This is a genomic window from Streptomyces sp. NPDC058470 (genome assembly GCF_042721055.1).
Taxonomy (GTDB): domain Bacteria; phylum Actinomycetota; class Actinomycetes; order Streptomycetales; family Streptomycetaceae; genus Streptomyces.
On record NZ_JBHXMF010000001.1, the window covers coordinates 234,108 to 291,778 of the forward strand.

The window sequence follows — 57,671 nt, forward strand, 5'->3', positions numbered from 1 at the left end:
TGTGCGGCCGTGGTCCGTTGTGCGGGATCGGGCGGATCAGGCCGCCGTCGCGCCGCCGTCCACCGGCATCGCCGCGCCGGTCACGAAGGACGAGCGGTCGCTGCACAGCCAGACCGCCGCCTGTGCCACCTCGGTCGGCGCGGCCATGCGCTTCTGGATGGCTTCCGCCGCGAAGCGCTCCTCGAGTTCCGGCGACTCATCGAGCACCTGCTCCATCATCTCCGTGCGCGTGCTGCCCACGACAAGGGCGTTGACGCGGATGCCCTGCTCCCCGTACTCGGCGGCGGTGGCCCGCGTCAGGCCGATGACGGCGTGCTTGGCGGCCACGTACGCGGCCGAGGCACCGGTGGCTCTGAGCCCCGCGACGCTGGAGGTGTTCACGATCGCCCCGCCGCCCTGCTTCAGCATCGCGGGTATCTGGTGGTGCAGGCAGTTCCACACTCCGCGCACGTTGACGTCCATGGTGCGCTCGTAGACGTCGCCGCCCGTCTCGTGCAGCGGGGTCCCCGCAGTGGCGAACCCGGCGTTGTTGAAGGCACAGTCGAGCCGTCCGAACTCCGTGAGCGCCGCCTGTACGGCACGTTCGGCGTCCTCGTCCGACGCCACGTCGCCGGACACCGCGAGGGCCCGCCCGCCGGCCGCGGCGATATCCGCGGCCAGGGCGTTCAGCCGCTCCCCGCGCCGGGCCATCAGCACGACCGCCGCGCCCTCCTCGGCGAACAGCCGTGCGGCCGCCGCCCCTATACCGCTGGAGGCACCGGTGATCATCGCCACTCGGTCTCTCAACATCTGCTGTCCATCGCTCATCGCGCTGTGTTCTCCCCCGTGACAGAACCACTCGACCGGACCAAACCATTTGACCGGGCCGAACTCTTTGACTGGACCGAAGTACTCGACCGGACCGAAGTACCTGGCTGGGCTGGACTACGTGACAGGACCGGCTACTTGACCGGACCGGTCGTCAGGACCCGCGAGCCCACGCGCGCGTCGTTCTCCGACGCCCAGAACGTACCGCGGGCGACCTCCGCGTCGACGGCCCGCAGCAACGGCTCGTCGATCGCGTCCAGGGAGTCCACCAGGTACCGCGCACCCGCCTCCCGCATGAGCCGGGGCTGGTGGCTGTGGACGAAGTCGGTCGGGTGGCCGATGAACGCCGCCCCGAGCCCCCTGGCGGCCTCGGCGACCCGGGCGACGTCGTCGACGAAGAGAGCCTCGTCGTGGCGCACGCCGAAGACCTCGGTGGTGATCTCGTGGATGCCGGGCCTGAAGTCGTTGGTGCAGACGTAGCCGGGGCCGTCGAACAGGCCCGCGTGGTCGCCGAGGAACCGCTCGAAGTGCGCGGCGGACAGTCCGCCGTAGCAGACCGTGCGCAGCCCCAGCGACCGCAACCGCTCCACCAGCGCGATCGCGCCGTCCGTCATGGCGACGGGGTGGCGGGCGACATAGGCGTCGCGTTCCTCGAAGTACGCCGCCAGCGCCTCGGGGCCGGTCAGCTCGCCGGGCACCGCCCGGGCCATGTTCTGCCCCGCGATGTGCTGCGGCTGCGAGAAGACCGAGCGCTCCAGCTCAGCGGTGTACCGGCCGCCCCGGCTCACGATGAAGTGGTGGATCACCGGGCTGAACGTGTCGTTCAGCAGCACTCCGTCGATGTTGAGCGCGGCCAGCCGCAGATGTTCGAGAGCGTGGGACATGGAACCTCCGTGAACGGCCGGAGCGACCGCGGGCACTGGACGGGCGCCTCCGGCGGGATGAGTGAGCCGAAAGGGGGCGGCGCCATTGCCGCGGTGCGCGAAACACAGGTCGTACCACACGTGGCACGACCCGCGCCCGGTCGTACGTCATGGCCGGCACCGCCCGCTTCGGCGGTGCCGGCAGGCGTCGGCCTCAGCCCACCGGCGTCCGTACGCGCTCCGGGCTCACTTCCGTGCGGGCGACGATCGACGGGACCGCGATGCCGGGCAGGAGCAGCCGCCACATCCTCGTGGTGCGCTCCGGCAGGTCGGCGCGGCCACTGGCCACGGCCGAGTACATCTGCATGCCCGTACACGCCTCGACGACGAACTCGCCGACCTCGCTGGGCTGCACCCCGGCCTGGAGTTCCCCACGCTCGTGGGCGTCGCGCAGGCAGGCGGACATGATTTCCGCCCACTCCTGGTACGGGGTGGCGTCCTGCAGTCCGAAGGAGGCCTGCTCGTTGGTCAGCCGGACGCCCGCCCGCAGCATCGGATCCACCTGGAGTTGATGGGCCCACGTGAGCGTGATGTCCACGAGCCGTTGCAGGCCCCTCGACTCCAGCCGCGGGACGATGGTGTCGGGCTGACTGTTCATCACGGCCCGCGCCAGGTCCTCCTTGGAGTCGAAGTGGAAGTAGAGGGCTCCGGCGGTGAGCCTGGCGCGCTTGAGGATGCGGTTGATGCTCGCTCCCGCGTAGCCGAACTCGTCGAAGACCTCCGCGGCCGCCAGCAGGAGCGACTCCCGGGTCTGTACTGCACGCTCCTGCTTCGCACCGGCCATCGGCTGTACCTCCAGAAAGTAGAACGCTCCTTATGTTATCGATGGCCGAGCCCGGGCTGGCAACCCTCCGGACAGGAGGAACGTGGGAAACCTTCACGATCATTTACCGCACACACAAGAATTCTTTACTGTCCCTTGGTCTTGAAAAACAGAACGCTCTTTATGTTGTTGTGGGTCAACAGCTCTTCGGCCTCTGTACTGGGGGATTCAGTATGTCCGGAGTACTTCAGCGAGAACATGTCAGAACAGCCGCGTCTGCCGGGCCCGGTGCGCCCGTCATGGTTGTACTGCAAAGCCATGTGCACAAGGCGAACGGAGCAGAGGTACTGCTCTCTTCCTGGCGCGCCCGTGGCGCCGACTCCTTCGTCCTCGGCGCGCGATGGCCGAGCGAACACCCCTTCTACCGCCCGCTCCACGGGCTCCACGACCCGCTCCTGGTGGCCGAGTCCGTGCGCCAGGCGGTGCCGCTGCTGTCACACGTCGCCTACGGCGTACCGTTCGGCCACCGGCAGGCATGGGAGCGGCTGCGCTTCGAACTGAACTCGGTCGCCCTGGTGGCCACCAGGGCGACCGCCGAGCTCGAACTGCGCATAGCCTGCACGGACATCGTCCGCCGGGGCACACGGCTGGCCGCGCTCACCATGGCGGTGGACATCGCGCTGGGCGGCCAGCGGCTGGGCACCGCGCACACCCGCTTCAACAACCAGCTGCCCGCCGTGTACCAGCGTCTGCGCGGCCCGTACGCCGACGTCGCCCACGCCCAGGAGCGGGCGCTGCCGCCCGGCCCCGCCGTCGACCCGAAACTGGTGGGCAGGGACCGGTCCGAGGACGTGGTGCTCTCCGCCACCGACACGTCCCTCCGATGGTGGCTGCGGGTGGACCCGACGCACCCGGTGCTCTTCGACCACCCGGTCGACCACGCCCCGGGCATGCTCCTGCTGGAAGCCGCCCGCCAGGCGGCCCACGCCACGAGCGCCCGCCCGACGACCGTCGCCGCGATGGACACCGAGTTCATCCGCTACGCCGAGTTCGACACGCCCTGCCTGGTCCGGACGGACCCGCTGCCCTCCGACGGGCAGGGCCGCCGACGGGTCCTGGTGACCCTGGAGCAGAACGGTCTGCGCCTCTTCTCCGCGGACGTCACCCTGGAGTCGGCGCTCGACCTGTAAGCCGCCTGCGCGCCGCACGGGACGCATGAGAGGGGGCGGCCACCGCAAAACGGGGGCCGCCCCTTCGACGGAGGAGTCAGCCCCGCAGCTCCGCCGCCACCAGCTCCGCGATCTGCACCGCGTTCAGGGCCGCGCCCTTGCGGAGGTTGTCGTTGGAGAGGAAGAGGGCGATGCCGTGGTCGACGGTCTCGTCGGCGCGGATACGGCCGACGTACGAGGCGTCCTTGCCGGCAGCCTGGAGGGGGGTGGGGATGTCGGACAGGGCGACGCCGGGGGCGCCGGCCAGCAGTTCCGTGGCGCGCTCCGGGCTCAGCGGACGCGCGAAGCGGGCGTTCACCTGGAGGGAGTGCCCGGAGAAGACCGGGACGCGGACACAGGTGCCGGAGACCTTGAGGGCGGGGATCTCCAGGATCTTGCGGGATTCGTTGCGGAGCTTCTGCTCCTCGTCGGTCTCGTTCAGACCGTCGTCGACGAGCGAACCGGCGAAGGGGAGCACGTTGAAGGCGATGGGCCGCTTGTAGACCTGCGGCTCGGGGAAGTCGACCGCATCACCGTCATGGGCCAGCTTGTCGGCCTCCGCGACGACCTTGAGGGCCTGGCCGTGCAGTTCGGCCACGCCCGCGACGCCGGAACCGGAGACCGCCTGGTAGGTGGCGACGACGAGCGCTTCGAGGCCCGCCTCCGCGTGCAGCGGCTTCAGGACCGGCATCGCGGCCATCGTCGTGCAGTTCGGGTTCGCGATGATGCCCTTGGGGCGGTCGGCGATCGCGTGCGGGTTCACCTCGGAGACCACGAGGGGTACGTCCGGGTCCCTGCGCCAGGCCGAGGAGTTGTCGATCACGACGGCGCCCTGCGAGGCGACCTTCTCGGCCAGCGCCTTCGAGGTCGCGCCGCCCGCCGAGAACAGCACGATGTCCAGGCCCGAGTAGTCCGCCGTGGCGGCGTCCTCGACCGTCACACCGTCGAGGACCGACCCGGCCGAGCGGGCCGAGGCGAACAGGCGCAGCTCGTCGACCGGAAAGTCCCGCTCGACCAGGATCCTGCGCATGACTGTGCCGACCTGACCGGTGGCTCCGACGATTCCGACCCTCACGGCGACTCCCTTTGCTTGCGTATGACGTGGTCCGGCGCTTCCATGATGCGTCCGACCGGTGCCCGCGTGTCCAATTCTTTCGCCCGGTCGCCCGAGGAGTGGGACGCCGGGTCCGGACCGGTGTGACGTACCTCTCCAAGGAGGGCGCCGGAAGGAAACCCGGAAAAAAGAACGCCGGATCCGGCGAACGTTTCCGCCCGCCCCGGCGTCGTAGGGGAAACGCGGGAGGGGAGGGGTGGCTGTGCTGCGCAGAAAGACCCGTCGCGGCCAGGGGGGCGGCCACGAGGTGGACGATCCCCTGGACGCGGCGCAGGAACGGCGGGTGCGTGCGGTGCTCGCACTCGGCGGAGTACCGCAGGCGGACCTGCCGGACGGGGTACAGCAGGTCCGCCTACGGTTGCTGGAGCGCGCGGCGAAGGGGGACGAGGCGCCGCGTGACGTGTCCGCGTGGGCGGCGGTCGTCGCCTCCAACCTGGCGATGGACTGGCACCGGGCCAAGCGCCGCCAGGAGCGGATAGGCGAACGCCTGGCCTCGCTGCGGCAGCCGGAGCACTCCTCCGACGAGGACTCCAACGTGCTCTCGCTCGCCGTCGCCCGGGGCCTGGACGAACTGCCCGACTCCCAGCGGCAGGTCCTCGTCCTGCGTTTCTACGCCGACCTGCCCGTCCGAGGCATAGCCGAGGAACTCGGCATCCCGGAGGGCACGGTCAAGAGCAGGCTGCACACGGCGGTACGGGCCCTGCGCGCCCGCCTGCACGAGGACGAGGTGGTGTGACGTGGCCGAGTACGAAGGTGTCGACGCGCTCCTGGCCGCGATCACGGACGAACCGCTGCCCGAAGGAGCCCAGGACGACGCCGAGTTCATGGCGGAGCACGGGTCGGCGCTCGCCGATGTGGCGCTGTTGCGCGAGCAGTTGACGCTCATCGGCGACGCACTGGCGGACGGCGCGAAGACGGCCACGGTGGTCAAGCCGGTGCACGTACGCTCTCCCAGGAGACGACGCCCCCTGAGGATCGCCTTCGGCGCCCTCGCCGTCACGTGCGCCGCCGGCCTGATGGCGGGCATGGGCTGGCTCGTGGTGCAGGCCGGGCAGGGCGTGGGCGACGCAGGGTCGTCGAGCGCGGACAAGGCCGCCGGTGCTCAGGACGACACCAGTGGGGGATCCAAGCTGAGCGCCCCGGGCTACATCGCCTGCTCCCGCCTCATCGTCGAGGGTACGGTCGCGCAGGTCGAGCCGCTCCCCGGCACCGCCCAGGACCGCATCACGCTCGACGTGAGCCGCTACTACAAGCCGGACAAGGGGAAGGACCAGATCACCTTCCTGATGGACGAGGACATCGAGCCCGGGCTCCACAAGGGCGACCACGTCCTGGTGGGCATCGCGCGGGGCGAGGCCTCGCCCGACACCTGGTCGACGAGTGAGCAGGAGATCGCCCAGGAACGGACCTGGATCCTCGACGCGCTGCCCGACTCCCGCGAACTCGGCGACCTCGCCTGCGAATGACCGGGCGCAGGAGACTCGACTGCGCCTGCGGGCGCATGAGAAAGGGCGGGCGCCCGAAACCGGACGCCCGCCCCAGAACCGTAGAAGCTACGGAGTGACCTTCTCGATCTTCACGCTGCCGAGGCCCGCGACCGTGCCGCGGGCGTTCACCAGCTGCACCTGGCCGAAGAACTCGCGTCCCTCGGGCGCCGCGGCCGCGGCGGTGACCGATGCGGACACCTCGGCCGAGGCGCCGGTGGCGAGCTTCACCGGAGTGGACTCGTCGACGTTGACCGTGCCGAGCGCGGACGAGAAGAACACGTCCTGGTAGTCGTACGCGGTCGAGCCGGACGGGATCGCGTAGCCCACGACCTCGACGGTGTACGTACCGGCGGCGGGCGAGGCGACCGAGACGGCCTCCTCGGAGTCGCCGTCGGCGGACTGACCGACGACGTTCCCGGCGGCGTCGTACACCGTCAGGTCGAGGTCGGCCGCCTGGTCCGAGACATTGCCGATGGCGACGTCGAGGGACGCGGCGCCCGCGGGCACCTCGACCGTCGTCGTCTGCGTCTCGGCATCCGCGATGGTCGGCCGCGTGGTCAGCGAGGAGCCGAGCGGGCCGCCCTTCAGGGTGCCGTCGAGCGCGGCGTAGTTGTTCTGCACCGTCCAGGAGGCGGGGGCCGGGGTGCCGACCTTGGCCTCGGGGACGGTGACGACGGCCGGGTCGAAGGCCACGCCGAGCACGGAGACGTCGAGCTTGTACGGGTTGTCGAGCAGCGGCGACGTACGGCGCGACTCGACCTCGATCTCCCAGACGCCGGCCTGCGGGTCCGCGTACGAACGCACGTCGGGCTTGCAGCCGTTGCCGTCGAGGTAGTTGTTGTAGCAGTACGGGGTGCTGGTGTTGTCGACCGGAACGCCGTACGGGTGGATCGCGATGAAGCGCGTCTGGCTCGTCGCCTTCAGCCCGCTGATCGCGACCTCGAGGGACTTGGCGCCCTCGGGGACGGTGACGAAGTACGACGTGCTGCTGTTGCGCTGCACCGAACCCGACGCCGCGTAGGTGTAGTCGACCGGCGCGGAGACGACGACCGTCGACAGGATCTGCTTGTCGACGCCCTCGGTCTTCGGGTCGTCGACCTCAAGGATCGCGCTCTTGAGACCGGCCGACTTCGGCGCGGCCTGGACCTTGACGGTCACCGGCTGGTTCAGCGGCAGCTTCACCACGTCGGAACCGACGATCTTGAAGGTGCCGGCGGTGTTGTTCTCGAAGTACAGCTCGTGGGTGAGCGCCTTGTCGGCGCCGGACGTACGCGTGATGGTGACGTCGTACGTCTTCTTCTGGCCCGCCTTGAGGCCGCCCTCACGGTCGTACAGACCCGTACCGAAGCCCGGGGTCGCCAGCGCGTAGTCGATCGCGGTGTCGACCGGCGCCTTCACCGTGTAGTCGTGGGCGGTCGCGCCGTCCTTGATGGAGCTCCACGCGTCCACGATGTTGATGAGGCCCGCACCCTCCTCGTACGCCTGAACACCCTTGATGTGATCGGCGGTTGAGGTCAGCGCCGTGCGCAGGGTCGCCGGGGTGAGGGCGATGCCCTTCTGCTTGGCGGCGCTCAGCAGCAGCGCCGAGGCGCCCGCGGCCTGCGGGGACGCCATCGACGTACCCTGCAGCATCGAGTAACCGGCCGGCAGCGTATAGCCCGCCTCGGCGACCGGGCTGCCGGGCAGCCAGGTCTGCGTGGTGTTGATCGCGGCGCCGGGCGCGGTGAGCGTCGGCGTGAAGCCGCCGTCCTCACGCGGTCCGCGCGAGGAGAAGGGCAGCAGCGCGTAGTCCTTCGCCACCTGTGAGCCGTAGTTGGCGGCCCAGGTCTCCTTGGAGATGGACGCGGCGACCGAGATGACCTTGTCGGCCAGGCCGGGGTCGCCGATGGTGTTGGCACCGGGGCCGGAGTTGCCCGCGGAGATCACCAGCTGGACGCCGTAGGTGTCGATGAGGCGCGTGTAGAGCTCGGCGCGCGCGTTGTTGCCGTCGTTCAGCGCGGGCAGACCGCCGATCGACATGTTGACGATGTCGACGCCACGGTTGGCGACGAGGTCGATCATGCCCTCGGTGAGCGCGATGTTGGTGCAGCCACCGGTCCAGGTGCAGGCGCGCGAGGAGACGATCTTCGCTCCGGGGGCCTCGCCGTTCATCTTGCCGCCGAACAGGCCGTTCGCGGCGGTGATGCCCGCCACGTGCGTGCCGTGCTCGGACTCGATGACGCCGATGTTGACGAAGTCGGCCTTCTTGCCGACCCAGGACCCGCCGTACGGGTCCATCGGGACATCCTTGCGGATCTCCACGACGAAGGGCTGGCGCTCGACGACGTCGGTGGACGGGTTGTCCGTACCGAAGTAGCCGATCTGGTAGCCGTCCTTGTACGGCTTCAGCGGCGTGTCGTCGCTGAAGTCGCCGTTGTTGTTCAGGTCGACGCGGACCGTGCCGGCCGCCGCGTCGTACAGGAGGCCCCACGTGTCGGTGGTGTCGCCGTCCCGGTTCGCGTCGCCCGCGGCGTCGCCGCCCGCGGTCGAGGACTCCCGGAAGAGGCTGACCTGGTACGAGCCCGCGGGCGCCGTCCAGGTCTTGCCGCTGTAGGTGAAGGTGGGCCCGGAGACCGGGGTGATCTGCGGGCGCCAGGTCGCGTCGCTGTCCAGGATCGGGTCGGTCGCGGTGACCCAGTCGACGATCTTGCGCTCGCCGGTGGTGGTCTTCTGCAGCGCCGGGTGCCCGAGGTCGACACCGGAGTCGAGGATGCCGATGGTGATGCCCCGGCCGTCCGCCTTCGGGTTCGTCTTCACGAAGTCGACGGCGCCCGTCTCGAAGGACGGGTTGTACGGGTTCTCGGCGGGCGTGGTCTTGGAGGGGGCCGGGTAGGTGGCCGCCGTCGAGACGTTGCCCGAGGTCTTGGCGGTGTCGGCGCTCGGCGTCGGATCGTCGAGCGCGATCTCCTGGCGCAGGTCGATCCCGTGCACGGAGCTCAGCTTCGTCGCGGCCTCGATGGCGGAGTCGGCCTTGGCCGTCGGGACGGTGGCGCGGACATAGCCGAGCTCGTCGTAGGTCTCGCCTACCGAGCCGCCCTTCACCGCGTCCAGCTGGCCGGCGACCTGCTCGGTCTGGCCGGGAGCAGTGGCGATCATCATCGTGACGTTCTTGTCGCCGGCCGCCTTGGCGTCGGCGAGGAGGTCCGCGTCGTCCGAACCGAGCTTCTCGCTCGCGGACTTGACGACGGGGTCCGCGACCGGAGTGTCGGTTCCAGCGGAGAAGGCCATGGGTATCGGCCCGGCCGCGGAAAGCGCGGCCACCAGTCCCGCGGCCACGGCTATCCGGGCCACGCGTCTCGCGCCCGATATCGGAGCGCGCTGAGAGTCGGGGGTCATCAGCATCCCTGTAGGTAAAGGAGCGAGCGTGGAGCGACCGGGGCCGATCTGTTTCGGCCGCGGACGTCCGGGAGGTGATCCCGGATGATCGCTCAGCTTTACTCATGGGAAGGATGTTTAGGGAGAGTTGACCGAATCGATATGGGGGTGTGGGGAAAACCCCCTGTGTACCGAGGGGGATGAATCCCGAAAGGCGGCGACTTGCCCCTTTTCAGTCGCCCTTCGTGTGACGCGCGTAATGGCGTGAAGCCTTCGCGCGGTTTCCGCACCCCGCCATCGAGCACCAGCGCCGGGTGCCGTTCCGTGAGGTGTCGAAGAAGTGCAGGATGCACGACTCGTGCGCGCATCCGCGGATCCGGTCGGGGGCGCTGCGCAGCAGCTCCAGGTAGTCGCGCGCGGCGAGCCAGGCCGGCCCCCAGGACGGGTCGCTGAACTCGGGGCTCTCGCCCTGCCCCTGAGCGGTCAGCGTGAGCCGCACCCGCCCGTGCGCGAGGACGGCGTCGAGGCCGGCGGCACCCTCGGCGAGGGATCCGTCGACGACGGCTGTCAGGGCGTCCCGCGCCTGGAGTGTGTGCCGCAGGACGGCCCCGCTCGCCGGGAAGTCGAGCCGGTTGGCCGCCAGCCACACCGCCAGCCCGTCGGTGTCCGTCAGCAGATCCCGCATGGTCCCTTCATGCATCCAACGGGTGTTGAGCAGGTCGAGTGAGACCGGCTCCCCGGCGAGCGGGCGCGGGTCACGGGCGGCGGACATGGCGGAAGCTCCCTTCACTGCTAACCGCTCAAGGGTAGGTGACCGGTTGCGTTCTGTGAGTCTAACCTCTAATCTCCATTATAGGGGTTAGGTTCTTTGGGGGGCCTGCCCAACGACAGAGGGGACTGTCATGACTCCGCGCACCGGCCACATCGGTCTGAACGTCACGGATCTCGATCGCTCACTCGGCTTCTACCGCGACGTGCTGGGCTTCGGAGTGATGGGCGAGGGCAAGGAGGAGGACCGGCGGTACGCGTTCCTGGGAGGCGACAGCGGCCTTGTCCTCACGCTGTGGCAGCAGGCGCAGGGCTCGCACGACACCGGCCGCGCCGGCCTGCACCACCTCGCGCTGGAAGTGGACTCGATCGATCAGGTGAGGACGTACGAGACGGCTCTGCGCGAGTACGGCGTGGAGTTCGCGTACGAGGGTGTGGTCGCCCACCACGAGGGCGGGACCTCCGGCGGCATCTTCTTCCACGACCCCGACGGCATCCGCCTGGAGATCTACGCGGAGAGTGGCGCCGAGGGGGCGTCGGCACCGTCCGAGGCCGCTCCGACCTGCGGTTTCTTCTAGAGGTTACTTCCACGAGAGGGATGTGCCGTGACGTATCACCCCGGATCACGCGCCATGCAGGACCGGGTCGGCGTCCGCGAGGCCGCCGACCACATGGACCGGGCCGTCGGGCAGGGCATCCGGCCGGTGGCCGCGGCTTTCCTGGAGCAGCAGCCGATGCTGGTTCTCGGCGCCGCGGACCCGGGGAGCGGCGCCGTATGGGCCTCGCTGCTCACCGGCGAGCCCGGATTCGTCCGGACCACGGCTCCTCACCAGATCTCGGTGGTGGGTGGAGTCCGTGCGGGCGACCCGCTCACGACCGCGCTCGCCGCACCGAACACCCCGGTCGGCACCATCGCGCTCGACCCGCGCGCCCGCCGCCGTATGCGCCTCAACGGCAGGGCGCGCCCCACACCCCGCGGCCTCGCGATCGTGGCCGACCAGGTCTTCTCCAACTGCCCGAAGTACCTCCAGCGCAGGGAGTCGTACGAGACGGTCGACCGTGCTTCCGCGACGGCTCTGCGCGGCCCCGAACTCACCCCGGGGCAGCGGGAGTTCGTCGAGTCCTCCGACACCTTCTTCCTCGCCACCGTCCATGAGCACGGCGCCGACGCCAGCCATCGGGGCGGCAACCCCGGCTTCGTGCGCGCCACCTCACCCCGCGAGTTGAGCTGGCCCGACTATCCCGGCAACGCCATGTTCCTGAGCCTCGGCAACCTGACGGTCGACCCGCGGGCCGGGCTGCTCTTCCTGGACTGGGTGTCGGGGTCGGTACTCCAGCTCACCGGCACGGCGCGCACCGAGTTCGGCCGCGACGGTGAGCGTACGGTCCGCTTCCTCGTCGACGAGGTCGTCGAGACGCCCGCCGCCAGCCCGCTGACCTGGTCCGCGCCTGAGTATTCGCCTGCCAATCCAGACCTGGCGCGTTAACGTCACGGAGTGCGCGAGGAGTTGAGGGTGGCGGCCTACGCCATATGTGTCAGGGACGGGGAGCTGCTGCTCGCCCGCGGCCGGGACGACGACGGCACGCCCGAGTGGATGCTGCCCGGCGGCGGCATGGACCACGGGGAGGACCCGTACGACACGGTCGTCCGCGAGGTCGAAGAGGAGACGGGGTACGTCTTCGAGGCCACCGGGCTGCTCGGCGTGGACTCGTTCCGGCGACAGATTCCGCGCCGCCTCGGGGTCATCGCCGACCATCACGCCCTGCGGCTCGTCTACGAGGGGCGGATCACCGGCGGCGAACTGCGCCCCGAGGCGAACGGCTCGACCGATCTCGCGGCCTGGCACCCACTGGACGCCGTATCCGGGCTGAACCGGATCGGACTGGTCGATATCGGGCTCACGTTGTGGCGGGAGCGTCCGGCGGTGGGGCGCGTGGCGAAGTAGCTCATCCGCGACCGCTCGTCCATGACCGCTCATCCGCGCCAGCTTGCTCGCGACCGCTCGTCCATGACCGCTCGCCCACATCCGTGTTACCCCGCAAGATGAACACGGAGTGACCACCTCCAGGCCGTTCGAGGTGGGCTCCATGGACGCCCATGGGTGCACGGGGTGGTCCAAGATCCACGTATGATGATCGGCGTTGCCCGTTGTGGCACAGTTAACGCGCAGGTCATCCCCGGTGCCAACGATCCAGTATGAGCGGGGAGTTCGCGAGGCGAGCCTCCCGCGACCACTGTCGACGCGTTCGCAAACGGGGAGACCGCGCCATGCCGCGCATACGCTCTGTCGCCGCTGCATCCGACCTCAACCGCCGCACCCTGCTGGCAGCCACCGGCGCGGTGACCCTCTCCGCGGGGATCGGTATCGCCCTGCGGCCCGGCCCCGACGCGCACGCCGCGACGGCGGCCTCCACCGGTGTGGCCGCCGCCGACGCGACCGAGGCGCCGGTCGCGGTGTCCCGCCGAGCTCCCATCGACCGGCTGGACCCCTACGAGCGCGGCACCACCCTGAGCAGCGTCGCCACCCCGCGCAACAGCTCCACCGGATACCGGCGGCTCGGCGACGGCCCCGGCTGGAAGCGGGTCGTGCGCAGCGAGCTCGCCTCGGCCAAGTCGGGCCGGGCGGAACGGCGTACCGCGCTCGCCGCGTTCGTGCAGCTCACCGACCTGCACCTGATGGACACCCAGCACCCGCTGCGCCTGGAGTTCGTGCGCTCGGCCGACGTCCACGCCTGGCGACCGCACGAGATCCTCTCCGTGCAGGGCGCGGTCTCGCTCGTCGAGCGGGTCAACTCACTGCCGGGAGCCCCCGTCACCGGCTCCCCGCTGCACTTCGCGATGACCACCGGCGACAACACGGACAACAACGCCAAGTCCGAGCTGGAATGGTTCATGAAGGTGATGAGCGGTGGCCGGATCACCCCCAACAGCGGTGATCCGCGTGCCTACGAGGGCGTCCAGAACAGCGGCCTGACGCAGTACTGGCAGCCCGACTCCAGCATCCGCGACGCCGACAAGCAGCGCGGCTTCCCGCACCTCGACGGCTTCCTGAAGGCCGCGACCGCCGAACTGCAGAGCCCCGGCCTCAACCTCCCCTGGTACTCCACGGTCGGCAACCACGACTCCCTGCCGCTCGGCTGCTACGCCTCCCACAGCGACCCCTTCCTCGCCGACTTCGCCGTCGGCGGCAAGAAGCTGATGAACGCGTCGGCGGCGCAGTGCAGGTCCCTCCAGGACGCCATCAGGAACGCCACGGACCCCAAGGGTGTGCGGTACCGGGAGTTCCTCCAGGCGCACGCGCGTGACCTGCGCTCGGTCACCCCGGACGAGAAGCGTGCCCCCTTCACCCCGGCCGACTATCTGAAGACGCACCTCGATCCGGCGTACGCGGGCGTCGGTCCGGTCGGACACGGCTACTCGTCGGCGAACCTCGCCGCGGGCACCCAGTACTACTCCTTCCGCATCTCCGACGACGTCATCGGCATCAGCCTCGACACCACCGACCCGGGCGGCCACTACCTGGGTTCCCTCGGGTCGGCCCAGTTGAAGTGGCTCGACAGGACGCTCGGCGACAACAAGGACTCGTACGCGGTCGTCTTCAGCCACCACACCAGCGGGTCGATGAGCAACACCCTCCGCGACCCGGCCCGCCCGGACGAGAAGCGTCACGGCGGCGACGACGTCCTCGCCACGCTCGCCGGTCACGCCAACGTCCTGGCCTGGGTGAACGGCCACATCCACCGCAACGCCATCACCCCGCACTCCGCGCCCGGCGGCCGCTCCTTCTGGGAGATCTCCACCGCCTCGCACGTCGACTTCCCCCAACTCGCCAGGATCATCGAACTGGTGGACAACAAGGACGGCACGATCTCCCTCTTCACCACCCTCATCGAGGCCGCCGCCCCGCAGGCCACGGACTTCACCGACCTCACCCAGACGGGCCTTGCCGCCCTCTACCGCGAGATCTCCTTCAACGCGCCCGGCGCCGGCACCAACCTGGCGGGCACCTCGCGCGACCGCAACACGGAGCTGGTCCTCAAGAAGGGCTGAATCCCGCTCAACCCGCCTGCCCCGGGCAACCTCCGCGCTCACCCACTGGGTCCCCCTTCCCGACCGAGTTCGTCGATGAACGGGGACCCCATGAACGACATGCATCACACGCCACTGCGTACGGGACTGGTGGCGGCGACCGCGCTGGCGCTGGCGGCGGCCCTGGCCGGACCCGCGGTGGCGGCCGCTCCCGCCAGGGGCGACCACAGAGCCACCCGTGCGGCCATGGACGCCGTCGTGAAGGACGGCGTACCGGGCGTCACAGCTGCGGTGAAGGACAAGAACGGCACCTGGTCCGCCACGTCAGGTGTGGGCAACCTGAAGACGAAGGAGCCCCGCAGCACGGCCGACCGATACCGCGTGGGCAGCATCACCAAGACCTTCGTCTCCACCGTCCTGCTCCAACTGGAGGCGGAGGGGCAGCTGTCGCTGGACGACAAGGTGGAGGAGTGGCTTCCGGGCGTGGTGCGCGGCAACGGCCACGACGGACGCCTGATCACGATCCGCCAACTCCTCAACCACACCAGCGGTATCAGCAACTACACGGACGACGAGGACTTCGCCCGTATGTACTTCCTGAAGGACGGCTTCTTCGAGCACCGCTACGACACCTTGACCCCGGCCCAGCTGGTCGCGATCGCCATGACCCACAAGCCGGACTTCGCCCCGGGCACATCGTGGAACTACTCCAACACGAACTACGTCCTGGCCGGCATGGTGATCAAGCAGGTCACCGGCAACTCCTACGGCTCGGAGATCACCGACCGCATCATCAAGCCCCTGGGCCTGCACGCCACGCTCCTCCCGGGCACGAACCCCAAGATGCCCCAGCCGAGCAGCCGCGCCTACGGAAAGCTGGCCGAGACGACGACAGGACCCACGTACGACGTCACGGAGCTCAACCCCTCCCTGGCCTCCGCCGCGGGCGAGTTGATCTCCAACTCCTCCGACCTGAACCGCTTCTACACGGCCCTCCTCCGCGGCAAGCTCCTCCCGCCGCAGCAGCTCAAGGAGATGAAGACCACCATTCTGATCGACGAGAGCACGAACACCGGCTACGGCCTCGGCATCGTCGGCCTGGAACTCAGCTGCGGAGTCGAACTCTGGGGCCACGACGGAGGTATCCACGGCTCGTCCTCCGTCGCCCTGACAACCCCCGACGGCAGCCACGCCCTCTCCTTCAACTTCAACGGCGACTGGTCGGGAGACGTCGTGCCGCTGATCGAGGGAGAGTACTGCGACAAGTAGCCCTGAACGAACTCAAGCTGCCACCTTGCTGCACTGCATGTGAGGAGGGACCCCCGGCACCCCGGCGGTCCCTCCTCTCCCCTCCTGATGCGGCCGCGGTCCGTCACTACCGTGGCAGCACCACGACATAGGCCGCCGGATCGCGGTCGTTCGACGCCATCAGCGCCGTGCGGACGACCGTCGCCTGTTGCTCCATCGTGTCGCGCAGCTTCTTGGGGGTGATGTGGACGACGGTGATGCCGAGGCGCTCCAGGTGCTCGCGTTTGCGGGCGTACTCCGACCAGAGGGCGTCCTCGTCCTGGCGGGGGGCGCGGGTGTCGAGCTCGACGGCCACCGCCTGCTCCGGCCAGTAGGCGTCGAGACCGCCGAGGTGGGGGCCGCCGGGGAGACGGAGGTCCACGTTCCAGACCGGGTCGGGCAGGCCGAACTCCTCGACCATCCGGTACAGCCGGTCCTCCGCGATCGAGCGGCCCTCCGCGAGGAGCGAGTCCACCGCGTCCACCACATGGGGGCGCGAGAGCAGCTTGGCCTGGGTCAACTCCCGTACGACCGCGGCCGGTTCGCAGTGTCCGCCGCGTACCGCCTCCGTCAGCAGACGGCGTACGGCGTTCGCGTCCGACAGCTCCGCGACGGCGTCGGCGAGGGCGCGGGGGACGGGGGCGACCGGGACGCCGGTGACGTACGACGGGGCCGGCAGGGACGGCGTACGGACGATGCGGGCGCAGCCCGTGGAGCGGAGGCGGCGCAGGCGGGGCACCAGGACGTCGATCTTGTCGAGGGAGGGCAGCGGGGGAGCCGACGTGAAGCCGTGCAGGGTGAGCGCCGCCAGGCCGGTGACGAGGGCGTCCGTGTAGGGCTGGGAGGCGTGCGGCGCCTCGGCTCCCGGCTGGACGGGGATCGCGGGCGCCGGCTGGACGGGGGAGCGGGCGGCGAACATCAGGACCGCGTGCAGCCGCTCCTCGGAGGTGGGCGGTCCGGCGTGGAGAAGGAAGACGCCCGGGAGGAACTGCTGCCAGGGGCCGCCGGGCCGGCACTGCTCGTTCGTCTCGGCGGCGCTCACACCGTGCGCCCGCAGCTGCGCGGTGGTCAGCACGCGCCGCTGTACGTGGGACAGGTGACGGAGGGGGCGGGGGGAGTGGGGGGTGCGGGAGAGCGGGGTGTTGTGGTTCATGAACCGGGGTTTCCCGCGCCGGGGCCGCCCTCTAACCGCTGTTACACGCTCGTCGACAAATCCGGACAAGCTCGCCCTAAAGTACGGGCGTTCGACTGCCGAAAGGCGCTGCTCCGGATGGGGGGCACGGGAGGTTACGGGTCTGTATATCTGTACTTCGTAACCACTGAGTGCGCCGGTAATTCACCACCCTGAGGGCATCGGCCACAACCGGTGCCCTCAGGGTGGTCTCCTACGTCAGCCCGCGGCCGCCGCATCAACCGCCTGCGCCCGCAACGCGCGGGCCAGATCGTCGCGCGCCTCCAGCACCAGCCGGCGCAGCGCCGGTGCCGCGCTCTCGTGGGCCGCGAGCCACGCGTCCGTCGCGTCCAGGGTCTCCTGGGAGTCCTGGAAGGAGGGGAAGAGTCCCTTCACGACGTCCATGGCGATCTGGATCGAGCGGTCCGCCCAGACCCGCTCGATCGCGGCGAAGTACTTCGTGGCGTACGGAGCGAGCAACTCCCGCTGAGAGGGCTGGTCGAAGCCCGCGATGGTCGCCTCGATCAGGGCGTTCGAGAGGGCGTCGGACTCGACCACGGAGGCCCAGGCCTGGGCCTTGACCGCCGCCGAGGGGCGGGCGGCGAGGCAGCGGACCTGGTGGCGCTTGCCGGACGCCGTGTCGTCGCGGGCGAGTTCGGCGGCCAGTACGGCCTCGTCGGCGCCCCCGTGCGCGGCCAGCGGTTCCAGGAACGCCCAGCGCAGTTCCTGGTCGACATCGAGCCCGTCGATCTTCGCCGTGCCCTCCAACAGGCCCCGAAGGAGCTGGAGATCGGCCGCGCCGGACGCGACCCGCGCGAAGAAACGGGCCCAGGTCAGCTGGTGCTGACTGCCCGGCTCCGCGAACCGCAGCTCCTTCAACGCACCCTCGGAGAGCAGGCGTTCGCCCTCCGCACGCCAGTCGGGCGCCGCGTAGAAGGTGAGCGCCGAGTCGGCCCAGGCGTGCAGCATCTGCAGGACACCGATGTCGGACTCGCGTCCCGCGAAGCGCAGCACCAGGTCGAGGAAGTCGCGGGCCGGCACGAGGGCGTCACGCGTGAGATTCCACAGTGCCGACCAGCACAGGGCGCGCGCCAGCGGATCCGTGATCTCGCCGAGCCGCTCCCGCAGCGTCGCCAACGAGCCCTCGTCGAAACGGATCTTGCAGTACGTCAGGTCGTCGTCGTTGACCAGGACGAGGTCCGGGGCTTCGGCGCCCACCAGCTCGGCGACGACCGTACGGGGTCCCTCGACGTCCAGCTCGGCCCGCGCGTACCGCTCCACCGCGCCATCCGGCGTCCGGCGGTACAGGCCCACCGCCACCCGGTGCGGGCGCAGTTCGGGATGGGATTCCGCGGCCTCCTGGAGGATGGCCAGCTCGGTGATCCGGCCCTCCGCGCTCAGGATCACCTGCGGGGTGAGGGAGTTGACCCCGGCCGTCTGGAGCCACGACCGCGCCCAGGACGCCAGGTCGCGTCCGCTGGTCTCCTCAAGGACCGACAGCAGATCGCCGAGGCGCGTGTTGCCGTACGCGTTCCGCTTGAAGTAGCGGCGCGCGCCCTCCAGGAACGCGTCCTGGCCGACGTAGGCGACGAGCTGCTTCAGTACGGAGGCGCCCTTGGCGTACGTGATGCCGTCGAAGTTGAGCTTGGCGTCCTGGAGGTCGCGGATGTCCGCCGTGATCGGATGCGTGGAGGGGAGCTGGTCCGCGCGGTAGGCCCATGCCTTGCGGCGGTTGGCGAAGGTGATCCAGCCGTCCTTGAAGCGGGTCGCCCCGACCAGCGAGAACGCGCCCATGAAGTCGGCGAAGGACTCCTTGAGCCACAGGTCGTCCCACCACTCCATGGTGACCAGGTCGCCGAACCACATGTGCGCCATCTCGTGCAGGATGACGTTCGCCCGGCCCTCGTACGACGCCTGGGTCACCTTGCCGCGGAAGATGAACTCCTCGCGGAACGTGACCAGTCCGGGGTTCTCCATCGCGCCGAGGTTGTACTCCGGCACGAAGGCCTGGTCGTACTTTCCGAAGGGGTACGGGTAGTCGAAGTGCTCGTGGAAGAAGTCCAGGCCCTGCTTGGTGACGAGGAAGACGTCCTCGGAGTCGAAGTAGGGCGCCAGACCCTTGCGGCACATTGCGCCGAGCGGGATCTCCAGCGTCGTACCGTCGTCGAAGGTGCGGGTGTAGGTGTCGGTCACGTAGTGGTACGGGCCGGCCGCGAAGGCGGTGATGTATGTCGAGATCGGCTTCGTCTCGGCGAACTTCCAGACGCCGTCGGTGAGTTCACCGGCGCCGTTGCTCCACACGGTCCAGCCCTCGGGGGCCCGTACCTCGAAGCGGAACGGGGCCTTGAGGTCGGGCTGTTCGAAGTTGGCGAAGACGCGGCGGGAGTCGGCGGGTTCGTACTGCGTGTACAGGTACACCTCGCCGTCCTCGGGGTCGACGAAGCGGTGCATGCCCTCGCCGGTGCGGGAGTAGGCGCACTGGGCGTCGACGACGAGTTCGTTGTCCGCCTGGAGGTCTTCGAGGGCGATCCGGTTCCCGTCGAAGACCTCGCCGGGATCGAGATCCTTGCCGTTCAGCGAGAGGGCCGTCACGCTCGGCGCGATCAGGTCGGCGAAGCTGGTGGCGCCCGGCTCGGCGGAGCGGAAGCGGATGGTGGTCACCGAGCGGAAGGTGCGCGGCGCCCCATCGGTGGCCGGGCCGGTGGCATGGTCCCCGACGGCGGAGCGCAGGTCGAGGGACACCTCGTACCCGTCGACGGACAGCAGCGCCGCCCGTTCCCGGGCCTCGTCGCGGGACAGATTCTCACCGGGCACGGGGGCACTCCCTCAGGGCTGGCCGGACAGGTCGGTACAGTGCCGATCCTGCCATGTGCCCCTGACACCGGGCACCCGGGAATGGGTCGGGTGACCGACGGTGTTGGCTCCGGTAACACCACTTTCCGAGGAGAACCATGCCCGAGCAGACCGCCCAGACGAGTTCCGGTTCCGGCAAGACCCCCGTCGACTTCTGGTTCGACCCGCTGTGCCCCTGGGCCTGGATGACCTCGCGCTGGGTCCTGGAAGTGGAGAAGGTCCGGGACATCGAGGTGCACTGGCACATCATGAGCCTCGCCGTGCTGAACGAGCCGAGGCTGGACGAGCTGCCCGAGGAGTACCGCGAGCTGCTCGCCACCAAGGCCTGGAAGCCGATCCGGGTGGTGACCGCCGCCTGGCAGAAGCACGGCGACGACATCCTGGGCCCCCTTTACACCGCGCTCGGCACCCGCATCCACAATGAGGGCCAGGGTCCGACCCTCGAGGCGGTCGCCGCCGCGCTCGACGAGGTCGGTCTTCCGGCGTCCCTGCTCGACTACGCCGACCAGGAGGACTTCGAGTTCGACGCCGAGCTGCGGGCCTCCCACAAGGAGGGCATCGACAAGGTCGGCCAGGACGTCGGCACACCCGTCATCGCCGTCCCCGGCGCCGACGGCGAGCAGATCGCCTTCTTCGGTCCGGTCGTCACCCCGGCGCCCAAGGGCGAGGCCGCCGCCAGGCTCTGGGACGGCACGCTGCTCGTGGCGTCCACGCCCGGTTTCTACGAGATCAAGCGCTCGCGGACGGCGGGGCCGGACTTCAGCAACCTTTAGGTCCTGCTCGGCCAGGTCCTACTCGGCGGCGGGGATCCGGAACCCGTCGGGGAGGTCTCCGCCCTCGCTGCTCCTGCCGCGTCGCTGGACTCGTACGCAGCCTTCGTGGGCGCAGCGGATGTAGGCGTCCACGGTGGTCTGCTTGACCGCCTCCCTGGTCGCCGCGCGTTCCGCGTCGCTCTCCAGACGGCGGAAGTCCCGCATCCTGCGGCAGTTCTTGCACCATTTGTACGGCATGTACGCCTCCTTGAAAGACGCCCGGCCCCGCGAGCGTAAGCGCCCGCGGGGCCGGTGGAGGTTTTTTCGACCCCTCCGCCCTTGCCCGTCCCGTTTCTGGTGGCTACCGCCCCCAGATCCCCGCTGTCGGCCTGCACGGCCTCGTTCTCAAGCGCCGTACGGGCGGAAACGGGGCGTGGCCTCGGAGCCGTGTGCTTCAGGGCCGGTATCCAGGCTGGAGCCTCAACGGCCGGCCAGGGTGCGGTCGAGGAGGGGGAGCAGGCGGTCCCAGTGTCGTTGGAGTGCGGCGGGGTTGAAGGCATCGGTGTCGGACATGGTGAAGCCGTGGATGGTGTCGGGGTAGATCTCGGAGGTGTAGCCGACCCCCGCGGCGTCCAGGGCCCGGTTGAGCTCGCCGAGGGCCTCGGGCGTCATGTCGCCCTCGGCGTGACCGAGGTGGACCTGGGCGGTGAGCTTGGAGAAGAGCTCGGGCCCGTCGACGCCCACGGGGCCGTGGAATGCGGCGACGGCGGCCACCTGGTTGGGGTGGGCCGCGGCGGTGCGCATCGCCGGGAGGCCGCCTATGCAGTAGCCGGTCACCGCGACCGGACCGGCGCCGACCTCGGGCTGGGTGGTGAGGAACCTGAGGTAGGCGTCGGCGTCGCTCAGAATACGGTCGGTGGTGTGCGCCTCGATCAAGGGCATCAGCTGGGCGAAGATCGCGGGCCTGACCTCGTCTCCGATGTGCTCGGGAAGCGCGATCACCGGTGCCGGGCCGTGCCGGTAGAAGGGATTGGGGACGAGCACGTAGTACCCGTGCCCAGCCAGTTCGTGGGCCAACTCCCGTAGCACGGGCCGGATGCCGAAGCCGTCCGCGTACATCAGCACCCCAGGGTGCCGCTCACCACCGTCGGGGAAGGCGGCGAAAGCGTCGGCCTGGCCGTCCGCGGTGGGAATGTGCAGCGTCTTGATGGGCATGAGTTCTCCTGTCGTGGTTGACGTGTCGAGCGGTGATCAACACGACAGGAGGCGGATCCCGCGCAGCAGCGCCGGATCCTCGATCCAACAGTGGGCCGACACCGGCCCGTACGGCGCTCAGCGGAGCGCCGGGTCACCAATCCGTGTGTGGCGCAATGAGGTCCCGGTAGTCATCGCTGCACAACGTAGCCCATCGGACTGAAGAGATGCCAGCTCTCCCCGGGCCACCGTGCCATTGGCGAGAACGATCTCCGCCAACACCTCGGTCTCTGTGCCCGGTCGACACACTGCCCGTGACGGGAATACCGATCTTGCGACTGCAAGGTCCGCACCACACGTCGAGACACTTGACGCTCCGCTCCCCCCATACCGACCCGGGAATCTCATCACCGCGTCACAAGTGCTGTTCAGCGGTCGTTGCTTGCGAGATCAGGACGCGGATTCTGAGTACCTGAAGTGCGCGTGGGAGCAGCTACGCGCGCCGCAGCAACCCCTTCTCCATCGCCACCACCACCGCCCGCGTCCGGTCGTTCACGTCGAGCTTGGCGAACAGGCGCAGCAGGTGCGTCTTGACGGTGGCCTCGGCGATGACCAGCCGGCGCCCGATCTCGGCGTTGGTGAGGCCGTCCGCCACGGCGTTCAGGACGTCCGTCTCGCGGGCCGTGAGCGGGACCGGGGCGGGCTGGCGCATACGGGCGACCAGTTTCTCGGCCACTCGGGGTGCGAGCACGGTCTCGCCGCGCGCCGCCGCGTGGATCGCGTCGACCAGCTGCTCGCGGGTGGTGTCCTTCAGGAGATAGCCGATGGCCCCGGCTTCGACCCCGCGTTCGATCTCGGCGTCGGTGTCGTACGTCGTCAGGATCAGCACCCGCGTACGTGAGAAGCGGCTGACGATCTCCGCGGTGGTCGCCACCCCGTCGAGCACCGGCATCCGCAGGTCGACCAGCGCGACATCGGGGTCGTACCGCTCCACCAGTTCGAGCGCCGCCCGCCCGTCGCCCGCCTCACCGACGATCTCGATGCTGTCCTCGGCGGCGAGCAGGGCGACGACTCCCGCCCGCATCACGGCGTGGTCGTCCACCACGACGATGCGCAGTCCTGCTCCGCCGCCACTCGTGCCGCTCACACCGCCACCTTGCTCTCCACTGCCGTCGCCTCCATGGGAATCACCGCCAGGACCCGCGTCCCGTCCCCCACCGAACTCGTCACGGTGAGCCTCCCGCCCAGTTCCGCCAGCCGCTTGCGCATTCCGTCGAGCCCGAAGCCCGTCGACTCCTCCACCATGAACCCGGTCCCGTCGTCGGTGATCTCCAGTTCCACGCCGTACGGCTGCCGGGCCAGCACCGCACCGACGGTGGACGCGCGTGCGTGCTTGCGTACGTTGGCCAGGGACTCCTGGGTGCAGCGCAGCAGCGCGATCCGGGTCTGCTGGTCGCAGTCGAGGTCCGCCAGCTCGGCGTCCACGACGAGCCCGGTGTCCTCCGCGAAGCGGTCCAGTGTGCGGCGCAGGGTCTGTGCCACCGAACCGGCCGCGAAGTGGCCCGGTTGAGCACCGGAGCTGACCAACTCCCTTGCCTCCGCCAGGTTTTCCCGTGCCGTGGATTCGATCGAGCGCAACTGCTGGGCACTTCGCTGCGGATCGTCGGCGACCCCCGCCCGGGCCGCCTCGGCGAGCACGATGATCGAGGCGAAGCCCTGCGCGAGCGTGTCGTGGATGTCCCGGGCCATCCGCTCCCGTTCGTCCGCCGCGCCCTGCCGCTGGTGCGCCTCGGACAGTTGGGTCTGTGCCAGCTCCAACTCCTCGATCAGTTGCGCCCGTTCGGCGCTCTGTGCGACCACCGCGTGGGCCCACAGCCCGAGCAGCACTCCCACGGCGACCACGATCAGCGTGGACACGAGGGTCTCGCCGAAGAACTCCGCCGTCCAGCCCTGCTGGATCCAACTCCCGGTCACCGTGGTGGCGGTGGCAAGCCCGAGGAACCCCATCGAGGCCTTTGGGGAGCGCCCGAACATCCAGTAGTGCGGCAGCGTCACGATGAACAGCGCCGCGTAACTGCTGCGCAGATAGGCGAGTCCGCCGAGCGCGAGCGCCAGCACCGAGAGGTAGACGTGTGGACGTACGACGGGATTGTCCGGGAAGCGGTCGAGGACCGTGTAACTCAGCACCACGCAGCCGAGCAGCGCGAGCGCCCCGTACTTGCTCCCACCGGGCGGGTCCATCGTCACGAGCCCCACGGCCATCGCGGCGAACAGCGCCCAGCACACCGTGTTCCAGCGGCGCAGCGAGGTGGCCCAGAACGTGTCGGCGAGGGGCCCGGTGAGAGGGGTCATGACGATCAACGTACGTCGGCCAAGGGCATCTCGGGGGCCGTCCGCTCAGGAATTCTCGCCTGCCCCATTCCCCGCGAGGGCCACCAGCTCGCCTCCCCGAGCAGCAGCATCGCCGACGGCAGAATCATGATCCGGACGATGAAGGCGTCGAGCAGCACGGCCGCCGCGAGCACGAAACCGATCTGCTTCATCTCGATGATGTGGAGGAAGGCGAAGCTCACGAAGACGGTCATCATCACGACGGCGGCGCTGGTCACCACGCTCGCCGAGCTGCGGATCCCGTCGAGCACCGCCTGCCGCGTCGCCGCGCCCGCGAGCACGGCCTCCCTGATCCGGCTCACCACGAACACCTGGTAGTCCATGGAGAGTCCGAAGAGGATCACGAAGAGGAAGAGTGGCACGCGCGAGCCGATCGAGCCGGTGGAGTGGAAGTCCAGCAGTCCCTCGGCCCAACTCCCCTGGAACACCAGGACGAGCAGTCCGAGCGCCGCGGCGGCGGACAGCAGATTCAGTACGACACCGATCAGTCCGAGCACCACCGACCGGAACGCGTACACGGTCATCGCGAAGGTCACGAGCAGCAACGCCCCGAGAACCAGCGGGAGTTTGCTGTTCTGGTGGGCGGGATAGTCGGCGTAGCGTGCGACGTCACCGCTCACGCCGAACTCGGCGCCGTCGACGCGGCCGACGGTGGCGGGCAGATAGTCGTCGCGGAGGTGGTCGAGGGAGTCGTACGCCTCATCGGAGTTGCCGAGATACGGCACCTTCAGCTCAAGCACGCTGGTGCGCCGGTCGGTGGAGGTGCGTATCCGCTCCGAGCCGGTGAACAGGGGGTCGGCGTGGGCGAGTTGGGCAAGTTCCTGCAGTGACGCGGTGACCTCCTGGACGCGGTCGGCGTCGGAGCGTACGACGATCTGGTGCGTCACGCGCTGCTCGGGGAACGCTTCGTTGAGCCGGTCGTACACCAGCATCGCGGGGATCTCGCGCGAGTGCGTGTCCCGGCTCATCTCCGTGATCTTCAGCCCGGCCAGCGGGGTGACGAGCGCGAGCAGCGCGAGGACCGACACACAGAGGGTGGCCAGGGGGTGCCTGCTCGCGGGCCGCAGCAGTGCGGTCCAGACCCGGCCGCCGCCCTCGCCGCCCTCGCCGCCCCGCGCCCGTCGCCGTACCGGCTTCCCGCGCTCGGCACGGCGGCGCTCCTTGCGCTCGGCCCGCCTGCCGAGCTTGACCAGCAGCGCGGGAAGCGCCGTCAGGGAGCTGGCCACCGCGACCAGGACGACCACGATGGTGCCGGTGGCGAGCGAGGAGAAGATCACGTCCGAGGCCAGATACAGCGTCGCCGTGGAGGCCACGACTGCCAGCCCGGAGACCACCACCGCCCGGCCCGAGGTTGCCGCGGCCAGCTCGACCAGCGCCTCGGAGCTCAGCCGGCCACCGGCGCGGGCACGCTCCTCGCGCTCCCGCTTGAGGTAGAAGAGCGTGTAGTCGACGCCGACCGCGAGGCCGATCATCAGGATGACGTTCATGCCGACCCCGGTGTCGGGGGAGAGGTGCGAGGCCACCATCGAGAGCCCGACGGCCGCCGCGATCGACGACAGGGCCAGCAGCAGCGGCACACCGGCCATGGTCACGGACCCGAACACGATCAGCAGCGTGATCAGCGTGACGGGGAGGGTGATCGCCTCCGAGAGCGCGAGGTCCTCGCCACGTTGCTGGTCGACTCCCTTGCTGATGGAGGGACTTCCGGTCTCCTGGAGCAGCAGATCGGGATGCGCCTGCTGCACGGCCCCGGTCTGCGCGACCAGCGCGTCGACCTTGTCCTTGGCGTCCCGCTCCTCGCCCTGCACGGCCACCTCGACCATGAGGATCCGGCCGTCCCGGGACAGCAGCGGGTCGGCCACGCTCGCGACCTCGGGCAGCCGCTCCATCCGGGCGGTGAGGTCCTCCGCGGCGGCTTCGGCAGCGCCTCTGTCGAGGGCACCGGACCGAGCGGAGATCAGCACCTGCTCCGTGGACCGGCGTTCGAGCTGCCCCTCGGCCGCCATGGCCTCCGCGCGGCCCGCCTCGCCGACCCGATAGTCCGCCGTCTTCGCGCTGTTGATGCCGACGGCACTGCCGGCCGCCAGGCACAGCGCCACGAACAGCAGCCACCCGATGATGGCCCGCCAGGGGTGATGAGCGCTCCAGCGCGCCACCCGCACAGTGAATGAGTTCATGCCCAAGAGCCTCGCTGGCATGGGCAGTTGACGGACAGAGGTAGTCGGTTGAACTTGCCGTCCACCAGTCGGTGGACCCCGGGGACGGGGAAAGCCCCCGCGAGTCATGTCCTCGCGGGGGCTTTCCTTCCATCCGCCTGCCACGTGAAGGGTGAGAAGACGATCACGAGCAGGACGCTTATGCGTGCCCCGAAGGGCGTTGCCCCGAAGGGCTGGCCTCAGGGGGCGAGCAGCAGCACATCGGCGCGGGACTTCGCGGCGGCGTAACGCCGCGCCACGTCCTGCCAGTTGACAACGGCCCACATGGCGTCGATGAAGTCGACCTTCTGGTTCTTGTACTGCAGGTAGAAGGCGTGCTCCCAGGCGTCGAAGACGAGGACCGGGACCGAGCCCTGGCCGACGTTGCCCTGGTGGTCGTAGACCTGCTCGACGACGAGACGCCCGCTCAGCGGCTCGTACGCGAGGACGCCCCACCCGGACCCCTGCGTGGTCGCGGCGGCCTTGGTCAGCTGGGCCTTGAGCCCGGCGAAGGAACCGAAGGATTCGGTGATCGCGTCCGCCAGATCGCCCAAGCCGTCGGCGGCCAGCGGCTCGCCGCCGCCCTCACCGGTCATGTTGTGCCAGTAGATCGAGTGCAGGATGTGGCCGGAGAGGTGGAAGGCCAGGCTCTTCTCCAGCCCGTTGACCGAACCCCACGCCTCCTTGTCGCGCGCCTCCGCGAGCTGCTCGAGCGTGTCGTTCGCACCCTTCACATACGCCGCGTGGTGCTTGTCGTGGTGCAGCTCGATGATCTCGGGGCTGATCACGGGGGCGAGTGCGGAGTAGTCGTACGGCAGCTCGGGAAGTGTGTAGACGGGCATGGCGGGTCCCCTCGACCTCTTATTGCAATCTATGTGCAACTACACGCTAGCAACAAAAAGGCCCTCGCGTGACGCATGCGAGGGCCTTTCGGGGGACGGGGGAGCCGCCTGGTTACTCGACTGTCGTGACCGAGGTGTAGTGCGAGGCGTCTCCTGAGATCGAGTAGCTCTCCTTGCCCTCGACGCCGACCGGTACGTCACCGGCGACGGTCACGCGGTGCAGGCGGCGGGGCTGTCCGTCGTAGTTGTCGATGGCGTAGTGCTGGGTGATCCGGTTGTCGAAGAGGACGAGCTGGTCCGGGGACCAGCGCCAGCGCAGGATGTTCTCGGGCCGGGTGACGTACGCCTGGAGGATGTCGAGGATCTTGCGGGACTCGCCCAGCGACAGGCCGAGGATCCGCTGCGCGAACCCGCCGATGAACAGCCCCCGTTCGCCGGTCAGCGGGTGGACCCGGACGACCGGGTGGGCCGTGCGGAAGTTGATGGACGTGAACTGGGCGCGCTGCTCGGCCTGTTCCTCGTCGATCTCCTCGTCCGGCACCGCGTAGTCGTAGTCGTTCGTGTGCTCGGCCCAGAGGCTGTCGGCGAGGTGGCGCAGCGGCTCGGGCAGATCGCGGTAGGCCGCCGCGGAGTTGGCGATGAGGGTCTCACCGCCGTACGGCGGGATGGTGATGCTGCGCAGGGTGCTGGCCTGGGGCGGGTTGAGGACGAAGGTGACGTCAGTGTGCCAGTGGTTGGCGCGGCCCCGCTCGCTGTCCACGGGCAGCACGTTCGGGGCGCCGTCGACCGCCGGCACGGTCGGGTGCGCGGTGGTGAGGTCGCCGAACTGGCGGGCGAAGGCCTGCTGGCCCTCGTCGTCCAGGCCGTGGGCGTCGAAGACCAGCGCCTTGTGCTCGTTGAGGGCGGCGCGGACGGCGGCGATGGTCTCGTCGTCGAGGGGCTTGGCGATGTCGACGCCGGATATCTGCGCGCCGATCTTCGCGGTGACCTTGCGGAACTCTATCTCGGACATGTGCGGGTCCTCTCGGTTCGGACGCGGGCGGTCTCAGTGGGCGGCGAGTACGGGGCTTGCGTACTGGTTGGCCGGCCGCGGAAGCCCGTACCGCTCCCGCAGGGTCTGCCGCGGCCCGTACTCGCTGCGGAGCAGACCGCGGGCACGCAGGATCGGCACGACCTGGTCGACGAAGAGTTCGAGGCCGGACGGCAGCACGGCGGGCATGATGTTGAAGCCGTCCGCGGCGCCGAGCCGGTACCAGTCCTCGATCGCGTCGGCGACCTGCTCGGGCGTGCCGGTGAACGTCAGGTGCCCGCGTCCGCCGCCGAGCCGGCCGATGAGCTCGCGGACGGTGAGCCGCTCGCGCCGGGCGAGTTCGACGACGAGCGTGTAGCGGCTCTTGGCGCCCTCGATGGCGCTCTCCGGCGGCAGGTCGGCGGGCAGTTGGGCATCGAGTTGGAGGGTGCCCGGCTCCAGGTGAAGCAGGTGTTCCAGGCGGTAGAGACCGTGCTCGTACACGATGTGGTCCTCAAGCACTCGCTCGTGTGCGCGCGCCTCGGCCTCGGTCGAGCCGATGACCGGGACGATGCCGGGCAGGATCTTGATGTGGTCCGGGTCCCGGCCGGCCTTGCCCGTACGGGACTTGAGGTCGGCGTAGAAGTCCTGCGCGTCCTTGAGGGTCTGCTGCGCGGTGAACACCGCCTCCGCGTACCGGGCCGCGAAGCGCCTGCCGTCGTCGGAGGACCCCGCCTGCACGAGCAGCGGGTAACCCTGCGGCGTACGGGGGACGTTGAGGGCGCCCTCGACACTGAAGTAGGTCCCCTTGTGGCGCGGCGGATGAAGCTTCCGCTCGTCGCCCCAGACGCCCGTCGCCTTGTCGCCGACGACCAGGTCGTCCTCCCAGCTGTCCCAGAGCTTGAGCGCCACTTCGAGGAACTCGGCGGCGCGCTCGTAGCGGGTGGCGTGGGCGGGCTCGTCGTCGAGCCCGAAGTTGCGGGCGGCCTCGGCGCCGGCGGTGGTGACGATGTTCCAGCCGGCCCGGCCACCGCTGAGGTGGTCGAGGGAGGCGAATCTCCGGGACAGGTTGTAGGGGGAGTTGTACGAGGTCGAGGCGGTGGCGATCAGGCCGATGTGCTGGGTGGCCGTGGCGATCGCCGTGAGCAGGGTGATGGGTTCGAGGGTGCCGGACGGGCGCTGGCCGACACTGTTGAACAGGACCGGGCCGTCGGCGAGGAAGAGGGAGTCGAAGGTGCCGCGTTCCGCGATACGGGCGAGGTTGACGTAGTGCCCGAGGTCGACGCTCGCGTAAGGGTCGCTCTCGGGCAGCCGCCAGGAGGCCTCGTGGTGCCCGGTGTTCATCAGGAAGGCGTTCAGGTGAAGTTGGCGGGGAGTGCCGGCCGAGTTGGTCACTTGTGGTCCTCCGTGACGCCCAGGGCGGCGAGCAGTCGCTCGCGGTACTCGCCGAGCAGGGGGTCGCGATACGAGCGGGGATGGGGGATGTCGACGGTCAGATCCAGGCCGATACGCCCCCGGTCGAGCACGAGCACCCGGTCGGCGAGCACGATCGCCTCGTCCACGTCGTGCGTGACGAGCAGCACGGAGGGCCGGTGGCGCTCCCACAGCTCGCGCAGCAGGACGTGCATCTTGATCCGGGTGAGTGCGTCCAGTGCGCCGAACGGCTCGTCGGCAAGGAGGAGTTCGGGTTCACGGACCAGAGAGCGGGCCAGTGCGGCGCGCTGGGCCTCGCCGCCGGACAGCTCGTTTGGCCAGGCCCTTTCGCGGCCCGCGAGGCCCACCTCGGCGAGCGCGGCGCGACCGCGTTCGGCGGCCTCCTTGCCGTCCGCGCCGAGCAGTACGTTGTCCAGGACCCGGCGCCAGGGAAGCAGCCGGGAGTCCTGGAAGACGACCGACACCCGTTCCGGGGCGGTCAGTTGGCCGCTGCCGACGACGGTGTGGTCGAGGCCGGCGATGGCCCGCAGCAGAGTGCTCTTGCCGGAGCCGCTGTGCCCGAGCAGGGCCGTGAACTGGCCCGCCGGGAGGTCGAGGTCGATGTCGTCGAGGACCTTGCGGCCGTCGAAGGAGCGTGTCAGACCCCGGAGTTGGACGGTGGGCTTTTTCTGAGTGGATGTCAGTTGCTCAGCGTGCGTCGCCATGACAGCACCCTCCGTTCGATGAGACGGACCGCACTGTCGGAGACCAGACCGAAGACCCCGTAGATCAGCAGACCGACGAGAATGACGTCGCTCTGGCCGTAGTTCTGGGCCTGGAACATCATGTAGCCGAGTCCGTTGGTGGCGTTGATCTGCTCCAGGACGACCAGGGACAGCCAGGACCCCGTCACCCCGAGCCGCAGTCCGACGAAGAAGCCGGGCAGTGCGCCGGGGATGACGATCTGCCGCACGAAAGCGACCCTGGACAGCCCCTGGACCTCGGCGAGTTCGACATAGCGGTGGTCGATGCCGGACAGCGCGGAGTGCAGGTTCAGATAGATCGGGATGTAGACGACGATGGAGATGATCGCGATCTTGAAGGTCTCGCCGATGCCCAGCCAGAGGATGAACAGCGGGATCAGACCGAGCGTCGGGATGGCCCGGTTGAGCTGCACCGTCCCATCGATCAGCGCCTCGCCGATCCGGCTGAGCCCGGACGCGAGCGCCAGGACCACCCCGGCGGTCAGGCCGAGGGCGAACCCGTATCCGGCGCGTTCCAGGGACGTGAGCACATCCGTGGGGAGTGTGCCGTCCGTCCACAGGCGACCGGCGGTGCCGAGGACCGTCCAGGGCGCCGGTATCGCGCCGGGGTCCAGCTGTCCGGCGGCCGAGGCGGCGGCCCAGAGGCCGAGGAACAGGGCGGGGCCGATGACGGAGGAGGCGGGCAGCCGCTTGCCGGGTGCGAGTCCGCGGCGCCGGGTGCGAGCGGGCTTCCGCGTGACCTTCACAGGAACGGTGGCCGCAGTGGGCAGTGTGCTGGTCGTGGTGGTGGTCATGGCGGTCAACTCCGGTACTCGGCGGGTACGGACTTCGCCGCGATGCCCTCGAAGCGCCGGTCGAAGAGCGAGTCGACCTTGAACGCCTTCACGAAGCCGCCCTCGGCCAGCAGATCGGCGGTCTCCTGCTCCCACTTCACCGCTTCGTCCCAACTCGGCGGATACAGCGGCTTGTTGGCGAGCTCGGTGATCGACTGCGCCTGTGCGAGCGTGAGGTTCTGCGTCTTGACGAAGAACTCCTCGTTCCACTCGTCGGGGTGCTCGTACGCCCACACGGTGCCCTGCGCCCAGCGCGGGATGTACGCGGCGACCGCGGCGGCCTTCGCGGAGTCGGCGAGGACGGAGGTGGGCGCCCACAGCAGGTTGAGGAGGTCCACGACGTCGGTGGCGATGGTGTGCGCGCCCTTGGACTCGTACTGCTTGAGGTAGGCGGGCACCTGCTCGTTGCCGAGCGGGGCGATGTCCACCTGGCCGGACTGGAGCGCGGTGAGGAACTGGTTGCTGGTCAGCGGCACCAGCTCCGCGTCGTCGTACGCCAGCCCCGCCTCCTTCAGGGCGCGCAGGAGTACGACGCCCTGTGCCTGGCCCTGCGAGAAGGCCAGCTTCTTGCCCTTGAAGCCCTGGACGTCCTGGATGTCGCTGCCGGGTTTGGTGGCGAAGGCGTAGTTGGGCTTGCGGGTGATGTTGATCGCGACGATCTTCGCGTCGAAGCCCTGGTAGTGCGCCTGGATCGGCGGGATGCCCGCGTTGTTGGCGAGGTCCAGGGACTTGGCGCGGAAGGCGTTGATGACATCGGGCCCTGCGCCGATGTTCGGCCAGTCGGCGACGGTGAACGGCAGGTCGTCGAGGCCCGCCAGCTTGAACTGGACCTGCTGCCGGCCCTGGTACGAGGCGATCTTCAGGCTCGTACCGGAGGGAACGTTGGCGGCCAGCGGGGCGGACGTGGACCCCTTGGCCGAGGTGCTGGCGGCACTGCTGCCCGCACAGCCGCTGAGGCCGGCGACAGCGGCGGCGCCGAGCAGGGAGGACAGGAACAGCCGCCGGTCGATACCGGACGCGGAGGAGGACAGTGGTGGCATGGGAGTACTCCGGGGATTCAAGTGGCAGGAAGACGCGCGGAATTCCGGACAGGGCAGGGCCGGGAAAGGTGAATGAGCGCATGAGGAGAGACCTGCCGAGGGCGAGGACATACACGCCGAAGGCGCGGCAGGGAGAACCCGAGTGTTCGACTGAACGTCAGTGCGTCAGTGCGTGATTCAGTGCGTCAACGCGTCAGCAACAAAGCGCGCGTGCGACCCGCATGAGGTCGATGACACGGCACTTGGTGAGCGGAACCTGCACTCGCGAGCTGCTCATGAGAAGGATGCTCCTTGTCGCCCGTAAGGCCTGTCAACATTCGGAGTTTCTGAATTAAATCGGCCCCGGTGAAGGCCTCGGCGTCGGCCCAGGTATCCGCGACGGCGTCGGTATCGGTCCCGGCCCCGGCGTCGGTATCGGCTCCGACGACGGTCCTGGTCCTGGTCCTGGCCCCGGTCATGGCATGAGCCCCGGTATCGGCTCCGGCGACGCGCCCAGCGGATCCCGGTAGAACACGTCGAGAGCCACCGAACCGCCGGCCACGGCCAGTACGGATTCCGGGAAACTGGTCGGCACGACCGCGGCCGCCCGATCACGCCCGACCGCCTCGCGCAGCGCCCGCAGACAGTCCTCCCGGTACATGACACCGACCTCGGTGACGACGACGGTCTCCGGATTGAGCACGTCGAGCAGCAGCCCCGCGGCCCGCCCGATCATCCGGGCGCGCTCCAGCAGCAGTCGTACGGCGACCCGGTCGCCCTCCGCCGCCGCGGCCACGACGTGCATCGGGTTCACGCCGGCGATGACCCCCTCCTCGCGGGCCCGCCGGCACAGCGTCCGCTCGCTCAACTCGGCCTGGAGGCAGCCGGTCCGGCCGCAGCCGCACCGCTCCGTGCCGCCCGCGAGCGGCAGATGGGCGATGGCACCGGCCTGGGAGCGGGGACCATAGTGCACCTCGTCATGGGTGGCGAAGGCCGCGTCCACCACATTGCCGACGAACAGATGCAACACGCTCCGGCTGCCGCGCGCCCGCCCGAAGAGCCGCTCACCGTTGACCAACGCCCGTGCGTGGCCGTCCACATGGACCGGCAGCCCGGTACGCGCGCCGAGCGCATCCCGGACGGCGACCTCATGCCAGCCCAGCATGGGGTGCTCCACGATGGTCCCGGAGTCCCGGTCCACCCAGCCGCCGGTCGCCACGCCCACGCCCAGCGGCGTACGGCCGGGGACGTCGGCCAGCAGCGCGCCGAGCCCGTCGGCGGCGTTCGCCAGCACCCGGCCGGGCTCGGTGCCATCGCTGTGGCTCAACTCCCGCTCCGCCACCACCCGGCCGCGCAGATCGAGCAGCGCGACCGTCGTGTACGGCACCGCCACGTGCACTCCGCCGACCACGAAGCGGGCGTCGTCCAGGTCGACCGGTACGTGCGGGCGCCCCACCCCTTTCGACTGCCGGGGCGCGGGCGCCTCCTGGATCAGACCGAGCCCCGCGAACTGCGCGCAGTAGTCGGTCACCGACGCCGGAGACAGCCCGGTCAGCCGGGCGACGGTGCTCCGGGCGACCGGCCCGTGCTCCAGTACGGACCGCAGGATGACACTGGCGCTGGTCCTGCGACGCGCGCTGTCGGCGGCTCGATGGGGAGTGCTGGGAGGGGGCGTTCGGGGAGGTGCCGCGGTACGGGGCATGGAGAGCATGGAGAACTTCCTCGGGGCCGGTCCGACACTGCGCCGTCTTCGTCTCGGCGAGCCGGATCCGCTCCGTCCCGCCTACACCGTGCGGCGACAGGTGGCCGTGCCCTGGCGGCGCAGGTCGACATAGCGACGCGACGCGAAGTTCTCAGCCTGGGCAACCATGGGTCGAGGGTAGGCGTTGTCCGGCGGATCCTGCTAGGGGCGGGTTTCTTCGCCCCCTCCGGCCCTTCCCGTCCCGATTCCGGGGGCTGCCGCCCCGGGCCCCCGCTGTCGGTCTGGAGTCAGCCCCTCCGGCGTTTGAGGAGTGGTGGTTTGAGGAGTGGGGGTTTGGGGGCGGAGCCCCCAAGTAACGGGAACGGGCAGGGGCGGAGGGGGCGAAAAACCTTTGGCGGGACCCCACAGTCCCGGCTCACCCCGCCCCGCACCCAAACCGACGTCACCTCAGTGACCAGCATCACGCCCTCGCGGGTGTACCCGCCACCCTTTGTGAGAAGCCGACCAACCCCCCGCTCCTCCCTTTGTCGACCGCTGACGGTGATCGCCCACACCCCCCTGGGATAGCGTCACCGTGTCCCGAACCTGCCCGTCACCCCGCCGGAGTCCCCATGAGCACCGCTGCCGCCACCCCCCGAACGGGCATACGCCCCGGCGAGGTCCTCGCCGACCTGCTCCCCGCCTCCCGCGTCAGGGACACCGCCCTGGTTCTCGGCGGCGCCGCCCTCACCGGCCTCGCCGCCCAGATCGCCCTCCCCGTGCCGGGCTCCCCGGTGCCGGTGACGGGCCAGACCTTCGCGGCACTCCTCGTGGGCACCGCCCTCGGCACCAGCCGGGGCCTCTTCTCCCTCGCCACGTACGCACTGCTCGGCCTGGCCGGCGTCCCGTGGTTCGCCGGCGGCTCCTCGGGCGCCACCGTGTCGTTCGGCTACATCCTCGGCATGCTGCTCGCCGCCACCGTCGTGGGCGCACTCGCCCGCCGCGGTGCCGACCGCTCGGTCCTGCGCATGGCGGCCACGATGCTGCTGGGCGAGGCGATCATCTACGCGATCGGCGTCCCGTACCTGGCCACCGCCGCCGACATGTCGCTCGGCACGGCCGTCGCGGTGGGCCTCACCCCGTTCCTGCTCGGCGACGCCCTGAAGGCGGCGTTGGCGATGGGCGTGCTACCCACGGCCTGGAAGTTCATCAACCGCTGACGTTCAGCGGGTGAAGCAGCGCGAAGGGGCTGGGAGCCTTGTGCGGCCCCCAGCCCCTTCGCCCTTCACTTCTCGATCCAGCTCAATTCAGCTCGATTCAGCGCTGCTCAGGCCGCCGGTGGACCCACCACAGGCCGGCCGCCCCCGCCGAGACCAGCGCCGCGCCCGCCGCGCCGAGCGGCAGAACGTCGCTCCCGCCGCCGGTCCTGGGCAGCTCGTCACCGCCGGGTGCCACCGGAGTGTTGTCGGTGCCGAGCAGCAGCGGGGTGGCCGGGGCGTTCGGCGACGGGTTGGTCGTACCGAACGGCACCGGGCCCTGCTGCCAGTACGTCTTCGCCCCGTCGCTCGTCTGCACCGGCAGACAGATCTTTCCGGTCCTGCTCAGATCGAAGGTGGCGTCGACGTCGTACGACTTCGACCTGCCCGCCGCGAGATTGCCGACGGCGCAACTGAAACCACTGTTCGATCCTTCGGGAAGATCCCCTTCGGCGATCGCGGAACAGCCCTTCACACCTTTGACCGTCAGACCGTCGAAACCGACCACCAAAAGCCTGATGTCGCCGCTTTCCTTGGTCCCTTCGTTCTTCACGGTGGCGGTAATCGCCGTCCTCTGTGAACTGTTGTCCGCGGAGATACTCTCCGGCAGCAGCGTGGTCAGCTTTACACCCGCCGGTGCCTCGTCGACCGCCTTTCCCCCTTTACTGCTCCCCGGCCCCTGATCGTCCGCCACAGCGGTGTAGGAAAGGATCATCACGGCCGAGAAAGATGCCGTGAGCAGCGATCCAGCGATGATCGTCGTACGACGAGAACCCATGTTCGTCCCCCTTGGCTGCGCCTGAATTCGCAGTACTTGAAGAGGTACCACAAGATTTCTCCGCACTATGCTGGTACGGCATGAAGTGTGACCATTGTGTTTCTGATTGCTTCTGATGTGACGGGCGATTGTGACGGGTGTTGAGGGGGTGCTGGGATTGCCGGGGAATGTGCAGGGCGGTGTTCCGGGGTTATTGGTGACGGGACGTTATCGGCTGGCCGAGAGTATTGGGCAGGGGGGAATGGGGCGGGTGTGGCGAGCCGCCGACGAAATGCTCGACCGGCAGGTCGCCGTCAAGGAAATGCGGATAGACGGACTCGACCCGGAGGACACCCGCACCCGCCGGGAACGCACCTTGCGTGAGGCCAGGGCCACGGCCCGGATCGACCACCCCAACGTCGTACGCATCTACGACGTCGTGGACGAGGGTGAGCGGCTCTGGATCGTCATGGAACTGGTCGCCGGCCGCTCGCTGGAGCAGATCGTGGTGGAGGACGGGCCGCTCAGCACGCGCGAGGCGGCCCGCATCGGGCTCGAACTGGTCGTGGCGCTGCGCCAGGTGCACGCCGGGGGAGTGCTGCACCGCGACATCAAACCGGGCAACGTCCTGGTCGAGCGGAGCGGTCGCCGCGTCGTCCTGACCGACTTCGGCATCGCCGCGATCCAGGACACGAAGGCGCTGACCATGGCCGGGATGCTGGTCGGTTCCCCCGACTACATGGCACCCGAACGCATCTCGGGCCGCCCGCAGGGCCCGCCCTCCGACGTGTGGTCCCTGGGCGCGACCCTCTGCGCGGCACTCGGCGGCCGTTCCCCCTTCTCCCGCGCCACCACCCTGGCCACCCTGCACGCCGTGCTGTACGAGGAACCCGAACTCCCCGCCTCTGCCGGCGAGTTGCGCGACATCCTGGCGGAACTCCTGGAGAAGGAGCCGTCGACCCGCCCCGGCCTGGAGGAACTTGAGGCGGAACTACGACGGTTGGTGTCACCGGCACCGGCACCGGCACCGGCACCGGGGGCAGGAGAGGTATTCGCCGCGGGAGAAGCGGCCGAGGCCGGAGCAGCCGCTCCCGATCCGGACGCCCCGGGGTCGGACCGCGCCCCCGGCCCCGAGCCGGCGCACGAAGCGCCGGAGACCGCGCCCCCCGTTCCACCGGTCCAGGCCCAGGCCGAGGCGCCCACGCCCGTACTCCTGGACGCGGAGTTCATGAGCGAGGTACGGCAGCCGGACCCCGCGTACGAGCCCGAGCCCACGCGTGAGCCCGAGCCCCGGACGGATCCCGAGCCCGAGCCCGATCTCATACAGGACGCGATACCGGCGCAGCACGCCCCGACGCGGAAGAGCTCGCTCGACTTCAAGAAGCCACGGTCGAAGCAGCCGCCGCTCGCAGACGAGGAAGCGCCGCCCGAGCCCCCCGGCACAGGGGACCCCCGTAGCGCCGCCAACGCCTCCACCGAAGTCCCCTCCGAACTGCGTGCGGAGGTCGGCTCGACAACCCCCTCCTCCGCCCCCTCTGCGGAGGCGGTGACGGAGGTCCAGATCCGGTCGGCGTCCGTCCCCACGTCGATGCCCCCCGGCGAACTCCCCGGCCCCGCCGTGCCCGCCGGCCCGCGCCCGAGCCGGCGCCGCCTGGGACTGGTCACCGCGAGCGCCGTGGCCGCGGCGGGAGTGGCCGTCTGGCTGGTCGTGGCGGCGACCGGCGGTCCGCCCGACGACAACAAGGCGGGCTCCTCGCCCTCAGCGGCGCCGACAGGCTCGGTGGGCAGCGCCTCGCCCACCGTCGAGGGCACCTCGCGTCCGCCCAGCCTGCCCCCGGGCGCGCACCGCGAGGCCGGCGGGTACGCGTGGGTGACGCCCAAGGGCTGGCGGCGGGACACGAAGACGGGCTCCGAGGTGCACTACACCTCGCCCGACGGCAAACAGGAGCTCGCGGCCAAGTCCTCCCTCGCCAAGGGCGACCTCATGGAGACCTGGCAGACCTCGGAGCAGAACGCCCGCCAGGGGCAGGGCTATCAGAAGATCCGCCTGGAGGAGACGACCTTCCGGGGCCGGCCCGCGATCGTCTGGGAGTACCTCTTCACACTCCAAGGGACGCCCTGGCACGCCCAGTTGCTCGGCTTCGACGCCGACGGGAAGTCGTACCAGGTCAACACCTGGTACCAGCCGGACATAGAGAACCAGGCGCGCCAGGTCTACGAACAGGTGAAGAAGAACTTCACCGTGCTCTAGACGGCAGGGAGATACGGCCGACTCAGCCGACCTTCACCGGAGTGTCGTCATGAGGCTCGTCGGCGATGTGGCGCACGGGCGGGGCGCCGGCTCCCGTCCGCTGCCGGATCACGGCGATCACGAGCACCACCGCCGCGACGAGCAGGGACAGCAGGACCGTCTCCCGGCCGTCGTGTTCCGTGTCGGTCAGCATGTAGCCGAGCACGAACACGATCAGCGCGGCCGTCGCCCAGGTCAGATACGGGTACAGCCACATCTTCACGACGAGCTTCTCCGGCGACTCGCGCTGGATGATCTTCCGCATCCGCAGCTGCGAGAAGCAGATGACGAGCCAGACGAACAGGGCGACCGCACCGGAGGAGTTGACCAGGAAGAGGAAGACCGAGTCCGGGAACTTGTAGTTGAAGAAGACGGCCACGAAGCCGAAGACGACCGAGACGATGATGGCGGTCATCGGCACACCGCGCGAGGTGGTCCTGGCGAACGCCTTCGGCGCGTCGCGCCGCTGCCCGAGCGAGAACGCCATCCGGGAGGCCGTGTAGAGCCCGGAGTTGAGGCAGGACAGTACGGAGGTCAGCACGATGAAGTTCATGATCTGACCGGCGTGCGCGATACCGAGGGAGTCGAGGGCGGCGACGTAGGAGCCCTGCTCCTTGATCGACGGGTCGTTCCACGGCAGCAGGGCCACGACCACGAGGATCGAGCCGAGGTAGAAGACGCCGACGCGCCAGATGATGCTGTTGGTGGACTTGGTGACGGCGCGCTGCGGGTCCTCGGACTCACCGGCGGCAAGGGTCGCGATCTCACTGCCCATGAAGGAGAAGACGACCAGCAGCACACCGGTGAGGATCGCGCCGGGCCCGTTGGGCAGGAAACCGCCGTGGTCGGTGAGATTCCCGAGCCCGGCCTTCTCGGCGTCGACACCCGGCAGTACGCCGAAGATGGCGAGCCCGCCGATCACGATGAACGCGCCGATCGCCACGACCTTGATCCCGGCGAACCAGAACTCGAACTCGCCGTACGACCCCACGGACACGAGGTTCGTCGCGGTGAGGACGAGCATCACGATGAGCGCCCACCCCCACTGGGGAACGGCGGGAATCCACCCTTCGAGGATCTTGGCCCCGGCGGTGGCCTCGACGGCCAGCACGACCACCCAGAAGAACCAGTACAGCCAGCCGATCGAGAATCCGGCCCAGCGCCCGAGCGCGCGGTCGGCGTGCGCCGAGAAGGAACCTGACGTCGGATTCGCGGCGGACATCTCGCCGAGCATCCGCATGACAAGGACGACGAGTGTCCCCACCAAGGCGTACGAGAGGAGGATGCCGGGCCCGGCGGTGGCGATACCGGAGCTGGAACCCACGAAGAGCCCGGCTCCGATGACACCGCCGATGGCGATCATCGACAGATGACGGTTCTTGAGTCCGGCCTGGAGGCCGCCACCGGGTTCTCCGGGGCCGTCGGGGCCGCTTGCGGCCTTCGTGGGGGTCGGCTGCGAGGTCATATGAGGGGGATTCCTTTTCGCCGGGTGAGCAGATCGCCCGTACGAGCGGGGTAACTGGGGCGTACGAGCCGGTCCAGTGAATCGGAGGTAAAGGAATTCGTGAACCTTTGAATCCAGATCGTTACTTGAGGTTTCCTTGAGGTTCCATGGTGTTGCTCACAGTTTTCGCGGATGACACCCGACGAGGCCGATCGGAAACAGCCGTGTCACACTCGAACCATGCGTGTGTATCTCGGCTCCGATCATGCCGGTCTCGAACTGAAGAACCACCTCGTCGAGTGGCTCAAGGCCGCCGGGCACGAGCCCGTCGACTGCGGACCCCTCATCTACGACGCCCAGGACGACTACCCGCCCTTCTGCCTCCGCGCCGCGTCGCGGACGGCGGCGGACCCCGATTCCCTCGGCATCGTGATCGGCGGCTCCGGCAACGGTGAGCAGATCGCCGCGAACAAGGTCGCCGGCGTGCGTGCCGCCCTCGCCTGGAGCGAGGAGACCGCCTCCCTGGGCCGTCGGCACAACGACGCCAACGTCGTGGCCGTCGGCGCCCGTATGCACTCCGAGGAAGAAGCGACGAAGTTCGTCGAGACCTTCCTCACCACCCCGTTCTCCGGCGACGAACGCCACATCCGCCGAATCAACATGCTCACGGCCTACGAATCAACAGGCGACCTCCCCCCCATCCCGGCCCACCACCCACAGACCTGACCTTTCGCCGCCCTGCCGCGGCGGCACTCTTCAGCTCCGGCCAGGCTGGAGATCTTTCAGCCTGGCCGGCGTTTGAGGACGAGCGCGTTCAGCGCGACGGCGGGGGTCTGGGGGCGGCAGCCCCCAGGAACAAGGGACGGGTAGGGGCGGCGGGGGCGAAAAACTCCACGCCCCGCCGGAGCACACACGCAGGAGGCCCCCGTGCCCGAAGGGCACACGATCCATCGCCTGGCCGAGGACTACGAGGCCAGGTTCGCCGGCGGGATCACCCAAGTCACCAGCCCGCAGGGCAAGTTCACAGACGCCGCAGCCCTCCTCGACGGCACCGAACTCGACTCCGCCGACGCCCACGGCAAACACCTCTTCCTGCACTTCGGAGCCGAGGACTGGATCCACATCCACCTCGGCCTCTTCGGCAAGGTCACCTTCGGCGACGCCCCCGCACCCCCACCCACGGACACCGTCCGACTCCGCCTCGCCAACCCCACCGCGTACGTCGACCTCCGCGGCCCCACGACCTGCGCCCTGATCACGGACGACGAGAAGCAGGCGATCCACGACCGCCTCGGCCCGGACCCCCTCCGCCCCGACGCCGACCCGTCAACCGCGTACCACCGAATCGCCCGCAGCCGTACGACAATTGCCGCCCTCCTCATGGACCAGAAGATCATCGCGGGTGTGGGCAACGTCTACCGCGCCGAAGTCCTCTTCCGGCACGGCATCGACCCGTACCGAACGGGCAAGGACATCACGCGCGCCGAGTGGGACGCGATCTGGACCGACCTCGTGGACCTCATGCGCGAGGGCGTCCGCAACAACCGCATCGACACGGTCCGCCCGGAACACACCCCCGAGGCCATGGCCCGCCCAGCCCGCGTGGACGACCACGGCGGCGAGGTGTACGTGTACCGCAGGGCCCACCTGCCCTGCCACATCTGTGGCGGCGAGATCCGCACGGCCGATCTCGCCGCCCGCAACCTCTTCTGGTGCCCGCGCTGCCAGCAGCCCTAGGGGGCCGGCAACTCCAGGACCAGCAGTCCCGCGGCTGGCAACCCCAGGACCGGCAGTCCCAGGACCGCCCCTAGAGCCCGGGCGGCAGGCAGGGCGCGAGGGCCGAGGACTTGCCTTAGAGCCCGTGTGGCAGCCGGGGCGCGAGGGCCGAGGACTTGCCTTAGAGCCCGTGCGGCAGGCAGGGCGCGAGGGTCGACGACTTGCCTTAGAGCCCGTGTGGCAGCCGGGGCGCGAGGGCCGACGGCTTGCCTTAGAGCCCGTGCGGCAGGCAGGGCGCGAGGGCCGACGACTTGCCTTAGAACCCGTGTGGCAGCCAGGGCGCGAGGGCCGACGAGAATGCCACCGAGGCCTCGACCAGCGCCCCCTGCCGCAACTCCCGCACCCGCCCCGCCGCCCCGAGCGAGGCCACGGACACCCCGCCCAGATAGGCCGCCCCCAACTCCCGTACGGACAAGGCGAGATCGGCCGGATCCTCCGTACGCACGCAGGACGCCCCCTTCGCGTCACCCGAGAGCCGCCAACGCCCCTCGTTCCAGGGGCAGAACGTGTCCTCGACCTCGAACACCAGGTCCACCGGCGTCTGGTACGTCCGCGCCTCCAGCGCGGCGCCGACCTCGACGAGCCGCACATGCAGTGCGTCCCTCAGTCGCGGACTACAGCGACGGATGTCGGAGACCATGTGCTGCCAGGCATCGTCGACGGGCCGGCCACGGGTGCGGAGTGTGGACGTCAGGTCGATCTCGAAGAGGAACCGCCACAGCGCGCCCTGCGCCGCCGGGTCGAGACCCTCCAACTCCTCCAGCACGACCGTGCCCTTGGGCCCGGACGCATCCCACTCCGGCTTGACCCGGTACCGGGCGTAGCCCACGACCTCGTCGTCCCGCTCGGCGACCACACACTGCAACGGCGATGCGCCGTCCCGCCTGCTCTCCGGGTCGAGCAGCCCCAGCTGCTCCCAGCCGGGCCGCCGCGCCAGCATGCCCGGACGCCCCGGCACCAACCGCGCGTAGACCGCCTCGCAGGCGTCGAGGACATCGGCCGGTGCGGCGTACCGCAGGTGTACGTCGTCGGTGCCGGGCGGCACGGACAGTCGTACGCGACTGGTGTCGATCTCGGCGTTGAACTGATACGTCCCGACGCCGTAGCCGAACCGGCCGTAGATCGCCGGCTCCGACGCCGTCAGGACAGCGAGCGACTCGCCCCACGAGCGGATGTCGTCCAGCTGGCGCCGCATCATGGACCGCAGTACCCCGCGCCGCCGGTGGGTGGCCGCGACGCTCACCATCGTGATGCCGGCGGCCGGTACGGAGGCGCCGCCCGGCACCGTGACGCGGAAGGAGAACGCGCTCGCGGTGCCCACCACCCGGTCACCGTCCCAGACTCCGATGGAACGGTCGTATTCTGTGAGTGCGTTGTCCAGTCCACGCTCGTCGGACGGCTCCGGCACTCCGCCGAAGGCGAGGACCAGGTTGTCGTACCACGCGTTCCACTCGGTCTGCTGAAGTACCCGCACGTCAGTCGTCATGGGCCATGCCTACCAGGGCAATGCGGTACGAGCCAGGGAATTTCCCCCACCGTCACGGACGCCTTGTGCGAGGTCCTGTACGACGTCTTCCATGAGGTCTTCCATGACGTCTGCTGGACGTTCGCTGGATGTCTTCTGTGGATTTCTCTGTGAAGTTGAGCGCTCGGACGGGGGACAAGTGGGACCTCCCGTGCCAAGCACCTGGTCCGATGGATAAGGTCCCGAACTAATGGCAGCAGGACGAGAGCGGCGCGCTGAAGCCGATACGTTCACGGCCCGGTTGAAGAAGCAGGCACACCGGGCCCGCACCGGCCTGCGCAGATCCGCCGTGGACTACTTCCGGGGCGACGGTTCCGACTGGATCGCGCTCGCCGGACTGCTGCTGACGATTCCGGTGATCGCGGCCACCACGCTGGTCAACTCGGTGTGGTGCTCACCCGCGGCCCTGGTCCTCCCGATCGTGGCGGGCGGCCTGCTGCTGCGCCCCGCCAGCCTGCTGGGCCTGTACGCCGCGGCCGCCACCGCCCTGATAGTGGAGTCCGTGCAGCTCGGCCCGTACACGGAGGGTCCCTCCAGGGTCACGCCGGGTGTGGTCCTGGTCGTCGCGGCCTGTGGCTTCTTCGGTCTGCTGATCGCCCAGTTCCGCAGCCGGGTGGGTGTGCCGTGGAGGCGCGGCGGCACCATGCTCTTCGACCTGCGTGAACGCATCCGGGTGCAGAGCAAACTGCCGCAGCTGCCGCTGGGCTGGCACCGGGAGATGGCGCTGCGGCCGGCCGGCGGGCAGTCGTTCTCGGGCGACTTCGTGGTGGCGGCCCGTACGAACGGCGGCCGGACCATGGAGGTCGTCCTGACCGACGTCTCAGGCAAGGGCATGGACGCGGGCTCGCGGGCACTGCTCCTGTCCGGAGCCTTCGGCGGCCTGCTGGGCTCCCTCCCCCCGCACGCCTTCCTCCCCGCCGCGAACGGCTACCTTCTCCGCCAGGACTGGGACGAGGGCTTCGCCACGTCGATCCACCTCGTCCTCGACCTGGACTCGGGCGACTACGAGCTCTTCTCCGCCGGCCACCCGCCCGGACTTCAGCTCAGCGCGGGCAACGGCCGTTGGGAGGAGAAGGCCGCGGAAGGCCCGCTCCTAGGGGTGTACGACGGTGCCCAGTTCGACTCCGTCAAGGGCTCCCTGCGCCCCGGCGACGTCCTGATGCTCTTCACCGACGGTCTCGTCGAAACCTCCGAGCGCGACATCGTCGAAGGCATCGACCGCCTCACCGGCGAAGCCGATCGCTACGTCGCCGGTGGCTTCCACGGAGCCGCCTGGCACCTCATCGAAGCGGTCGCCAAGGACGTGAACGACGACAGGGCTCTACTCCTGATCTGCCGCGAGGGCGGAACGACGGCGGCCGCGGCGATCCTCTGAACCTTCCAGCCAGTAGCCAGTAGCCAGTAGCCAGTGCGCCGCTGGAGGTCTGCCGACCTGTCCCGCGTCCCCGCATCCCCGCGTCCCCGCATCCCCGCGTCCCCGCGTCCCCGCGTCCCCGCGTCCCCGCGTCCCCGCGTCCCGCGTCCCCGCGTCCCCGCGTCCCGCGTCCCGGCGCCTCGCGTTCAAGGGTGAGGCAGCACCATTCCGATCCCCCACCCATCCACTGCGGGCGTAGATTTTCAGCCCGTCCGGCGTTGGAGGACGACCGCGTTCAGCGCGACGGCGGGGGTCTGGGGGCGGCAGCCCCCAGGAACGAGGCACGGGTAGCGGCGGAGGGGCGAAAACCCGGCCTGACGACACCTCCGTCCGCCCCCACGCCACGCCACATGGGGCGACACTGTTCCCGTGACGCGAACTCTCCTGACCCTGGCTGAAGTCGAAGCACTCGCCCGCGAGGCGCACGCCGCCCAGACCGACAAGGCGGGCCGCCCCTACGCCGAGCACCTCCAGGCCGTGGCGGAGGGCGTCCGCGAACGCGGCGGCGACGACGAGCAGATAGCGGCGGCCTGGCTGCACGACGCGGTCGAGGACGACGCGTTGTCGGAGGACTGGCTGACCGAGGCCGCCCTCACGAACCGCACGAAGGCCATCGTGCTGGCGCTCACCAAGCGGGAGAGCGAGCCCCCGGAGTCGTACGCGAAACGTATCCGCACCACCCCGGGCGCCCTCCTGGTGAAGGCCTCGGACCTGGCACACAACGCCGACCCGGCCCGCCTCGCGGTCCTCGACGAACACACCAGAGCCCGGCTGACGAAGAAGTACGCCTCGATGCGCGCGCTGCTGGGCCTCGCTCCCTGAGCACCGACCTGCCCCTCACTCCGAGGGTTACGCCCTGCCCGCCCCCGCCCCGGCCCCCGCCCGCTCACGGGCAAGCTCCGCCGCGTCCCGCTTGAACGCCCATTCCATGCTGGGCTCCATCGCGAAGCGGAAGACCCGCTGGACGGGCGGCGTGCACAGCAGCGTGACGCTCACGGCCGCGACGAGTGTCACCACGGCCTGTCCGAGCGGCTCGTGCAGCCAGTTGTGGTCGAACCAGCCCCAGTAGTCACCGCCCTTGACCAGGAAACCGTGCAGCAGGTAGCCGTACAGCGTGCCCGCGCCGAGCGCCGTGAACCAGAGCTTGCGGCGCGGCACCCAGGAGAAGAAGCACGCGGTGAGCAGCAGCGAGCAGCCGAAGAGGCCGAGCGTCATGACGGGACCGGCCCACCACGGCGACCCCAACTGCTGTGCGCTGTCACGGTGGTAGAACCAGCCCGTGTTCATCCGCGGCACCGCCCAGTAGCCCACGACCAGCGCGGCCGCGAAGACCGGCACCGACAGGATTCGGACCTCGCGGCGGCGCACCAGCTGGAAGTACTCCGGCTTCATGTACAGGCCCAGGACGAAGAACGGCAGGAACTGCAGCACGCGTTGGAGGTCCAGATCGTCACCGATCTCCGGTGACACGCTCGCGAGCATGGCGATGACGAGGGCGAGCGGGAGCGGCCACCGCACCAGCTTCCACAGCGGTGTCGTCAGCCGCCAGATGAACAGCGCGGCCAGGAACCAGGTGAGGTACAGCGGATCGAGCAGGCTGATCGGCTGGCCGGGAGAGTGGTCGGCCCAGCGCGCAAAGAGGGAGTAGGCCGCTTCGAAGACGATGTACGGCACGGCGATACCGGTCACCAGGCGCTTGAGCCGGTCGGCGCGCATGTCGAAACTGCGTGAGAAGTAGCCGGAGATGAGGATGAAGGCCGGCATGTGGAAGGCGTACACGACGGTGTACAGCGCTTCGAGGCCGCGGCTCTGGCCCTTCACCGGCTCCCACGCGTGGCCCATGGCCACGAGCACGATCGCCAGGTACTTGGCGTTGTCGAAGAACGCGTCGCGTTGCTTGGCGGGCTTGGCGGGCTTGGCGGACAAGGCGCCCGGGTCGGCGGCACCGGTGGCCGCCCCCGCGCTCCGGGACGAGCGCGGACCCGGAACTCCCCGCGCAGGCTGCTGCGACGGGGGGAGTGGGGCTCCAAGGGGGCCTTGCGGTCGTAGCGAGTTCGTCACAGTTCCTCCGGCAGAAAATCCGGGGAGACGATTCGTGACCTCGCTGCGCATACGGGGGACGTGGCGGCGTGGAACATCTGAGGCACCCTAGCGTTGTCCATGCGTCCTCGTAAAACCGCCGATGGCATTCCTGGCTATTGCCTGCGAGTACGCAGGAATCGAGAAGGCTCACCGTCTCGTTCACCAGTGATCCCGTAGTGATCCCGTATACCGATTCGCTTCCCACATACGGACGTTCTGTCCATATTCATCCGGACTAAATGGTACATAAGGCACGCGGGGGACTCTGGGGATATGTCTGTTTCGTTGTCTTTTATTAATCTGTCCGTGGTGTCTTAGGCGTACCTGTGACAACAATTCGAATTCCCTGCGAACAGGATGTGTGGACATGGCAACGATCACTCTGAATTTCCCGTGGGGACGTACCTTCGAATTGCAGTGCGCAGCACCGCAGTTCACCCGGCCGGAGGGGTAACGGCGGTGCGAGGTCCAGGTGTCCGTGGCCGACGATGTGTCACCTGCGGCATACGGAAGCCGGGTTGGTGGCACGATGGTTCTGGCGGGGGTGTGTGGGGCTGCACCCCCGGGCCGGGAGAGCGGACCGACCGTAGGGTGTGATCAGTTGTGGCCATTTCGCTGTCAGTGGTGCTCCTGTTGGCGATCATCCTCGTGGTGTTGATCCGAGGAGGATCGATCAAGGCGGGACCAGCCGTGGTGGCGGTGCTCTTCGGCTTCTTCCTCGCGTCGACAGGTATGGCCGACGACATCCAGCGGTTCCTCAACTCCATAGCGGAGACCATCAACTCGATCCAGTTCTGAGCGGACGGCCACGCCTGGCGGCCAACGCCGGGCCGCCGGCACTTCGCCGTGCCTGGATGCCATGTCCGGGATGCCCTACGCGCGATGTCATGCGCCGGCCGTCATGGGCCGCCGCCTGGAGGGCGGCACCTGTGAACGCACTTGGGGCCCGGTTCCACGGAACCGGGCCCCAAGTGTCTTGATACAGAGCGGGCGACGGGAATCGAACCCGCGTAGCTAGTTTGGAAGACTAGGGCTCTACCATTGAGCTACGCCCGCACAGGGTGCACCGCAGGTCAGCGACCCCGGCACAGAAAGCATCGTAGCGGGTCGCGCCCGTTCGTCGCACATCCCATTACGTGCCCCGTGCACGCTCCCGAAATGCGGCAGCCGTACCCGCCTGAGGCATGTATCTTACGTGTCGCACCAGACGGGGTGTGGCGCAGCTTGGTAGCGCGTCCGCTTTGGGAGCGGAAGGCCGTGGGTTCAAATCCCGCCACCCCGACCAGCGTGCCGGCCACCCTGCCGGACGATCGCCAAGATCACCTTTTGGGGCGTGTACCGCCTGCGGTTACTATGCAAGCTGCGTGCCCGTGTGTCTGCATTGTTACGACGTCTCTCAAGGGCCGCGAATCCGCCCAAGGCTCTGCCCGACTCGGCAGCAGCACGCAGCAGAACCCCCAAGAAGTCAGCCACAAGGAGACCGAACCGTGAAGAGCGCCGTGGAGACCCTGAACCCGACTCGGGTTCGGCTCAGCATCGAGGTGCCCTTCGAGGAGCTCAAGGACAGCCTCGACGCGGCGTACAAGAAGATCAACCAGCAGGTCACGGTGAAGGGGTTCCGGAAGGGCAAGATCCCGGCCCGCGTCATCGACCAGCGGTTCGGTCGCGGCGCCGTGCTGGAGGAGGCCGTCAACGACGCGCTCCCGAAGTTCTACACCGAAGCGGTCAACGAGGCTGAGCTGAACGTCCTCGGCCAGCCCGAGGTCGACATCACCGAGCTGAAGGACGGCGAGACGCTGAACTTCACCGCCGAGGTCGATGTCCGCCCGACGATCGAGATCCCGGACTACGCCGGCATCGAGGTCGAGGTCGACGCCGTCGAGGTCAGCGACGAGGACGTCGAGAAGGCCGTCACCGAGCTGCGCGAGCGCTTCGCCTCGACCTCCCCGGTCGAGCGCGCCGCCCAGGAAGGCGACGTCGTCACCCTCGACCTGGAGGCCAAGGTCGACGGCGAGGTGCTGGAGGACGGCATCGCCTCCGACGTCTCGTACACCATCGGTTCCGGCGAGCTGCTCGACGGCATCGACGAGGCCGTGAAGGGCCTGGAGGCCGGTGGCGAGGCCACCTTCGCCTCCGAGCTCAAGGGCGGCTCGGCGGCCGGCCAGGAGGCCGAGGTCACCGTCAAGGTCAGCCAGGTCGCCGCGCGCGAACTGCCCGAGCTGGATGACGACTTCGCGCAGCTCGCCTCCGAGTTCGACACCCTCGAGGAGCTCAGGGCGGACAGCCGCAAGCGCCTGGAGAACATGAAGCAGTACGACCAGGCCACGCAGGCCCAGGAGCGCGTCCTGGAGAAGCTGCTCGAGCTGGTCGAGGTCCCGGTCCCCGAGAAGCTGCTCGCGGACGAGATCAACACCCGTAAGCACAACCTCGAGCACCACCAGCTCGGTCAGATGGGCCTCGACATCGAGAAGTACCTCGAGATCCAGGGCAAGACGGCCGAGGAGTTCGACGCGGAGACCGAGGAAGCCGCGGTCAAGGGCATCAAGACGCAGTTCGTCCTGGACGAGCTCGTCAACAAGGAGAAGCTGAGCGTCAACCAGGAGGAGCTCACCGAGCACCTCATGCGGCGCGCGGCCTCCTCCGGCATGTCCCCCGACCAGTTCGCCCAGGCCGTCGTCGAAGGCGGCCAGGTCCCGATGCTGGTCGGCGAGGTCGCCCGCGGCAAGGCCCTCGCGGTCGTCGTCGAGTCCGCCGTCGTCAAGGACGCCAACGGCGAGATCGTCGACCTGGACGATGACGAGGAGGAGACCGAGGTTGCGGCCGAGGCCGCCGCCGAGGTCACGGACGGCGACGCCGCCGAGGAGAAGACCGAGGCCTGACATCCTCGCCCAGTACGCCACGACGGGCCCCCGGGGACTTCTTGTCCCCGGGGGCCCGTCGCTTTCAGGGGCGCGGGGAACTCCGCGAGCAACCCACGACAAGCCGTACCCGCCGACGGACCGCCCGTGGCGGAATGCGCCCGCGGCCCGAGCTCAAAGTTCCCCGCACCCCTGGAAGAGCCCCGCTGAACCCCCGCTCAAGCCGACGCCACGCATGCGCTCACAGCGAACAGTTCCCCCTCCGGGATTCCCCGGAGGGACCCGCGCGTTAGGGTCCATGAAGACGAGGGCAGGGAGTCCCCGAAGCCGCCCGGAGGCGGTGTACAGCCGCTCCCATGGCGGTGCGTACCGGGGTCCCACGCCCCAGCCGAAGACGTGAGACGGCCCGGCGCCGTCGTAAGACGAGCAGGTGGATACGTGACGAATCTGATGCCCACAGCTGCCGGCGACCCTATCGGTGGTGGCCTCGGTGACCAGGTCTACAACCGGCTGCTCGGCGAGCGGATCATCTTCCTCGGCCAGGCGGTCGACGACGACATCGCCAACAAGATCACCGCGCAGTTGCTGCTCCTTGCCTCCGACCCGGAGAAGGACATTTTCCTCTACATCAACAGCCCCGGCGGCTCGATCACTGCCGGTATGGCGATCTACGACACCATGCAGTACATCAAGAACGACGTGGTGACGATCGCCATGGGCATGGCGGCCTCGATGGGCCAGTTCCTGCTCAGCGCCGGCACCCCCGGCAAGCGCTTCGCGCTGCCGAACGCCGAGATCCTGATCCACCAGCCCTCGGCCGGCCTCGCCGGCTCCGCGTCGGACATCAAGATCCACGCCGAGCGGCTGCTGCACACCAAGAAGCGCATGGCGGAACTGACCGCGTTCCATACCGGCCAGACCATGGAGCAGATCACCCGCGACTCGGACCGCGACCGCTGGTTCGACCCGGTCGAGGCCAAGGCGTACGGCCTCATCGACGACATCATGCCCACCGCGTCCGCCATGCCGGGCGGCGGCGGCACCGGGGCGGCGTAAGCCCCACAGCGCCCCTCAGGGCGGCGCGGGCCTCTCACCGCCCTCAGGGGTGGCGTAGGCGCCCCAGCGCCTTCAGCCGACCGCCACAGCCCTTTTCAGGCTCTTCAGGAGACACAGTGAACGACTTCCCCGGCAGCGGCCTCTTCGCCCGCACGCAGGCCGAGTACACCGGTCCTCGCGCGGAGTCCCGCTACATCATCCCGCGCTTCGTCGAGCGCACCTCGCAGGGCGTGCGTGAGTACGACCCGTACGCGAAGTTGTTCGAGGAGCGTGTGATCTTCCTCGGCGTGCAGATCGACGACGCCTCCGCCAACGACGTCATGGCGCAGCTGCTGTGCCTGGAGTCGATGGACCCCGACCGTGACATCTCGGTCTACATCAACAGCCCCGGTGGCTCATTCACGGCGCTCACGGCCATCTACGACACGATGCAGTTCGTGAAGCCGGACGTCCAGACGGTCTGCATGGGCCAGGCCGCCTCGGCCGCCGCGATCCTGCTGGCCGCCGGTACGCCGGGCAAGCGCATGGCTCTTCCGAATGCGCGCGTTCTGATCCACCAGCCGTACAGTGAGACCGGCCGCGGGCAGGTCTCCGACCTCGAAATCGCTGCGAACGAAATCCTCCGGATGCGTGCGCAGCTGGAAGACATGCTGGCCAAGCACTCGACCACGCCGATCGAGAAGATCCGCGAGGACATCGAGCGCGACAAGATCCTCACGGCTGAGGACGCGCTGGCGTACGGCCTGATCGACCAGATCATCTCCACCCGGAAGATGAACAACAACGCGGTCGTCTGACGTATCCCTGTAGCATCTGCCGCTCCTTGGCGCGGTTCACGACAAAGTGAACCGCGCCAAGGGGGGCCCGAACGGGGGGCTAGGCAAGGTACCGTCGGACATAAGGCAGCACCAGGAGCCGCTGGACCTAGGCGTCTCCCAGGCGAAGGGGAAGCACACCGTGGCACGCATCGGTGACGGCGGCGATCTGCTCAAGTGCTCGTTCTGTGGCAAGAGCCAGAAGCAGGTCAAGAAGCTCATCGCAGGCCCTGGTGTGTACATCTGCGACGAGTGCATCGATCTCTGCAACGAGATCATCGAGGAAGAACTGGCGGAGACGAGCGAGGTGCGCTGGGAGGAACTTCCCAAGCCCCGCGAGATCTACGAGTTCCTCGAGGGGTACGTCGTAGGCCAGGAGCCGGCCAAGAAGGCGCTCTCGGTCGCGGTGTACAACCACTACAAGCGCGTCCAGGCCGGTGAGAACAGCGCGGGGCAGAACCGCGAGGACGCCATCGAGTTGGCGAAGTCCAACATCCTGCTCCTCGGCCCGACAGGTTCGGGCAAGACACTCCTCGCCCAGACCCTGGCCCGCATGCTGAACGTCCCGTTCGCCATCGCCGACGCGACGGCGCTGACGGAGGCGGGGTACGTCGGCGAGGACGTCGAGAACATTCTGCTGAAGCTCATCCAGGCAGCGGACTACGACGTCAAGAAGGCCGAGACCGGCATCATCTACATCGATGAGATCGACAAGGTCGCGCGGAAGAGCGAGAACCCCTCGATCACCCGCGACGTGTCCGGCGAGGGAGTCCAGCAGGCCCTGCTGAAGATCCTCGAAGGCACCACGGCCTCGGTCCCGCCGCAGGGCGGACGCAAGCACCCGCACCAGGAGTTCATCCAGATCGACACGACGAACGTCCTGTTCATCGTGGGCGGCGCCTTCTCGGGCCTGGAGAAGCTCATCGAGTCGCGGGCGGGAGCGAAGGGCATCGGCTTCGGCGCGACGATCCGTTCGAAAATCGAACTCGAAGCCAAGGACCAGTTCGAGGACGTCATGCCCGAGGACCTGGTCAAGTTCGGCATGATCCCCGAGTTCATCGGCCGCCTCCCGGTCATCACCTCGGTCCACAACCTGGACCGCGAGGCCCTCCTCCAGATCCTCGTCGAGCCTCGCAACGCACTGGTGAAGCAGTACCAGCGTCTCTTCGAACTCGACGGCGTGGAGCTGGACTTCGAGGGCGAGGCCCTCGAAGCCATCGCCGACCAGGCCATCCTCCGCAAGACCGGCGCCCGCGGCCTGCGCGCCATCATGGAGGAAGTCCTCATGTCCGTGATGTACGAGGTCCCGTCCCGCAAGGACGTGGCCCGCGTCGTCATCACCTCGGAGGTCGTCCGCTCGAACGTGAACCCGACGCTGATCCCGAGGGACGCCCGCGGCCGCGGCCCGGGGGAGCAGAAGACGGCGTAACCGCCGCGCACACCAACACCGAAGGGGCCCCCGTCAACTGACCGGGGCCCCTTCGGCGTTGAGGCGCTGACGCGACGGCGTCAGATCTTGACGCGCACGTCCGTGCGGAACTTGGCCGTGAGCTCGGCGGCTGCTTCGAGGTCGGCGCTCTTACCCGCCATGGCGCTGGCCATGTCGATGTTGATGATGACGCCGAGCGTGCTGTGGTCACCCCAGATGCACACCGGCACGCTGATCTCCGAGGGGCCGGAGGCCCCGGTGTCGTCCTTGAGCTTGGTCTCCTGGCACTTCAGGACCGCGCCGTCGAGACCGCTGGGCGTGTAGCTCTTCGGGCTGCCCACGGCCTGGCCCTCGTCCGGGTTCTCCGCGGCGCCGTCCTTCATGTCGGCGAACATGGCGTCGACGACCTTCTCCGGGTCTTCGATCTCGCCGTAGACGCCCATGAAGTTGACCATCTGCAGGGCCAGCGGGTTGCTCTCGTCCCCGGCCTGGTAACCCGCGTGGACATCCTTGGCACCCTTGACGCCGTTCTTCTCGGCGTCCTTGACGTCGCTCTCGTCGAAGCCGCCGCTGTCGGCATCATCGGCCTTCTTGTACTCACCGTTGAGCACCGTCGCCGGCGTCGTCAGCTTGTGCGCCCCGTCGTCCGCGACATCCGAGCCGCCGCCGTCGCTGCCGCCGATGACCAGGTACGCCCCCACGGCGATCGCGGCCACGACGGCCACCGCGCCAATGATGAGGCCCGTCTTCTTGCCGCCGCCACCCGGCGGGGGCGGCTGCGGGGCGCCGTAGGGCTGCTGGCCGTACGGGGGCTGGCCGTAGGGGGGCTGGCCGTAGGGCGGTGTCTGCGGCGGGACGCCCGGGGCACCCTGCTGGGGGTAGCCGTAGCCGGGCTGTGCGGGGGGAGCCTGCTGCGGGTAGCCATAACCGGGCTGGGGGGCGGCCTGCGGCTGCTGCGGCTGCTGGCCGTAGGGGCCCGGCTGACCGTACGGTCCGGGCTGCTGGGGCTGCCCGCCGTACGGGCCCGGCTGGTTGTAGCTCATTACTGGGGTTCCCCCTCCAGATGCTTATGTGTTCCTGACATCCTGGCGTACAGGTCACGGAGCCAGGTCCTCGGGGGTCGCACCGTTACGAACAAACGCGTTTCGGGACACCCCCGTGACGCCTCTAAACTGACCCCGTGACCGACAACGCTCAGCAGCAGCCGCCAGCGCCCACCTCCGAACTGCCGACCCAGTACGCGCCGGCCGAGGTAGAGGGGAAGCTGTACGAGCGCTGGGTCGAGCGGGGTTACTTCGCCGCCGACGCGAAGAGCGACAAGCCCGCGTACACCATCGTCATCCCGCCGCCGAACGTCACCGGGTCGCTGCACCTGGGGCATGCCTTCCAGCACACGCTCATGGACGCGCTGACGCGTCGTAAGCGCATGCAGGGCTTCGAGGCGCTGTGGCTGCCGGGGATGGACCACGCCGGTATCGCCACCCAGAACAAGGTCGAGCAGCAGCTCGCCGAGGAGGGCAAGTCGCGGCAGGACCTCGGCCGTGAGGCGTTCGTCGAGCGCGTCTGGCAGTGGAAGGAAGAGTACGGCGGCAAGATCCTCGGGCAGATGCGCCGGCTCGGGGACGGCGTGGACTGGTCGCGGGAGCGGTTCACCATGGACGAGGGGCTGTCGCAGGCCGTCCAGACCATCTTCAAGAAGCTGTACGACGACGAGTTGATCTACCGCGCCGAGCGCATCATCAACTGGTGTCCCCGCTGTCTGACCGCGATCTCCGACATCGAGGTCGAGTACCAGGAGGACGACGGCGAGCTCGTCTCCATCAAGTACGGGGAGGGCGACGAGACCCTCGTGGTCGCGACCACCCGCGCCGAGACCATGCTCGGCGACACCGCCGTCGCCGTTCACCCCGACGACGAGCGCTACAGGCATCTGGTGGGCAGGCGCATCAAGTTGCCCCTCACCGACCGCACCATCCCCGTCGTCGCCGACACCCACGTCGACCCCGAGTTCGGCACCGGCGCCGTCAAGGTCACCCCCGCCCACGACCCGAACGACTTCGCCATCGGCCAGCGCCACGGCCTGGAGTCGATCACCGTCATGGACGAGCGGGCGGTCATCACCGTCCACGGCCCCTTCCAGGGACTCGACCGTTTCGAGGCCCGCTCCGCCATCGTCGGCGCGCTGCGCTCGCAGGGCCGGATCGTCGCCGAGAAGCGCCCGTACGCCCACTCCGTGGGCCACTGCTCGCGCTGCCGCACGACCGTCGAGCCGCGCCTGTCCATGCAGTGGTGGGTCAAGGTCGGCCCGCTCGCCCAGGCCGCCGGTGACGCCGTCCGTGACGGCCGGGTCGCGATCCACCCCGCCGACATGTCGAAGCGCTACTTCGACTGGGTCGACAACATGCACGACTGGTGCATCTCACGGCAGTTGTGGTGGGGCCACCGGATCCCCGTCTGGTACGGCCCCGACGGCGAGGTCGTCTGCGTCGGCCCCGACGAGGAGCCGCCGAGTGGCGAGGGCTGGACCCAGGACACCGACGTCCTCGACACCTGGTTCTCGTCCGGCCTGTGGCCGTTCTCCACGCTCGGCTGGCCCGAACGGACCCCGGACCTGGAGAAGTTCTACTCGACCGACGTCCTCCTCACCGGCCACGACATCATCTTCTTCTGGGTCGCCCGGATGATGATGTTCGGCCTGTACGCGATGGACGGCGAGGTCCCCTTCAAGACCATCGCCCTGACCGGCCTGGTCCGCGACGAGCGCGGCAAGAAGATGTCGAAGTCCTTCGGCAACGTCGTCGACCCGCTCGACTGGATGGACAAGTACGGCTCCGACGCCGTCCGCTTCACCCTCGCCCGCGGCGCCAACCCCGGCACCGACGTGCCGATCGGCGAGGACTGGGTCCAGGCCTCCCGGAACTTCGCCAACAAGATCTGGAACGCCACGCGCTTCGCGCTGATGAACGGCGCGACGGTCGAGGGCCCGCTGCCGGAGCCGTCGAAGCTGTCGGCGACCGACCGGTGGATCCTGTCCCGGCTGAACAAGACCGTCGCCGAAGTCGACGCGTTCTACGACGACTTCCAGTTCGCCAAGCTGTCCGACTCGCTCTACCACTTCGCGTGGGACGAGGTCTTCGACTGGTACGTCGAGCTGTCGAAGACGACGTTCATGGCGGGCGGCGAGCCGGCGAAGGTGTCGGGCCGGGTCCTCGGTGAGGTCCTGGACGTGACGCTTCGTCTCCTTCACCCGGTCGTCCCGTTCGTGACGGAGACGCTCTGGACCACCCTCACGGGCGGTGAGTCCGTCGTGGTCGCCGAGTGGCCGAAGGACAGCGGCTTCCGTGACGACGCCGCCGAGCGGGAGATCGAGACGCTCCAGCAGGTCATCACCGAGGTCCGGCGCTTCCGTGCCGACCAGGGGTTGCAGCCCGGTCAGCGGGTGCCGGCCAGGCTTGCCCTCGACGGGACCGCGCTGGCCCCGCACGAGGCGGCCATCCGGCAGCTGCTGCGTCTTCAGCCGGAGGGTGAGGGCTTCTCGGCCACGGCGACCCTGCCGGTCGGTGGCGCCGCTGTCGCGCTCGACCTCTCCGGCACGATCGATGTCGCCGCGGAGCGCAAGCGGCTCGCCAAGGACCTTGCCGCCGCCGAGAAGGAGAAGGCCCAGGCGCACGGCAAGCTCGGCAACGAGGCGTTTCTCGCCAAGGCGCCGGACCAGGTGGTCGAGAAGATCCGCACCCGGCTCGCCAAGGCGGACGAGGACATCGCCCGGATCAAGGAGCAGCTGGAGCGGTTGCCGCAGGCGTGACCGGGCGGGGGCGGGGCGGGGTAGGCAGTTTCCGCCCCCTCCGCCCCTACCCTGCCCGTCCCTGGGGGCTCCGCCCCCAGACCCCCGGATCGCGCTGAACGCGCTCGTCCTCAAACGCCGGACGGGCTGAAAGATCTCCGGCCCGAGGCTGGAAGATTTCAGCCCCTCCGTAGACTGACCCCGTGAGCCAGCACCCCCCGCACGACAGCAGCGAGTCAGAACCGCCGGATCCGTTGGGTCTCTTCGAGGAGATCGTCGAGGCCGAGACCGGCCGCGACCCCGATCTCGCGGTGATCGAGGCCGGCAGCCGAACCCTGCGTACCCAGGGCGTCGGCGGACCGGAGGCCGACGTACCCGGCCGCCCGGCCGACCCCGAGACCGACAAGGCACTCCGCGAGGTGGAGGCCGAGCTCGCGACGCGCTGGGGCGAGACGAAGCTGGAGCCGTCCGTCAGCAGGATCGCCGCGCTGGTGGACGTGTTGGGTGAGCCGCAGCGGGCGTACCCGTCGATCCACATCACGGGGACGAACGGCAAGACGTCCTCGGCCCGCATGATCGAGGCGCTGCTCGGCGCCTTCGACCTGCGCACCGGCCGGTACACCAGCCCCCACGTGCAGTCGGTCACCGAGCGGATCAGCCTCAACGGAGCGTCGATCTCCGCCGAGCGGTTCATCGAGACGTACAACGACATCAAGCCCTACATCGAGATGGTCGACGCTCAGCAGGAGTACCGGCTGTCGTTCTTCGAGGTGCTGACCGGCATGGCGTACGCGGCCTTCGCCGACGCGCCGGTCGACGTCGCCGTCGTCGAGGTCGGCATGGGCGGGAGCTGGGACGCCACCAACGTGATCGACGGGGCTGTCGCCGTCATCACCCCCATCGACCTCGACCACACCGACAGGCTGGGCGGGACGCCCGGCGAGATCGCCGTGGAGAAGGCCGGCATCGTCAAGCAGGGCGCGACCGTGATTCTGGCGCAGCAGCCGGTGGACGCGGCGCAGGTGCTGTTGAAGAAGGCCGTCGAGGTGGACGCGACGGTGGCCAGGGAAGGGCTGGAGTTCGGGGTGGTCGCGCGGCACGTCGCCGTCGGCGGGCAGTTGGTCACCTTGCGCGGGCTCGGCGGGGAGTACGAGGAGATCTTCCTGCCGCTGCACGGTGCGTACCAGGCGCACAACGCCGCGGTGGCGCTCGCGGCCGTCGAGGCGTTCTTCGGCGTCGGCGCCGGGCAGACCCAGCGGCTCGACATCGACAACATCCGCAAGGCCTTCGCCTCGGTCACCTCGCCGGGCCGTATGGAGGTCGTACG

General features: G+C 69.2%; 47 protein-coding genes and 2 tRNA genes (1 of these 49 only partly in view). 23 read left to right on the forward strand and 26 right to left on the reverse strand.

The window, feature by feature from the left end; genetic code table 11:
- Positions 1–36: 36 nt before the first annotated feature.
- The 3 genes from ACFWP7_RS01055 to ACFWP7_RS01065 form a co-directional block, all read right to left on the reverse strand.
- Positions 37–807, reverse strand: coding sequence for an SDR family NAD(P)-dependent oxidoreductase (locus tag ACFWP7_RS01055; protein WP_384373915.1), 771 nt, complete (start codon positions 805–807; stop codon positions 37–39).
- Positions 808–941: 134 nt separating this feature from the next.
- Positions 942–1,691: an HAD family phosphatase gene (locus ACFWP7_RS01060; protein WP_384373918.1), complete on the reverse strand. Its 750-nt coding sequence runs from the start codon at positions 1,689–1,691 to the stop codon at positions 942–944.
- 193 nt (positions 1,692–1,884) lie between these two features.
- The gene (locus tag ACFWP7_RS01065; protein WP_384373921.1) at positions 1,885–2,514 is read right to left on the reverse strand and encodes a ScbR family autoregulator-binding transcription factor; all 630 of its coding nucleotides are present in this window, start codon (positions 2,512–2,514) and stop codon (positions 1,885–1,887) included.
- A 278-nt stretch (positions 2,515–2,792) separates the two neighbouring features.
- Here ACFWP7_RS01065 and ACFWP7_RS01070 point away from each other — a divergent pair, with 278 nt between their 5' ends.
- Positions 2,793–3,683 (forward strand): ScbA/BarX family gamma-butyrolactone biosynthesis protein, encoded by an 891-nt coding sequence (locus ACFWP7_RS01070; RefSeq protein ID WP_384373924.1) that lies wholly within the window; start codon positions 2,793–2,795, stop codon positions 3,681–3,683.
- A 76-nt stretch (positions 3,684–3,759) separates the two neighbouring features.
- On the opposite strand, the gene ACFWP7_RS01075 is transcribed toward ACFWP7_RS01070, so the two are convergent.
- A complete protein-coding gene (locus tag ACFWP7_RS01075) occupies positions 3,760–4,776 on the reverse strand; it encodes an aspartate-semialdehyde dehydrogenase (RefSeq protein ID WP_384373927.1) in 1,017 nt (338 codons plus the stop codon).
- Positions 4,777–5,011: 235 nt separating this feature from the next.
- Between ACFWP7_RS01075 and ACFWP7_RS01080 the strand changes: the two genes are divergently transcribed.
- Together ACFWP7_RS01080 and ACFWP7_RS01085 are read left to right on the forward strand one after the other, a co-directional pair.
- The gene (locus ACFWP7_RS01080) at positions 5,012–5,551 is read left to right on the forward strand and encodes a sigma-70 family RNA polymerase sigma factor (RefSeq protein ID WP_384373930.1); all 540 of its coding nucleotides are present in this window, start codon (positions 5,012–5,014) and stop codon (positions 5,549–5,551) included.
- Position 5,552: 1 nt separating this feature from the next.
- A complete protein-coding gene (locus ACFWP7_RS01085; RefSeq protein ID WP_384373933.1) occupies positions 5,553–6,281 on the forward strand; it encodes a hypothetical protein in 729 nt (242 codons plus the stop codon).
- 87 nt (positions 6,282–6,368) lie between these two features.
- Here the strand turns inward: ACFWP7_RS01085 and ACFWP7_RS01090 are convergent, their stop codons facing one another.
- On the reverse strand, positions 6,369–9,677 hold the full coding sequence (locus ACFWP7_RS01090) for a S8 family serine peptidase (RefSeq protein ID WP_384373936.1): 3,309 nt from the start codon (positions 9,675–9,677) through the stop codon (positions 6,369–6,371).
- Between the two features lie 211 nt (positions 9,678–9,888).
- Entirely contained in the window at positions 9,889–10,428 is a 540-nt protein-coding gene (locus ACFWP7_RS01095) for a CGNR zinc finger domain-containing protein (protein WP_384373938.1), read from the reverse strand.
- Positions 10,429–10,558: 130 nt separating this feature from the next.
- Here ACFWP7_RS01095 and ACFWP7_RS01100 point away from each other — a divergent pair, with 130 nt between their 5' ends.
- The 5 genes from ACFWP7_RS01100 to ACFWP7_RS01120 all read left to right on the forward strand — a co-directional run bounded on the left by ACFWP7_RS01100 (position 10,559) and on the right by ACFWP7_RS01120 (position 15,723).
- Positions 10,559–11,002: a VOC family protein gene (locus ACFWP7_RS01100; protein WP_384373941.1), complete on the forward strand. Its 444-nt coding sequence runs from the start codon at positions 10,559–10,561 to the stop codon at positions 11,000–11,002.
- A gap of 54 nt (positions 11,003–11,056) precedes the next feature.
- Positions 11,057–11,911, forward strand: coding sequence for a pyridoxamine 5'-phosphate oxidase family protein (locus ACFWP7_RS01105; protein ID WP_384374132.1), 855 nt, complete (start codon positions 11,057–11,059; stop codon positions 11,909–11,911).
- A gap of 9 nt (positions 11,912–11,920) precedes the next feature.
- Positions 11,921–12,370, forward strand: a complete 450-nt coding sequence (locus ACFWP7_RS01110) for an NUDIX hydrolase (RefSeq protein ID WP_384373944.1) — start codon at positions 11,921–11,923, stop codon at positions 12,368–12,370.
- 323 nt (positions 12,371–12,693) lie between these two features.
- Entirely contained in the window at positions 12,694–14,475 is a 1,782-nt protein-coding gene (locus ACFWP7_RS01115; RefSeq protein ID WP_384373947.1) for a TIGR03767 family metallophosphoesterase, read from the forward strand.
- A 90-nt stretch (positions 14,476–14,565) separates the two neighbouring features.
- Entirely contained in the window at positions 14,566–15,723 is a 1,158-nt protein-coding gene (locus ACFWP7_RS01120; protein ID WP_384373950.1) for a serine hydrolase domain-containing protein, read from the forward strand.
- A gap of 106 nt (positions 15,724–15,829) precedes the next feature.
- Here ACFWP7_RS01120 and ACFWP7_RS01125 read toward each other — a convergent pair whose 3' ends face one another.
- Positions 15,830–16,894 (reverse strand): hypothetical protein, encoded by a 1,065-nt coding sequence (locus tag ACFWP7_RS01125; RefSeq protein WP_384373953.1) that lies wholly within the window; start codon positions 16,892–16,894, stop codon positions 15,830–15,832.
- A gap of 237 nt (positions 16,895–17,131) precedes the next feature.
- The gene (pepN, locus tag ACFWP7_RS01130; protein WP_384373955.1) at positions 17,132–19,726 is read right to left on the reverse strand and encodes an aminopeptidase N; all 2,595 of its coding nucleotides are present in this window, start codon (positions 19,724–19,726) and stop codon (positions 17,132–17,134) included.
- Between the two features lie 137 nt (positions 19,727–19,863).
- Here pepN and ACFWP7_RS01135 point away from each other — a divergent pair, with 137 nt between their 5' ends.
- A complete protein-coding gene (locus tag ACFWP7_RS01135; RefSeq protein WP_384373958.1) occupies positions 19,864–20,538 on the forward strand; it encodes a DsbA family protein in 675 nt (224 codons plus the stop codon).
- Between the two features lie 18 nt (positions 20,539–20,556).
- On the opposite strand, the gene ACFWP7_RS01140 is transcribed toward ACFWP7_RS01135, so the two are convergent.
- The 12 genes from ACFWP7_RS01140 to ACFWP7_RS01195 all read right to left on the reverse strand — a co-directional run bounded on the left by ACFWP7_RS01140 (position 20,557) and on the right by ACFWP7_RS01195 (position 33,879).
- On the reverse strand, positions 20,557–20,775 hold the full coding sequence (locus tag ACFWP7_RS01140) for a hypothetical protein (protein WP_384373961.1): 219 nt from the start codon (positions 20,773–20,775) through the stop codon (positions 20,557–20,559).
- 222 nt (positions 20,776–20,997) lie between these two features.
- Positions 20,998–21,732, reverse strand: a complete 735-nt coding sequence (locus tag ACFWP7_RS01145) for a dienelactone hydrolase family protein (RefSeq protein WP_384373964.1) — start codon at positions 21,730–21,732, stop codon at positions 20,998–21,000.
- Positions 21,733–22,204: 472 nt separating this feature from the next.
- Positions 22,205–22,858 carry a response regulator gene (locus tag ACFWP7_RS01150; RefSeq protein WP_384373967.1) on the reverse strand — a complete coding sequence of 218 codons (654 nt, stop codon included), beginning with the start codon at positions 22,856–22,858 and terminating at the stop codon, positions 22,205–22,207.
- On the reverse strand, positions 22,855–24,063 hold the full coding sequence (locus tag ACFWP7_RS01155; RefSeq protein ID WP_384373970.1) for a sensor histidine kinase: 1,209 nt from the start codon (positions 24,061–24,063) through the stop codon (positions 22,855–22,857). The genes ACFWP7_RS01150 and ACFWP7_RS01155 overlap by 4 nt, the downstream gene beginning before the upstream one ends.
- Positions 24,064–24,068: 5 nt before the next feature.
- Positions 24,069–26,279, reverse strand: coding sequence for an MMPL family transporter (locus tag ACFWP7_RS01160; RefSeq protein WP_384373973.1), 2,211 nt, complete (start codon positions 26,277–26,279; stop codon positions 24,069–24,071).
- A 218-nt stretch (positions 26,280–26,497) separates the two neighbouring features.
- Complete coding sequence (locus ACFWP7_RS01165; protein WP_384373976.1) at positions 26,498–27,139, reverse strand: superoxide dismutase; 642 nt, start codon at positions 27,137–27,139, stop codon at positions 26,498–26,500.
- A gap of 112 nt (positions 27,140–27,251) precedes the next feature.
- Positions 27,252–28,151: a TauD/TfdA dioxygenase family protein gene (locus ACFWP7_RS01170; protein ID WP_384373979.1), complete on the reverse strand. Its 900-nt coding sequence runs from the start codon at positions 28,149–28,151 to the stop codon at positions 27,252–27,254.
- Between the two features lie 33 nt (positions 28,152–28,184).
- On the reverse strand, positions 28,185–29,543 hold the full coding sequence (locus ACFWP7_RS01175; protein WP_384373982.1) for an LLM class flavin-dependent oxidoreductase: 1,359 nt from the start codon (positions 29,541–29,543) through the stop codon (positions 28,185–28,187).
- Entirely contained in the window at positions 29,540–30,286 is a 747-nt protein-coding gene (locus ACFWP7_RS01180) for an ABC transporter ATP-binding protein (RefSeq protein WP_384373985.1), read from the reverse strand. Before ACFWP7_RS01180 ends, ACFWP7_RS01175 begins: the two co-directional genes overlap by 4 nt.
- A complete protein-coding gene (locus tag ACFWP7_RS01185; RefSeq protein WP_384373988.1) occupies positions 30,262–31,119 on the reverse strand; it encodes an ABC transporter permease in 858 nt (285 codons plus the stop codon). The genes ACFWP7_RS01180 and ACFWP7_RS01185 overlap by 25 nt, the downstream gene beginning before the upstream one ends.
- A gap of 5 nt (positions 31,120–31,124) precedes the next feature.
- Positions 31,125–32,198, reverse strand: a complete 1,074-nt coding sequence (locus tag ACFWP7_RS01190) for an ABC transporter substrate-binding protein (RefSeq protein ID WP_384373991.1) — start codon at positions 32,196–32,198, stop codon at positions 31,125–31,127.
- Between the two features lie 454 nt (positions 32,199–32,652).
- Positions 32,653–33,879, reverse strand: a complete 1,227-nt coding sequence (locus ACFWP7_RS01195; RefSeq protein WP_384374135.1) for an ROK family protein — start codon at positions 33,877–33,879, stop codon at positions 32,653–32,655.
- A gap of 611 nt (positions 33,880–34,490) precedes the next feature.
- Here ACFWP7_RS01195 and ACFWP7_RS01200 point away from each other — a divergent pair.
- Positions 34,491–35,078: a biotin transporter BioY gene (locus ACFWP7_RS01200; RefSeq protein WP_384373994.1), complete on the forward strand. Its 588-nt coding sequence runs from the start codon at positions 34,491–34,493 to the stop codon at positions 35,076–35,078.
- A 97-nt stretch (positions 35,079–35,175) separates the two neighbouring features.
- Here the strand turns inward: ACFWP7_RS01200 and ACFWP7_RS01205 are convergent, their stop codons facing one another.
- Entirely contained in the window at positions 35,176–35,892 is a 717-nt protein-coding gene (locus ACFWP7_RS01205; RefSeq protein ID WP_384373997.1) for a hypothetical protein, read from the reverse strand.
- Positions 35,893–36,133: 241 nt separating this feature from the next.
- On the opposite strand from ACFWP7_RS01205, the gene ACFWP7_RS01210 reads away from it, so the two are divergent.
- A complete protein-coding gene (locus ACFWP7_RS01210) occupies positions 36,134–38,122 on the forward strand; it encodes a protein kinase (RefSeq protein ID WP_384374000.1) in 1,989 nt (662 codons plus the stop codon).
- 22 nt (positions 38,123–38,144) lie between these two features.
- Here the strand turns inward: ACFWP7_RS01210 and ACFWP7_RS01215 are convergent, their stop codons facing one another.
- On the reverse strand, positions 38,145–39,626 hold the full coding sequence (locus ACFWP7_RS01215) for an amino acid permease (protein ID WP_384374003.1): 1,482 nt from the start codon (positions 39,624–39,626) through the stop codon (positions 38,145–38,147).
- A 219-nt stretch (positions 39,627–39,845) separates the two neighbouring features.
- Here ACFWP7_RS01215 and ACFWP7_RS01220 point away from each other — a divergent pair, with 219 nt between their 5' ends.
- Positions 39,846–40,331 carry a ribose-5-phosphate isomerase gene (locus ACFWP7_RS01220; protein WP_384374006.1) on the forward strand — a complete coding sequence of 162 codons (486 nt, stop codon included), beginning with the start codon at positions 39,846–39,848 and terminating at the stop codon, positions 40,329–40,331.
- Between the two features lie 201 nt (positions 40,332–40,532).
- Entirely contained in the window at positions 40,533–41,342 is an 810-nt protein-coding gene (locus tag ACFWP7_RS01225; RefSeq protein WP_384374009.1) for an Fpg/Nei family DNA glycosylase, read from the forward strand.
- A gap of 295 nt (positions 41,343–41,637) precedes the next feature.
- Here ACFWP7_RS01225 and ACFWP7_RS01230 read toward each other — a convergent pair whose 3' ends face one another.
- Positions 41,638–42,867, reverse strand: a complete 1,230-nt coding sequence (locus ACFWP7_RS01230) for a GNAT family N-acetyltransferase (RefSeq protein ID WP_384374012.1) — start codon at positions 42,865–42,867, stop codon at positions 41,638–41,640.
- A 229-nt stretch (positions 42,868–43,096) separates the two neighbouring features.
- Here ACFWP7_RS01230 and ACFWP7_RS01235 point away from each other — a divergent pair, with 229 nt between their 5' ends.
- Complete coding sequence (locus ACFWP7_RS01235; protein WP_384374015.1) at positions 43,097–44,281, forward strand: PP2C family protein-serine/threonine phosphatase; 1,185 nt, start codon at positions 43,097–43,099, stop codon at positions 44,279–44,281.
- A gap of 408 nt (positions 44,282–44,689) precedes the next feature.
- Positions 44,690–45,142, forward strand: a complete 453-nt coding sequence (locus tag ACFWP7_RS01240) for an HD domain-containing protein (protein ID WP_384374018.1) — start codon at positions 44,690–44,692, stop codon at positions 45,140–45,142.
- A 27-nt stretch (positions 45,143–45,169) separates the two neighbouring features.
- Here ACFWP7_RS01240 and ACFWP7_RS01245 read toward each other — a convergent pair whose 3' ends face one another.
- On the reverse strand, positions 45,170–46,381 hold the full coding sequence (locus ACFWP7_RS01245; protein ID WP_384374021.1) for an acyltransferase family protein: 1,212 nt from the start codon (positions 46,379–46,381) through the stop codon (positions 45,170–45,172).
- 624 nt (positions 46,382–47,005) lie between these two features.
- Here ACFWP7_RS01245 and ACFWP7_RS01250 point away from each other — a divergent pair.
- Positions 47,006–47,200 carry a hypothetical protein gene (locus ACFWP7_RS01250; protein WP_190035304.1) on the forward strand — a complete coding sequence of 65 codons (195 nt, stop codon included), beginning with the start codon at positions 47,006–47,008 and terminating at the stop codon, positions 47,198–47,200.
- 187 nt (positions 47,201–47,387) lie between these two features.
- Here ACFWP7_RS01250 and ACFWP7_RS01255 read toward each other — a convergent pair.
- Positions 47,388–47,458 (reverse strand) — tRNA-Gly (locus tag ACFWP7_RS01255).
- A 152-nt stretch (positions 47,459–47,610) separates the two neighbouring features.
- On the opposite strand from ACFWP7_RS01255, the gene ACFWP7_RS01260 reads away from it, so the two are divergent.
- The 5 genes from ACFWP7_RS01260 to clpX all read left to right on the forward strand — a co-directional run bounded on the left by ACFWP7_RS01260 (position 47,611) and on the right by clpX (position 52,560).
- A tRNA-Pro gene (locus ACFWP7_RS01260) sits at positions 47,611–47,687 on the forward strand.
- Between the two features lie 202 nt (positions 47,688–47,889).
- Positions 47,890–49,281 (forward strand): trigger factor, encoded by a 1,392-nt coding sequence (gene tig, locus ACFWP7_RS01265; protein WP_384374024.1) that lies wholly within the window; start codon positions 47,890–47,892, stop codon positions 49,279–49,281.
- A gap of 429 nt (positions 49,282–49,710) precedes the next feature.
- A complete protein-coding gene (locus tag ACFWP7_RS01270; protein WP_384374138.1) occupies positions 49,711–50,316 on the forward strand; it encodes an ATP-dependent Clp protease proteolytic subunit in 606 nt (201 codons plus the stop codon).
- Between the two features lie 116 nt (positions 50,317–50,432).
- Positions 50,433–51,113, forward strand: coding sequence for an ATP-dependent Clp protease proteolytic subunit (locus ACFWP7_RS01275; RefSeq protein WP_365441682.1), 681 nt, complete (start codon positions 50,433–50,435; stop codon positions 51,111–51,113).
- 160 nt (positions 51,114–51,273) lie between these two features.
- A complete protein-coding gene (gene clpX / locus ACFWP7_RS01280; protein WP_384374029.1) occupies positions 51,274–52,560 on the forward strand; it encodes an ATP-dependent Clp protease ATP-binding subunit ClpX in 1,287 nt (428 codons plus the stop codon).
- An 80-nt stretch (positions 52,561–52,640) separates the two neighbouring features.
- Here the strand turns inward: clpX and ACFWP7_RS01285 are convergent, their stop codons facing one another.
- Positions 52,641–53,603, reverse strand: coding sequence for a hypothetical protein (locus tag ACFWP7_RS01285; RefSeq protein WP_384374032.1), 963 nt, complete (start codon positions 53,601–53,603; stop codon positions 52,641–52,643).
- Between the two features lie 137 nt (positions 53,604–53,740).
- Between ACFWP7_RS01285 and ACFWP7_RS01290 the strand changes: the two genes are divergently transcribed.
- Positions 53,741–56,365 (forward strand): valine--tRNA ligase, encoded by a 2,625-nt coding sequence (locus tag ACFWP7_RS01290; RefSeq protein ID WP_384374035.1) that lies wholly within the window; start codon positions 53,741–53,743, stop codon positions 56,363–56,365.
- Positions 56,366–56,547: 182 nt separating this feature from the next.
- Positions 56,548–57,671, forward strand: the 5' portion of a protein-coding gene (locus ACFWP7_RS01295; protein ID WP_384374038.1) for a bifunctional folylpolyglutamate synthase/dihydrofolate synthase. 406 nt of this gene lie beyond the right edge of the window; only the first 1,124 of its 1,530 coding nucleotides appear in the window; it begins with the start codon at positions 56,548–56,550; the stop codon falls past the right edge of the window.

What these genes read in the sequence shown, in the direction of transcription:
- ACFWP7_RS01055 (WP_384373915.1), bottom strand. Translation starts at nt 807, where the DNA reads ATGAGCGATGGACAGCAGATGTTGAGAGACCGAGTGGCGATGATCACC.
- ACFWP7_RS01060 (WP_384373918.1), bottom strand. Translation starts at nt 1,691, where the DNA reads ATGTCCCACGCTCTCGAACATCTGCGGCTGGCCGCGCTCAACATCGAC.
- ACFWP7_RS01065 (WP_384373921.1), bottom strand. Translation starts at nt 2,514, where the DNA reads ATGGCCGGTGCGAAGCAGGAGCGTGCAGTACAGACCCGGGAGTCGCTC.
- ACFWP7_RS01070 (WP_384373924.1), top strand. Translation starts at nt 2,793, where the DNA reads ATGGTTGTACTGCAAAGCCATGTGCACAAGGCGAACGGAGCAGAGGTA.
- ACFWP7_RS01090 (WP_384373936.1), bottom strand. Translation starts at nt 9,677, where the DNA reads ATGACCCCCGACTCTCAGCGCGCTCCGATATCGGGCGCGAGACGCGTG.
- ACFWP7_RS01095 (WP_384373938.1), bottom strand. Translation starts at nt 10,428, where the DNA reads ATGTCCGCCGCCCGTGACCCGCGCCCGCTCGCCGGGGAGCCGGTCTCA.
- ACFWP7_RS01100 (WP_384373941.1), top strand. Translation starts at nt 10,559, where the DNA reads ATGACTCCGCGCACCGGCCACATCGGTCTGAACGTCACGGATCTCGAT.
- ACFWP7_RS01105 (WP_384374132.1), top strand. Translation starts at nt 11,057, where the DNA reads ATGCAGGACCGGGTCGGCGTCCGCGAGGCCGCCGACCACATGGACCGG.
- ACFWP7_RS01115 (WP_384373947.1), top strand. Translation starts at nt 12,694, where the DNA reads ATGCCGCGCATACGCTCTGTCGCCGCTGCATCCGACCTCAACCGCCGC.
- ACFWP7_RS01120 (WP_384373950.1), top strand. Translation starts at nt 14,566, where the DNA reads ATGAACGACATGCATCACACGCCACTGCGTACGGGACTGGTGGCGGCG.
- ACFWP7_RS01125 (WP_384373953.1), bottom strand. Translation starts at nt 16,894, where the DNA reads ATGAACCACAACACCCCGCTCTCCCGCACCCCCCACTCCCCCCGCCCC.
- ACFWP7_RS01135 (WP_384373958.1), top strand. Translation starts at nt 19,864, where the DNA reads ATGCCCGAGCAGACCGCCCAGACGAGTTCCGGTTCCGGCAAGACCCCC.
- ACFWP7_RS01140 (WP_384373961.1), bottom strand. Translation starts at nt 20,775, where the DNA reads ATGCCGTACAAATGGTGCAAGAACTGCCGCAGGATGCGGGACTTCCGC.
- ACFWP7_RS01145 (WP_384373964.1), bottom strand. Translation starts at nt 21,732, where the DNA reads ATGCCCATCAAGACGCTGCACATTCCCACCGCGGACGGCCAGGCCGAC.
- ACFWP7_RS01155 (WP_384373970.1), bottom strand. Translation starts at nt 24,063, where the DNA reads ATGACCCCTCTCACCGGGCCCCTCGCCGACACGTTCTGGGCCACCTCG.
- ACFWP7_RS01160 (WP_384373973.1), bottom strand. Translation starts at nt 26,279, where the DNA reads ATGAACTCATTCACTGTGCGGGTGGCGCGCTGGAGCGCTCATCACCCC.
- ACFWP7_RS01165 (WP_384373976.1), bottom strand. Translation starts at nt 27,139, where the DNA reads ATGCCCGTCTACACACTTCCCGAGCTGCCGTACGACTACTCCGCACTC.
- ACFWP7_RS01170 (WP_384373979.1), bottom strand. Translation starts at nt 28,151, where the DNA reads ATGTCCGAGATAGAGTTCCGCAAGGTCACCGCGAAGATCGGCGCGCAG.
- ACFWP7_RS01180 (WP_384373985.1), bottom strand. Translation starts at nt 30,286, where the DNA reads ATGGCGACGCACGCTGAGCAACTGACATCCACTCAGAAAAAGCCCACC.
- ACFWP7_RS01185 (WP_384373988.1), bottom strand. Translation starts at nt 31,119, where the DNA reads ATGACCACCACCACGACCAGCACACTGCCCACTGCGGCCACCGTTCCT.
- ACFWP7_RS01190 (WP_384373991.1), bottom strand. Translation starts at nt 32,198, where the DNA reads ATGCCACCACTGTCCTCCTCCGCGTCCGGTATCGACCGGCGGCTGTTC.
- ACFWP7_RS01195 (WP_384374135.1), bottom strand. Translation starts at nt 33,879, where the DNA reads ATGCCCCGTACCGCGGCACCTCCCCGAACGCCCCCTCCCAGCACTCCC.
- ACFWP7_RS01200 (WP_384373994.1), top strand. Translation starts at nt 34,491, where the DNA reads ATGAGCACCGCTGCCGCCACCCCCCGAACGGGCATACGCCCCGGCGAG.
- ACFWP7_RS01205 (WP_384373997.1), bottom strand. Translation starts at nt 35,892, where the DNA reads ATGGGTTCTCGTCGTACGACGATCATCGCTGGATCGCTGCTCACGGCA.
- ACFWP7_RS01210 (WP_384374000.1), top strand. Translation starts at nt 36,134, where the DNA reads ATGGGGCGGGTGTGGCGAGCCGCCGACGAAATGCTCGACCGGCAGGTC.
- ACFWP7_RS01215 (WP_384374003.1), bottom strand. Translation starts at nt 39,626, where the DNA reads ATGACCTCGCAGCCGACCCCCACGAAGGCCGCAAGCGGCCCCGACGGC.
- ACFWP7_RS01220 (WP_384374006.1), top strand. Translation starts at nt 39,846, where the DNA reads ATGCGTGTGTATCTCGGCTCCGATCATGCCGGTCTCGAACTGAAGAAC.
- ACFWP7_RS01230 (WP_384374012.1), bottom strand. Translation starts at nt 42,867, where the DNA reads ATGACGACTGACGTGCGGGTACTTCAGCAGACCGAGTGGAACGCGTGG.
- ACFWP7_RS01235 (WP_384374015.1), top strand. Translation starts at nt 43,097, where the DNA reads ATGGCAGCAGGACGAGAGCGGCGCGCTGAAGCCGATACGTTCACGGCC.
- ACFWP7_RS01270 (WP_384374138.1), top strand. Translation starts at nt 49,711, where the DNA reads ATGCCCACAGCTGCCGGCGACCCTATCGGTGGTGGCCTCGGTGACCAG.
- ACFWP7_RS01285 (WP_384374032.1), bottom strand. Translation starts at nt 53,603, where the DNA reads ATGAGCTACAACCAGCCGGGCCCGTACGGCGGGCAGCCCCAGCAGCCC.